This is a genomic window from Sporosarcina siberiensis (assembly GCF_042681925.1).
GTDB lineage: Bacteria > Bacillota > Bacilli > Bacillales_A > Planococcaceae > Sporosarcina > Sporosarcina siberiensis.
Genome location: NZ_JBHUGI010000032.1, coordinates 589,440 through 647,110, shown reverse-complemented (window position 1 = coordinate 647,110; position 57,671 = coordinate 589,440). Strand labels below are relative to the sequence as shown.

58 protein-coding genes and 1 other annotated feature (1 of these 59 only partly in view) are annotated in these 57,671 nt (G+C 38.0%); of the genes, 36 read left to right on the top strand and 22 right to left on the bottom strand.

The annotated features are described in order from the left end of the window. Positions 1–129, top strand: partial view of an ABC transporter ATP-binding protein gene (locus tag ACFSFY_RS14040; protein ID WP_381539030.1) — the end only. Its footprint begins 909 nt before the window's first position; the window shows 129 of its 1,038 coding nt (coding positions 910–1,038); its start codon lies off the left edge, out of view; it ends in the stop codon at positions 127–129. A gap of 670 nt (positions 130–799) precedes the next feature. On the opposite strand, the gene ACFSFY_RS14035 is transcribed toward ACFSFY_RS14040, so the two are convergent. From ACFSFY_RS14035 to ACFSFY_RS14025, 3 genes are read right to left on the bottom strand one after another with little or no spacing between them, the layout of a single operon-like run. Continuing rightward, positions 800–2,125: a CoA-disulfide reductase gene (locus ACFSFY_RS14035; RefSeq protein WP_381539028.1), complete on the bottom strand. Its 1,326-nt coding sequence runs from the start codon at positions 2,123–2,125 to the stop codon at positions 800–802. Positions 2,126–2,146: 21 nt separating this feature from the next. Next, the gene (locus ACFSFY_RS14030) at positions 2,147–3,001 is read right to left on the bottom strand and encodes a DegV family protein (protein ID WP_381539026.1); all 855 of its coding nucleotides are present in this window, start codon (positions 2,999–3,001) and stop codon (positions 2,147–2,149) included. 37 nt (positions 3,002–3,038) lie between these two features. Continuing rightward, positions 3,039–3,851 carry a Cof-type HAD-IIB family hydrolase gene (locus ACFSFY_RS14025; RefSeq protein ID WP_381539025.1) on the bottom strand — a complete coding sequence of 271 codons (813 nt, stop codon included), beginning with the start codon at positions 3,849–3,851 and terminating at the stop codon, positions 3,039–3,041. A 128-nt stretch (positions 3,852–3,979) separates the two neighbouring features. On the opposite strand from ACFSFY_RS14025, the gene ACFSFY_RS14020 reads away from it, so the two are divergent. The 3 genes from ACFSFY_RS14020 to ACFSFY_RS14010 all read left to right on the top strand — a co-directional run bounded on the left by ACFSFY_RS14020 (position 3,980) and on the right by ACFSFY_RS14010 (position 7,440). Next, on the top strand, positions 3,980–4,759 hold the full coding sequence (locus ACFSFY_RS14020; RefSeq protein ID WP_381539023.1) for a prolyl oligopeptidase family serine peptidase: 780 nt from the start codon (positions 3,980–3,982) through the stop codon (positions 4,757–4,759). 50 nt (positions 4,760–4,809) lie between these two features. Then, positions 4,810–5,118, top strand: coding sequence for a metal-sulfur cluster assembly factor (locus ACFSFY_RS14015; RefSeq protein ID WP_381539021.1), 309 nt, complete (start codon positions 4,810–4,812; stop codon positions 5,116–5,118). Positions 5,119–5,292: 174 nt separating this feature from the next. Further along, positions 5,293–7,440: an ATP-dependent Clp protease ATP-binding subunit gene (locus ACFSFY_RS14010; RefSeq protein ID WP_381539019.1), complete on the top strand. Its 2,148-nt coding sequence runs from the start codon at positions 5,293–5,295 to the stop codon at positions 7,438–7,440. 48 nt (positions 7,441–7,488) lie between these two features. On the opposite strand, the gene ACFSFY_RS14005 is transcribed toward ACFSFY_RS14010, so the two are convergent. After that, positions 7,489–7,671 carry a DUF2929 family protein gene (locus ACFSFY_RS14005; protein ID WP_381539018.1) on the bottom strand — a complete coding sequence of 61 codons (183 nt, stop codon included), beginning with the start codon at positions 7,669–7,671 and terminating at the stop codon, positions 7,489–7,491. Positions 7,672–7,858: 187 nt separating this feature from the next. On the opposite strand from ACFSFY_RS14005, the gene ACFSFY_RS14000 reads away from it, so the two are divergent. The 4 genes from ACFSFY_RS14000 (at position 7,859) to ACFSFY_RS17560 (ending at position 10,701) form a co-directional block, all read left to right on the top strand. Continuing rightward, positions 7,859–8,791: a beta-ketoacyl-ACP synthase III gene (locus ACFSFY_RS14000; protein ID WP_381539016.1), complete on the top strand. Its 933-nt coding sequence runs from the start codon at positions 7,859–7,861 to the stop codon at positions 8,789–8,791. Positions 8,792–8,825: 34 nt separating this feature from the next. After that, positions 8,826–10,061: a beta-ketoacyl-ACP synthase II gene (gene fabF, locus ACFSFY_RS13995; RefSeq protein ID WP_381539014.1), complete on the top strand. Its 1,236-nt coding sequence runs from the start codon at positions 8,826–8,828 to the stop codon at positions 10,059–10,061. A 34-nt stretch (positions 10,062–10,095) separates the two neighbouring features. Then, complete coding sequence (locus ACFSFY_RS13990; protein ID WP_381539013.1) at positions 10,096–10,254, top strand: hypothetical protein; 159 nt, start codon at positions 10,096–10,098, stop codon at positions 10,252–10,254. 210 nt (positions 10,255–10,464) lie between these two features. Then, positions 10,465–10,701, top strand: coding sequence for a YuzI family membrane protein (locus ACFSFY_RS17560; protein ID WP_465270270.1), 237 nt, complete (start codon positions 10,465–10,467; stop codon positions 10,699–10,701). Here ACFSFY_RS17560 and trpS read toward each other — a convergent pair. Then, positions 10,640–11,626: a tryptophan--tRNA ligase gene (gene trpS / locus ACFSFY_RS13985; protein ID WP_381539011.1), complete on the bottom strand. Its 987-nt coding sequence runs from the start codon at positions 11,624–11,626 to the stop codon at positions 10,640–10,642. The two genes, ACFSFY_RS17560 and trpS, sit on opposite strands and share 62 nt — an antisense overlap. Before the next feature lie 313 nt (positions 11,627–11,939). Further along, positions 11,940–12,160: a binding site (T-box leader), on the bottom strand. Between the two features lie 123 nt (positions 12,161–12,283). Here trpS and ACFSFY_RS13980 point away from each other — a divergent pair. The 5 genes from ACFSFY_RS13980 (at position 12,284) to pepF (ending at position 18,635) form a co-directional block, all read left to right on the top strand. After that, the gene (locus tag ACFSFY_RS13980; RefSeq protein ID WP_381539009.1) at positions 12,284–13,486 is read left to right on the top strand and encodes a putative glycoside hydrolase; all 1,203 of its coding nucleotides are present in this window, start codon (positions 12,284–12,286) and stop codon (positions 13,484–13,486) included. A 402-nt stretch (positions 13,487–13,888) separates the two neighbouring features. After that, positions 13,889–14,284, top strand: coding sequence for a transcriptional regulator SpxA (spxA, locus tag ACFSFY_RS13975; RefSeq protein WP_186669618.1), 396 nt, complete (start codon positions 13,889–13,891; stop codon positions 14,282–14,284). 258 nt (positions 14,285–14,542) lie between these two features. Further along, on the top strand, positions 14,543–15,205 hold the full coding sequence (mecA, locus tag ACFSFY_RS13970; protein ID WP_381539007.1) for an adaptor protein MecA: 663 nt from the start codon (positions 14,543–14,545) through the stop codon (positions 15,203–15,205). A gap of 352 nt (positions 15,206–15,557) precedes the next feature. Then, on the top strand, positions 15,558–16,763 hold the full coding sequence (locus tag ACFSFY_RS13965) for a competence protein CoiA (protein ID WP_381539005.1): 1,206 nt from the start codon (positions 15,558–15,560) through the stop codon (positions 16,761–16,763). A 51-nt stretch (positions 16,764–16,814) separates the two neighbouring features. After that, positions 16,815–18,635, top strand: a complete 1,821-nt coding sequence (gene pepF / locus ACFSFY_RS13960; RefSeq protein WP_381539004.1) for an oligoendopeptidase F — start codon at positions 16,815–16,817, stop codon at positions 18,633–18,635. A 349-nt stretch (positions 18,636–18,984) separates the two neighbouring features. Here the strand turns inward: pepF and ACFSFY_RS13955 are convergent, their stop codons facing one another. The 3 genes from ACFSFY_RS13955 to ACFSFY_RS13945 all read right to left on the bottom strand — a co-directional run bounded on the left by ACFSFY_RS13955 (position 18,985) and on the right by ACFSFY_RS13945 (position 20,968). Next, positions 18,985–19,797, bottom strand: coding sequence for a DsbA family protein (locus tag ACFSFY_RS13955; RefSeq protein WP_381539002.1), 813 nt, complete (start codon positions 19,795–19,797; stop codon positions 18,985–18,987). After that, positions 19,794–20,186: a globin domain-containing protein gene (locus ACFSFY_RS13950; RefSeq protein WP_381539000.1), complete on the bottom strand. Its 393-nt coding sequence runs from the start codon at positions 20,184–20,186 to the stop codon at positions 19,794–19,796. The genes ACFSFY_RS13955 and ACFSFY_RS13950 overlap by 4 nt, the downstream gene beginning before the upstream one ends. A 104-nt stretch (positions 20,187–20,290) precedes the next feature. After that, positions 20,291–20,968 carry a lytic transglycosylase domain-containing protein gene (locus ACFSFY_RS13945; RefSeq protein WP_381538998.1) on the bottom strand — a complete coding sequence of 226 codons (678 nt, stop codon included), beginning with the start codon at positions 20,966–20,968 and terminating at the stop codon, positions 20,291–20,293. 141 nt (positions 20,969–21,109) lie between these two features. On the opposite strand from ACFSFY_RS13945, the gene ACFSFY_RS13940 reads away from it, so the two are divergent. From ACFSFY_RS13940 to ACFSFY_RS13915, 6 genes are all read left to right on the top strand, one after another. Continuing rightward, positions 21,110–21,496: a UPF0738 family protein gene (locus tag ACFSFY_RS13940; RefSeq protein WP_381538997.1), complete on the top strand. Its 387-nt coding sequence runs from the start codon at positions 21,110–21,112 to the stop codon at positions 21,494–21,496. A gap of 40 nt (positions 21,497–21,536) precedes the next feature. After that, positions 21,537–22,214: a GTP diphosphokinase gene (gene yjbM / locus ACFSFY_RS13935; RefSeq protein WP_381538996.1), complete on the top strand. Its 678-nt coding sequence runs from the start codon at positions 21,537–21,539 to the stop codon at positions 22,212–22,214. Continuing rightward, the gene (locus ACFSFY_RS13930) at positions 22,215–23,015 is read left to right on the top strand and encodes an NAD kinase (protein WP_381538994.1); all 801 of its coding nucleotides are present in this window, start codon (positions 22,215–22,217) and stop codon (positions 23,013–23,015) included. Next, positions 22,987–23,928 carry an RluA family pseudouridine synthase gene (locus ACFSFY_RS13925; protein ID WP_381538993.1) on the top strand — a complete coding sequence of 314 codons (942 nt, stop codon included), beginning with the start codon at positions 22,987–22,989 and terminating at the stop codon, positions 23,926–23,928. Before ACFSFY_RS13930 ends, ACFSFY_RS13925 begins: the two co-directional genes overlap by 29 nt. A 313-nt stretch (positions 23,929–24,241) precedes the next feature. Continuing rightward, complete coding sequence (mgtE, locus tag ACFSFY_RS13920; RefSeq protein ID WP_381538991.1) at positions 24,242–25,597, top strand: magnesium transporter; 1,356 nt, start codon at positions 24,242–24,244, stop codon at positions 25,595–25,597. A gap of 46 nt (positions 25,598–25,643) precedes the next feature. Continuing rightward, on the top strand, positions 25,644–26,045 hold the full coding sequence (locus tag ACFSFY_RS13915) for a hypothetical protein (RefSeq protein ID WP_381538990.1): 402 nt from the start codon (positions 25,644–25,646) through the stop codon (positions 26,043–26,045). Between the two features lie 100 nt (positions 26,046–26,145). Here ACFSFY_RS13915 and ACFSFY_RS13910 read toward each other — a convergent pair whose 3' ends face one another. Next, entirely contained in the window at positions 26,146–26,709 is a 564-nt protein-coding gene (locus tag ACFSFY_RS13910; protein WP_381538988.1) for a CotY/CotZ family spore coat protein, read from the bottom strand. Between the two features lie 142 nt (positions 26,710–26,851). Between ACFSFY_RS13910 and ACFSFY_RS13905 the strand changes: the two genes are divergently transcribed. From ACFSFY_RS13905 to ACFSFY_RS13875, 7 genes are all read left to right on the top strand, one after another. Beyond that, positions 26,852–27,238, top strand: coding sequence for a hypothetical protein (locus ACFSFY_RS13905; RefSeq protein ID WP_381538987.1), 387 nt, complete (start codon positions 26,852–26,854; stop codon positions 27,236–27,238). Continuing rightward, on the top strand, positions 27,239–27,694 hold the full coding sequence (gene spoVAC, locus ACFSFY_RS13900; RefSeq protein WP_381538985.1) for a stage V sporulation protein AC: 456 nt from the start codon (positions 27,239–27,241) through the stop codon (positions 27,692–27,694). After that, positions 27,688–28,689 (top strand): stage V sporulation protein AD, encoded by a 1,002-nt coding sequence (locus tag ACFSFY_RS13895; RefSeq protein ID WP_381538984.1) that lies wholly within the window; start codon positions 27,688–27,690, stop codon positions 28,687–28,689. Before spoVAC ends, ACFSFY_RS13895 begins: the two co-directional genes overlap by 7 nt. Before the next feature lie 9 nt (positions 28,690–28,698). Beyond that, positions 28,699–29,061 (top strand): stage V sporulation protein AE, encoded by a 363-nt coding sequence (spoVAE, locus tag ACFSFY_RS13890; protein ID WP_381538983.1) that lies wholly within the window; start codon positions 28,699–28,701, stop codon positions 29,059–29,061. A 70-nt stretch (positions 29,062–29,131) separates the two neighbouring features. Next, positions 29,132–29,269 (top strand): YjcZ family sporulation protein, encoded by a 138-nt coding sequence (locus ACFSFY_RS13885; RefSeq protein WP_381538981.1) that lies wholly within the window; start codon positions 29,132–29,134, stop codon positions 29,267–29,269. A 15-nt stretch (positions 29,270–29,284) separates the two neighbouring features. Next, positions 29,285–29,536 (top strand): stage VI sporulation protein F, encoded by a 252-nt coding sequence (locus tag ACFSFY_RS13880; protein ID WP_381538979.1) that lies wholly within the window; start codon positions 29,285–29,287, stop codon positions 29,534–29,536. Positions 29,537–29,636: 100 nt separating this feature from the next. Beyond that, a complete protein-coding gene (locus ACFSFY_RS13875) occupies positions 29,637–29,951 on the top strand; it encodes a hypothetical protein (RefSeq protein WP_381538977.1) in 315 nt (104 codons plus the stop codon). Between the two features lie 58 nt (positions 29,952–30,009). Here the strand turns inward: ACFSFY_RS13875 and ACFSFY_RS13870 are convergent, their stop codons facing one another. The 3 genes from ACFSFY_RS13870 to ACFSFY_RS13860 form a co-directional block, all read right to left on the bottom strand. Next, positions 30,010–30,441: a GNAT family N-acetyltransferase gene (locus ACFSFY_RS13870; protein ID WP_381538974.1), complete on the bottom strand. Its 432-nt coding sequence runs from the start codon at positions 30,439–30,441 to the stop codon at positions 30,010–30,012. Positions 30,442–30,444: 3 nt separating this feature from the next. Further along, positions 30,445–30,960, bottom strand: coding sequence for a YjcG family protein (locus tag ACFSFY_RS13865; protein ID WP_381538973.1), 516 nt, complete (start codon positions 30,958–30,960; stop codon positions 30,445–30,447). 89 nt (positions 30,961–31,049) lie between these two features. Continuing rightward, positions 31,050–31,772: an alpha/beta hydrolase gene (locus ACFSFY_RS13860; RefSeq protein ID WP_381538971.1), complete on the bottom strand. Its 723-nt coding sequence runs from the start codon at positions 31,770–31,772 to the stop codon at positions 31,050–31,052. Positions 31,773–32,014: 242 nt separating this feature from the next. Between ACFSFY_RS13860 and ACFSFY_RS13855 the strand changes: the two genes are divergently transcribed. The 9 genes from ACFSFY_RS13855 (at position 32,015) to mprF (ending at position 43,745) form a co-directional block, all read left to right on the top strand. Continuing rightward, on the top strand, positions 32,015–32,602 hold the full coding sequence (locus ACFSFY_RS13855; RefSeq protein WP_381538969.1) for a phosphatidylglycerophosphatase A family protein: 588 nt from the start codon (positions 32,015–32,017) through the stop codon (positions 32,600–32,602). Positions 32,603–32,844: 242 nt separating this feature from the next. Continuing rightward, complete coding sequence (locus tag ACFSFY_RS13850; RefSeq protein ID WP_381538967.1) at positions 32,845–34,422, top strand: ATP-binding protein; 1,578 nt, start codon at positions 32,845–32,847, stop codon at positions 34,420–34,422. Continuing rightward, a complete protein-coding gene (locus ACFSFY_RS13845; protein ID WP_381538965.1) occupies positions 34,409–35,083 on the top strand; it encodes a response regulator in 675 nt (224 codons plus the stop codon). Before ACFSFY_RS13850 ends, ACFSFY_RS13845 begins: the two co-directional genes overlap by 14 nt. Before the next feature lie 161 nt (positions 35,084–35,244). After that, positions 35,245–36,276: a DctP family TRAP transporter solute-binding subunit gene (locus ACFSFY_RS13840; protein WP_381538963.1), complete on the top strand. Its 1,032-nt coding sequence runs from the start codon at positions 35,245–35,247 to the stop codon at positions 36,274–36,276. A gap of 85 nt (positions 36,277–36,361) precedes the next feature. Beyond that, positions 36,362–37,387 carry a DctP family TRAP transporter solute-binding subunit gene (locus ACFSFY_RS13835; protein ID WP_381538961.1) on the top strand — a complete coding sequence of 342 codons (1,026 nt, stop codon included), beginning with the start codon at positions 36,362–36,364 and terminating at the stop codon, positions 37,385–37,387. 83 nt (positions 37,388–37,470) lie between these two features. Next, positions 37,471–37,968, top strand: a complete 498-nt coding sequence (locus ACFSFY_RS13830) for a TRAP transporter small permease (RefSeq protein ID WP_381538960.1) — start codon at positions 37,471–37,473, stop codon at positions 37,966–37,968. Beyond that, the gene (locus ACFSFY_RS13825) at positions 37,949–39,220 is read left to right on the top strand and encodes a TRAP transporter large permease (protein WP_381539086.1); all 1,272 of its coding nucleotides are present in this window, start codon (positions 37,949–37,951) and stop codon (positions 39,218–39,220) included. Before ACFSFY_RS13830 ends, ACFSFY_RS13825 begins: the two co-directional genes overlap by 20 nt. Before the next feature lie 562 nt (positions 39,221–39,782). Then, positions 39,783–41,081, top strand: coding sequence for an MFS transporter (locus ACFSFY_RS13820; RefSeq protein WP_381538958.1), 1,299 nt, complete (start codon positions 39,783–39,785; stop codon positions 41,079–41,081). A gap of 147 nt (positions 41,082–41,228) precedes the next feature. Beyond that, a complete protein-coding gene (mprF, locus tag ACFSFY_RS13815) occupies positions 41,229–43,745 on the top strand; it encodes a bifunctional lysylphosphatidylglycerol flippase/synthetase MprF (RefSeq protein WP_381539084.1) in 2,517 nt (838 codons plus the stop codon). A 79-nt stretch (positions 43,746–43,824) separates the two neighbouring features. Here mprF and ACFSFY_RS13810 read toward each other — a convergent pair whose 3' ends face one another. The 10 genes from ACFSFY_RS13810 to ACFSFY_RS13765 form a co-directional block, all read right to left on the bottom strand. Then, entirely contained in the window at positions 43,825–45,015 is a 1,191-nt protein-coding gene (locus ACFSFY_RS13810) for an acyl-CoA dehydrogenase family protein (RefSeq protein WP_381538956.1), read from the bottom strand. Between the two features lie 14 nt (positions 45,016–45,029). Further along, on the bottom strand, positions 45,030–46,184 hold the full coding sequence (locus tag ACFSFY_RS13805) for a CaiB/BaiF CoA transferase family protein (protein ID WP_381538954.1): 1,155 nt from the start codon (positions 46,182–46,184) through the stop codon (positions 45,030–45,032). Positions 46,185–46,470: 286 nt separating this feature from the next. After that, positions 46,471–46,785 (bottom strand): DUF3870 domain-containing protein, encoded by a 315-nt coding sequence (locus tag ACFSFY_RS13800; protein WP_381538953.1) that lies wholly within the window; start codon positions 46,783–46,785, stop codon positions 46,471–46,473. A gap of 285 nt (positions 46,786–47,070) precedes the next feature. Beyond that, the gene (locus ACFSFY_RS13795; protein WP_381538952.1) at positions 47,071–48,186 is read right to left on the bottom strand and encodes a mandelate racemase/muconate lactonizing enzyme family protein; all 1,116 of its coding nucleotides are present in this window, start codon (positions 48,184–48,186) and stop codon (positions 47,071–47,073) included. After that, positions 48,187–49,344 (bottom strand): M20 metallopeptidase family protein, encoded by a 1,158-nt coding sequence (locus ACFSFY_RS13790; RefSeq protein ID WP_381538950.1) that lies wholly within the window; start codon positions 49,342–49,344, stop codon positions 48,187–48,189. It lies immediately after the preceding gene. A gap of 28 nt (positions 49,345–49,372) precedes the next feature. Continuing rightward, positions 49,373–50,785, bottom strand: a complete 1,413-nt coding sequence (locus tag ACFSFY_RS13785) for a YfcC family protein (RefSeq protein WP_381538948.1) — start codon at positions 50,783–50,785, stop codon at positions 49,373–49,375. Between the two features lie 112 nt (positions 50,786–50,897). Beyond that, on the bottom strand, positions 50,898–52,256 hold the full coding sequence (locus ACFSFY_RS13780) for a hypothetical protein (protein ID WP_381538946.1): 1,359 nt from the start codon (positions 52,254–52,256) through the stop codon (positions 50,898–50,900). Between the two features lie 333 nt (positions 52,257–52,589). Continuing rightward, positions 52,590–53,765 (bottom strand): M20 metallopeptidase family protein, encoded by a 1,176-nt coding sequence (locus tag ACFSFY_RS13775; protein ID WP_381538945.1) that lies wholly within the window; start codon positions 53,763–53,765, stop codon positions 52,590–52,592. Then, the gene (locus tag ACFSFY_RS13770; protein WP_381538944.1) at positions 53,762–54,994 is read right to left on the bottom strand and encodes a Zn-dependent hydrolase; all 1,233 of its coding nucleotides are present in this window, start codon (positions 54,992–54,994) and stop codon (positions 53,762–53,764) included. Before ACFSFY_RS13770 ends, ACFSFY_RS13775 begins: the two co-directional genes overlap by 4 nt. Positions 54,995–55,011: 17 nt before the next feature. Further along, the gene (locus ACFSFY_RS13765; RefSeq protein ID WP_381538943.1) at positions 55,012–56,202 is read right to left on the bottom strand and encodes a hypothetical protein; all 1,191 of its coding nucleotides are present in this window, start codon (positions 56,200–56,202) and stop codon (positions 55,012–55,014) included. Positions 56,203–56,516: 314 nt separating this feature from the next. Here ACFSFY_RS13765 and norA point away from each other — a divergent pair. Continuing rightward, positions 56,517–57,671: multidrug efflux MFS transporter NorA (gene norA, locus ACFSFY_RS13760; protein ID WP_381538942.1), on the top strand; the 1,155-nt coding region annotated here is incomplete at its 3' end.

Sequence of the window (57,671 nt, the reverse complement as noted above, 5' to 3'; positions counted from 1 at the left end):
GAAGAACCTGTTCTAAAACCACATCAAGCAATGGTAGAAGGACATAAAGCAGCTTGTCACTTCGTTGAAGACATCGAAAGTGGCAAATTACAACCAAAAGATTACGGAGTAATTGCTGCACAAATATAAGAACAAAAAAACTCATCACTGAGGAATCAGTGATGAGTTTTTTTGGGTTGTATGTGATAGAAAATCCTACTACTACCTGCTAATTTCCGTTCCGAGCGGACGCGTTCCATTGTCGAAGAATACAAAGCATTCTTCTTAGGGCCGTGCGTCGAGCCTCCTCGTCGCAAAAACCGCGCTCCTGTGGGGTTTCGACTGTCACGCTGATCCCATTGAAGTCGCCGGTCCGCACTCCAATCAGCTAAGGAATTGTAGGAAACACAAATTCAATATTAATAGAAACCAAGTGAAATTAGCTGTAGGATTTAAATAGCACTTATTATTTTATCAGTGCCTAGTAACTTGTATTCTAGAATAAATGTTAACGTATAACTAAGTGTTAAAAGATAGGTCCAATTAATAAAGTGAACAAAAAAGTTATTCCCTGAACCAGTGTAGTCTCACTTTCTCGAAATCTCTATATATTTTCTTTGTTTTTTAATGTGCAATCTTAGTTGCTTGGAGTGCAAGGCGGCCACTCCGGGAGGATTAGCGTGCGCCTTGAGACCCTGGACGGAGCGAAGCGAAGGAAGCGGCTCAAGCCACGCCCTCCGGAACGCGTCCGCCTGGAACGGAAAGCAACGATGTACTTGAAAAACCATATGAAAAGAACAACCCAAAAATCAGTTTTTCGTTATTTTGCTTTATAACCAAGCATGTTAATAGGATCTTTTGGTGAAGAATAGGGCGGTGAATAGGCAAGCTCTAGAGCGGATAAATCGTCAACAGTTATATTACCCATCATTGCTGTCGCAAGAATATCAATACGTTTGTTAACACCTTTATCGCCAACCCCTTGCGCACCAAGAATCCTGCGTGTTTCACTGTCGTAGTGGACACGCAAATGAAGGGTCCCGTGATCTGGGTAATAACCAGCATTCGAGCGTCCATCATGAGTTACAGTTTTGAATGAAATGCCTTCTTCCGTTAAGCTTTTAGCAGAATGACCAGTCATAGCCGCTGTTAATGAAAATAACTTTGTAATAGTCGTTCCTAGAAAGCCGTTGATTTCAATAGGTTTGCCAGCAAGATGACGTGAAACGATATAAGCAGCACGGTGTGCATGCCAAGCGAGTTGAACTCGTTTCGGTTTACCGGTAACCCAGTCGGTACATTCCGCAGCGTCCCCGATTGTATAAATATCTGGATCATCCGTTTGCATATAACGGTTTACAACGATTCCTTTTGTAGATCCAATCGTAAGACCTGCGTCGCTTGCGAGTTTTGTATCCGGAATGATACCAACACTTGCGGCTATAAAGTCAACTTCGACATTTACGCCATTTTTCATAATGAGTTTTTTTCCCTCAATTCGTTCAATCGCATCTTCGAAATAAAACTCAACGCCGTTGTCTTCCATTTCTTTGTTGAGAATATCAGTAATTTCTACATCCATGATTTTCATCACACGATCATTACGTTCGATAAGAGCGGTTTTCAAACCAAGATGTATAAAGTTTTCCGCCAGTTCAATCCCAATAAATCCACCACCAACAATTGCGCAAGAAGTCGGTTTTTCTTTTTCAATATACTCTAGAATTGTTTCTAAATCAGATAGAGTTTTAAGTGTAAATAAAGGAAGATCCCCGAGACCTTTAAATTCAGGAACTCGTGAAAAACCGCCTGGTGATAATATCAATTTATCGTAAGACTCTGTAAAACGTTCTTCTGTTTCCATATTCTGAATTACGACTGTTTTATTAGAGCGATCAATGGATAATACTTCGTGTTGAACAAGTGTATTAATGTTTCGTTCTTCTATAAAGTCTTCTGGAGTTGTACCAACCAGTTTTTCGCTGTCACTAATGAGTCCACCAATGACGTAAGGCATCCCACATGTTCCGTAACCAATATCAGGTTCTCGTCCAACTAAAGTGATTTGTGACTCAGGCAAGGCACGTCTGATTTGAGATGCGACAGTTGAGCCACCTGCAATTGCGCCTACTATAATTATTTTCATAAGTTGCTCCTCATAAGTATTTTACTCGATCAGTTTATTTTGAAAAAAGACAGAAACAGTTCCAGGACCGGCATGTGCACCAATAACAGAACCAATTAAGTAAATTTCCACACTTTTTGGATGGAACTGTTCTTCAACTAAAGCTTTGAGTTCGAGTGCAATCGCTTCATCGTCCCCGTGACTGATGGCGATGGTTTGTTCCGATAATTGTGAGCCGCGTTCCGCCATTAACTCTATAATTCGGCGTAACACCTTTTTACGACCACGATGTTTTTCAATAGGGACGAGCTTTCCGTCTTCAACATGTAGAAGGGGCTTAATATTGAGTAACCCACCAATAAATGCACTTGTTTTGGATACACGACCGCCTCGTGCCATATAATCCAAATCTTCTACTGTGAATAAATGTTCCATATGTGCTGCCATAAAACGGATTTTTCTTTCAATCGTTTCAAGATCTTCGTTTTCGTTGCGAAGTCGAACAGCTTCTTTTATAAGAAGGCCGTAACCGAGTGACGCACATTTAGAATCAATCGTAATCAGGTTTAAATTAGGATTGGATTCAAGTACTTGGTTTTTAATCATCACGCTCGTATCGTACGTTCCCGATAATTCAGATGAAAAGGAAATGTAGATACCCTCATCACCAGAAGTGGCCAATTCTTCCCATAGTTCTAATAAAAGTTCAGGTGATACTTGGGAAGTCTTAGGGTTTTTACCTTCTCGAATCGCTTTATATACTTCTCGCGAATCGATATCCACGATGTCTTTATATTCTTTGTCGTCAATTAAAACGTGAAGTGGAATGAGAGTTACCTCGTTCTCTTTAAAAAATTCTTTAGGTAAATCACAAGCACTATCTGCAAAAATTTTCAAGTATAAACCCCCAATTATTAATATAGTCTAATTATTCTTATTTTAAGTTTAACCGTTCCTGTAGTAAGATTGCAATCCCATCTTCATTATTTGAAAGTGTGACTTCATTCGCAATTGATTTTAATTCATCAATTCCGTTCCCCATCGCAACACCGATACCGGCATAATCAATCATTTCGAGATCATTGTTTTCATCCCCAAAAGCGATAATACGGTCCCTAGGGATATCCATATATTTCGCAACATGTGCAAGTCCGACCGCTTTACTAAGTCCGTGACGGAACACTTCAATAACATGGCCCCATGGTGAATTCCAAATCCGGTGGCCAACAACTTCGGCATGTACGTGGCCAAGATGGTTACAAATTGCATCAACATTCACTTCGTCTGCTTGAATTAAAAGAGTTGTTGGATTGTCATTCAGCTGGTTTTGAATTTCTCCTGTTCTGATTTTAGGTTTTCCGGTATTAAATACATTGATCAGTTTTTCATCATGGTAATGCATGTACACATCGTCCATAACCTCGGCTACGATGTTGTTCCATGGATATTCTTTCATTGCTTCCATTACTTCTTTCACAACAGATAATTCAAGTGTTTCATGAATGTTTTTCCAATTAGAATCTCCAGGGCGGTGAACAAACGCACCATTAAAATTAACAATAGGAGTCTTTAAACCCAATTGGTTATAATAAAGTTCAGATGATCTATATGGTCTTCCAGTTGCAATCATTACGTGATGACCTTGTTCTGTAGCGTTCATTAATGTTGTAGCTGTTTTTGTTGAAATACTTTTTTTATCATTAAGTAAAGTGCCATCAAGGTCTAAGACGATTAAATGTGGTTTCAAACAAATTCCCCCTCTTATTAGTAAAGTCTATCGTTAAGGGACACTCTAAGTCAAAAGAGACTTCTTGCTAATCTTCCTTTTTGTTTTTATAGAAAAACTTTGTTACGATTAAATTAAAAGTGAAAGGTGTGATTCCATTGATTTTAAAAGAAGAATTATGGAATGGTATTCCTATATTACATATAGTAGAAGAACAATATGATGTTCAAGAAGTACCTGTCATGATCTTTCTTCATGGCTTTTCAAGTGCCAAAGAACATAACCTTCACTACGCTTATAATCTAGCAAGACAGGGGATCCGGGTAATTTTACCGGACGCACATCTACACGGTGTACGAGATGAAAATTTAGATGAAGTTCAATTAGGACTTCGTTTTTGGGAAGTTATTTTAACTTCAATTGAAGAGGTAGGGATTCTGAAAAAAGAATTGCTGAAACGAAAATTGATTGTATCGAAAAAAATTGCGGTTGGCGGCACATCGATGGGTGGAATTACAACACTTGGTTGCTTGACGACGTACGAGTGGATTTCAAGTGCTTTAGTAATGATGGGAACTCCAGGCTATGAAAAATTAGCGAGAGCCCAGATTGGTCATTTTGAGCGTGGTGGATTCGAATTGCCAATCTCCGCGGATGAAAGAAAAAAGTTGTTTGCAAACTTAGCTTATTTCGATTTAACGAAACAACCAAAGAAGCTGAACCAGCGTCCACTTTATTTTTGGCATGGAAAAAACGATACAGTGGTACCTTTTGAACCGACATATCATTTTTATAAAGCAATGAAAAAAGAGTATTATGATGTGCCAGAGCGAATTGTTTTTGATGCAGATGAAATTGCGGGGCACTCAGTTTCGCGAGAAGGTTTGTTAAAAGCAACGAGTTGGGTGGCAAGTCAGTTGAATGATTGACAGGAAATCTGTTATGATGAAAGAACCAAATGATTGAGAGGGGTATGTACATGAGTCAGGATATGAAAGATAGTATGATGGGTGTAATTGAAAATGTTATCGATCCCGAGCTTGGCATTGATATTGTCAATTTAGGACTCATTCGTGATGTAGAACTAAGCGAAGAAGGAACTGCGATTGTAACGATGACACTAACGTCAATGGGTTGCCCAATGGGACCACAAATCGTTGCGAATATAGAACAAGAACTAATGGAACTTCCAGAAGTAAAAGAGGTAGAAGTTAAGATTGTCTGGAGTCCGCCTTGGTCAAAGGAATATATGTCTCGTTACGCAAAAATTGCACTAGGCGTACGTTAATTTAAATATAATTTCTTTATAAGTATAGATCGTATGACAGATTCATTGTTATGCGGTCTATTTTTTTGAATTTAATTGCAGGTGTTTTACAACACAAATTGCTTTACAACAAGCACTAGGCGTATTATAATTTAATTAATCAAAGATAGTCAAAGTCAGACATTTGAAAGGTGGATGTATATGAGAATGAACCCAGAGCAAGAAGACCAGCGCACACCGCTTGAGCAATTTGGACGTAATCTTGTGAAAGATGTGAAAAAAGGGAAGATGGATCCTGTAATTGGTCGTGATGAAGAAATTCGCAACGTGATTCGAATTCTTTCTAGAAAAACAAAAAACAACCCTGTTCTAATTGGAGAACCAGGTGTAGGGAAGACTGCAATAGTAGAAGGACTTGCACAACGGATTGTCAAAGGTGATGTTCCGGAAGGTTTAAAAGGTCGGGAAATATTTGAACTAGATATGGCATCTCTTATTGCGGGTGCGAAATACCGCGGAGAATTTGAAGAACGGCTAAAAAGTGTGTTAAAGCAAGTGAAGGACAGTTCGGGTCAAATTATTTTGTTTATCGATGAAATCCATACAATTGTAGGCGCTGGTAAGACTGAAGGTGCGATGGATGCAGGAAATATGTTGAAACCAATGCTTGCAAGAGGCGAACTATTTTGTATCGGAGCGACAACGCTGGATGAATTTCGGATGAATATAGAAAAAGATCCAGCACTTGAAAGACGCTTTCAAAAAGTTCTCGTTCGTGAACCGTCTGTTGAAGATACGGTTTCAATTTTACGAGGGCTTAAAGAAATGTATGAGCTGCATCATGGGGTACGAATTCATGACCGCGCAATAGTTGCAGCTGCAGCCTTGTCTGATCGCTACTTAACGGAACGATTTTTACCGGATAAAGCAATTGACTTGATTGACGAAGCAAGTGCGATGATTCGAACTGAAATCGATTCAATGCCGCAAGAACTCGATCAAGTGACACGCCGAATGATGCAACTTGAAATTGAAGAACAAGCTCTTCGTAAAGAGAAAGATTCTGCAAGTAAGTCTCGGCTCGAAGCTTTAAGAGCTGAACTTCAAGAGTTGAAAGATTCGTCAGCTGGTATGCGTTCACAATGGGAATCGGAGAAGAAAACACTAAGCGATATCCAAGAAAAGCGGGGACAACTCGATCGTTATCGCCGAGAACTTGAAGATGCAGAAAATCGTTTTGATTTGAATAAAGCTGCTGAACTTCGACATGGTAAAATTCCAGCTTTGGAAGCAGAACTTGCAGCGTCCGAAAAGCCATTATTAGACGGAAAAGAGAATCGGCTGCTGCGAGAAGAAGTAACGGAAGAGGAAATCGCAATGATTGTTGCGCGCTGGACGGGAATTCCGGTAACAAAACTTGTTGAAGGTGAAAGAGAAAAATTGTTACGTTTGCATGAAACATTGAAGGAGCGAGTAATCGGTCAGGACGACGCAGTACAACTCGTCACAGAAGCTGTTTGGCGTGCCCGTGCAGGCATTAAGGATCCAGCTAAGCCTATTGGTTCGTTTTTATTCTTAGGACCTACTGGAGTCGGGAAAACAGAGCTTGCGAAAACACTCGCTGCGACTTTATTTGACTCGGAAGATCACTTCATTCGAATTGATATGTCAGAGTATATGGAGAAACACAGTGTGTCGAGGTTGGTCGGAGCGCCGCCGGGATATATCGGTTACGAAGAAGGCGGACAATTGACGGAAGCCGTGCGTAGAAATCCCTATTCGGTTATTTTATTAGATGAAATTGAAAAAGCTCATCCTGATGTTGCAAATATTCTTCTGCAAGTTTTGGATGATGGACGTATTACAGATAGCCAGGGAAGACTTGTCAATTTCACAAATACGGTCATTATTATGACGTCCAACATCGGTTCCTCGTATTTGTTGACTGGTTTGGAAGGTACTGAAAATCATGCCGCAGAAGATTTGGTACTTGCTGAATTAAAAAATCACTTTAAACCGGAACTGCTCAACCGAATGGATGACATTATTATATTCCATTCCCTTACAAGCAGTTCGTTCCAGCTGATTACACGGAAAATGCTTGAAGATCTTGTTAAACGACTAAGTGAGCAAGAAATTGTTCTGAGTTATGAGGATGAGGTTCTTGAGTGGATAGTAGAACAAGGAACGGATGCTGATTTTGGTGCAAGACCTTTGAAACGATTCATTCAGCGACATGTAGAAACAGTTGTTGCTAAAGAATTGATAGGAGGTCATCTCGAACGGGGCGACGGTTTACATTTGTCGATGGTAGAAGGTAAGTTGACTGTGAATCAACGATAAACAAAAGAGCCACTCGGAGAAAAACCGAGTGGCTCTTTTATTTACTGATTAATGGTCTGCTACAGTACCTTCAGGGATTATTTGACCTATTACAAGGATCAAAACAGAAAAACCAAGTGAAATAATTACTCCTGCTTCAAAGTTAAATGGAATGTTCGCGATAGAACCAACAACATAGTTTAACAATGATACTAATAAGAAAGACCAGATAAATGTCATTATGATTTTCATTTAATTCACCTCTACATTACTATTTCTAAAACTATCATATCATAGGGTTCCCTATCGAGAAAGAATTATCTATGCAGAATGAACTTTATTTTGGCTAAATAGTGTCGGTAGGTTGTAAATTGTGTTCATTTCTCTTATTATTGATACTAGGTACTAATAACAGATGATAATGAATGGAGGATGTTTTATGAATGCTGGTCTCATCAGTATGGGTAAGTATGTGCCGCCCAATATTGTAACGAATGCAGATTTAGAGAAACAAATGGATACAACAGATGAGTGGATTCGTTCACGTACTGGGATTGAAGAAAGACGAATCGCAGACGATTCTATAAATACATCGGACATGGCGTATCACGCAGCTCAAGATGCGATTAAAAATGCCGGTATCAATCCAGAAGAAATTGGTCTGATACTTGTTGCAACAGTCACACCGGACCAACCTTTTCCATCTGTAGCAGCAATGCTTCAAGAAAAGCTAGGTGCGAAGAATGCAGCAGCAATGGACGTTTCTGCAGCATGTGCAGGTTTTATGTACGGAGTTGTAACAGCGAAACATTTTGTTGAGGCTGGAACTTACGATTATGTTCTAGTTGTCGGAGTAGAAAAACTTTCGAGAATAACAGACTGGGATGATCGTAACACTGCAGTTCTTTTCGGAGATGGCGCTGGAGCAACAATAGTAGGAAAAGTTAGTGAAGGGCGAGGGATTTTATCCTTTGAACTAGGGGCAGACGGCAGTGGTGGAAAACATCTCTACCAGGCTGACAAACTAATTATGAACGGCCGTGAAGTGTTCAAGTTCGCAGTCCGTCAAATGGGACAATCAGCAGTAAATGTTATTGAAAAAGCGGGTCTTACAACATCCGAAGTCGACTATTTAATTCCGCACCAGGCGAATATCCGAATTATGGAATCATCTCGTGTTCGACTGGGTTTACCCATTGAAAAAATGTCTAAAACCGTTCATAAATATGGCAATACCTCTTCCGCATCCATTCCAATTTCCCTTTTTGATGACTTAGAAGAAGGAAAAGTAAAAGACGATGATGTTATCGTTCTTGTTGGGTTTGGCGGAGGCTTAACTTGGGGAGCACTATGTATTAAATGGGGAAGATAATTAATCTAATTTATAATAAAGGGGAGTTAATACTTTGACTAAAAAGCGTGTAGTAGTAACGGGTGTTGGTGCCGTTTCACCAGTTGGAAATTCAGCTGAAGAATCATGGGAAGCAGTTATTAACGGTAAATCTGGTATTGGTATGTTAACGAGACTGGACAGCGAACAATTTCCAGTTAAAGTTGCAGCTGAAGTAAAAGATTTTAATATAGAAGATTATATTGTTAAAAAAGAAGCCCGCAAAATGGACCGGTTCACACATTACGCACTTGCTGCGTCAGTGATGGCAATGAAAGATGCAAATCTTGAATTGGATGAAGATTTAAAACTTCGTACAGGTGTCTGGATTGGTTCTGGAATTGGCGGCATGGAAACACATGAACAACAGTTCAAAATCTTTCAAGAACGCGGCTACCGCCGTGTAAGTCCGTTTTTTGTCCCGATGATGATTCCAGATATGGCTTCAGGCCAAGTTGGAATCTATTTCGGAGCTAAAGGAATTAACTCATGTACCGTGACGGCTTGTGCTTCGGGTACGAACTCTATTGGAGATGCATTCGAAGTAATCCGCAGGGGCGATGCTGATGTAATGATTACAGGCGGTGCAGAGGCACCAATTACAACAATGGCTGTTGCAGGATTCTGTGCGAATACAGCACTATCCTTGAATCCGGACCCTAACACAGCTTCACGTCCTTTTGATAAAGACCGCGATGGTTTTGTGATTGGTGAAGGAGCAGGAATTTTAATTCTTGAAGAATACGAACATGCCGTAGCGCGTGGGGCAAAAATTTATGCAGAACTAATTGGTTATGGTTCAACAGGCGATGCACATCATATCACGGCTCCGGCTCCGGAGGGTGAAGGGGCGGCGCGCGCAATGCAACAGGCGATTGAACAGGGTGAAATTACACCAGAACAAATCGGTTATATCAATGCACACGGAACAAGCACGCCGTACAATGACCTATTTGAAACGTTGGCAGCAAAAACCGTTTTTGGCGATCATGCTTATAAACTTGCAATGAGCTCGACTAAAGCGCTGACAGGTCACCTTTTGGGAGCTGCTGGTGGTCTTGAGGCGATATTCACAGTGAAAGCGTTAAAAGAGGGAATTCTTCCTCCGACTATGAATTATGTAAATGCAGATCCTGAATGTGATTTGGATTACGTACCAAATGCCGCCCGCAAAGCAGACATTGAGTATGCAATGAGCAACTCACTTGGTTTTGGCGGACATAATGCTTCACTCGTATTCAAAAAAATGTAAGCAAAAGGCACTCCGAAGCTGGAGTGCCTTTTTTATGGAAAAGAATAATGATTCTTCGGGATTTCTTTGTTTGCTTGCACTTAGTGTTGGTTTGCTTGCACTCGGTGTTGGTTTGCTTGCACTAAGTGTTGGTTTGCTTGCACTCAGTGTTAGTTCGCTTGCAAGTCGGGAGTTTAGAACTATTAATAAATAGTGCTAGCAACACGGATACACTTTCGTTTAAGACGAAATGTAGTAAACGATAGTAAAACTATCCATCAATCAAAAAACAACCTTCCATTCAAAACAGAATAGAAAGTTGTCTATTTATTAATAGTATAAAAAAACGCAAGTTCTTTAGTGCTTCGTCTAAAAGTAGGGTGCTTGTTCATATAGTGAAAGAAAAGCTAAAGGATGAGCTGCGATTACACGACTATTTATATTTCTCATAAGTTACGGTTTAATTGTAATTAGCGCCACTCACATTATATTTTACTTCAACTATAGAACTCTAGGTTATGAGTGGAATCAAGTCCTGTATTACATCATTCGGACGCCTGATTTCACTTTGCTAATTGTTTCGTCACTCGTATTAGCAATTACCGTTGCCTACCGAGCCCCATCGCATTCTCCATTTTTCGAAGAGTATCGGAAGCAATAGCATTCGCTTTTTCCGCGCCTTTATCGAGCATATCATCTAAGACAGACGACTCCAGAAGCTCATAATACTTTTCTTGGATTGGGGAAAGATGATTAATAATTGCTTCGGCGACTCCTGCTTTAAATGCACCGTAGCCAAGACCTTCGTATTTCGTTACAAGGTCCGCAATTGAAACATTGCTTAAAGCAGACTCGATGGTCAATAAATTAGAAACACCTGGTTTATTGACCGTGTCGAATCGAACGATGCCCTCCGAATCGGTTACGGCACTTTTTATTTTCTTTTCAATTTCTTTTGGCGTATCCAATAGAGAAAGTGTACCTCTTTTATTTGGATCGGATTTACTCATTTTTTTAAGTGGATCTTGCAAAGACTTAATACGAGCACCATTTTCAGGAACTTTGATTTCGGGAACCGTTAACACTTCGCCGTAACGACTGTTAAAGCGTTCTGCCAAGTCTCTGGTGATCTCGAGATGTTGTTTTTGATCATCACCAACGGGAACGATATCTGTGTTGTACAAGAGGATATCAGCCGCCATTAATGGGGGATACGTAAGTAGGGCAGCGGATACTGCGTTTTTACCATCAGACTTATCTTTAAACTGTGTCATGCGTTCAAGTTCACCAATATAGGCGATGCTTTGCATAATCCATCCGGCTTGTGCGTGTGCAGGAACCTCGGATTGGATGAAAACCACAGCCTTTTCGGGATCTATTCCACTTGCTATGTAAATCGCTGCAAGGGAACGGATGGCCTTTCTTAATTCGGCTGGGTCTTGTTGAACTGTGATCGCGTGTTGGTCGACAATGCAAAACAAACAATCGTATTCATGCTGAAGTTCAGTAAACTGACGAACTGCTCCGATATAATTACCAAGTGTTATAATACCTGTTGGTTGTATGCCTGAAAAAATTGTTTTCATACTAAATTCCTCCATATTTGTATTTTTAGGTTTTTTAATCTTCAATGAAAAGCGGCTAAAGAACGCCACGTCCTGTGGCAATAGCCGCACGCCTACGTCCCGAAAAGGAAGGCGGCTAAAGAACGCCACGTCTTGTGGCAATAGCCGCACGCCTACGTCCTGAAAAGGAAAGCGGCTGAAGAACGCCACGTCCTGTGGCAAAAGCCGCACGCCTACGTCTAGAAGGGAAGGCGGCTAAAGTACGCCACTTCCTGTGGCAATAGCCGCACGCCTACGTCCTGTAGGCGCACAAAAAAAGTCGCCCCTCTACTAATAGAGGGACGACTGAATCGAATTCAACCGTGGTACCACCCGAATTGCCCGAAGGCCACTCAAAGTCCCATAACGCGGGAAACGTGACAGACTACTTAACCAATTAGCGGTTCATCCATCAAGCTCAGGAACCCAATTCTTTCTGCTAAGTTATCTGTTCGCACCAACCACAGACTCTCTAAAAACTGAAAGCAGAAATACTCTTTCCATCGTTGCCGTTCATTTGTAATATTTTATGAATTATAAACCTAAGATATTTATTTTGCAATAAAATTGAATGAAATATACCTTTCAATTAATCTTTATTATTGCTAATATTGTAAGAAAGGAAGGAATGTTGTCGAAATGAAACACGTAAAGTGGATAACGGCTTTATTAGCAATCGTCTGTATAACGATACCAATGACAGTATGGGCAGATGAAAATCAAAAGGTAGAAAATTTTACAGAACGTACATATGGATTTGAAGAAATAGATAAGGAATTGGTTTCTAATTCACCAATGTTTAAATTCGATTCTGGACTAACATTTCAATATCCGGACGCTATTCGCGGGATATATGTAACAGGACATTCTGCAGGAGGCGCACGATTTGAAAATTTAGTTGAACTTATGAATACAACGGACCTGAACGCAATGGTCATTGATATTAAAGACGACTATGGAAACATTACGTATGTTCCGGATGAGGATTCCGAGTTGGCATCATTAGACATCGGAAAACGTTATATAAAAGATCCGAATAAGATGCTTAAAGAACTTGAAGAAAATGAAATTTATCCAATTGGTCGAATTGTCGTATTCAAAGACAGTGTACTTGCGGAGAAACGTCATGACTTAACGTTTATGGATGGCGATAAAGTATGGAAAAACGGACGTGGGGAATCCTTTGTAAATCCATTCATGAAGGAAGTTTGGGATCATAACGTCAACATTGCGATTGAAGCTGCAAAAATGGGTTTTCAAGAAATTCAATTTGACTATGTTCGTTTTCCAGAAGGCTTTGAAAAACGTCATGATGCATTAAAGTATGTGTTTGAGGATTATGAAGAATCAGAACTAGATCCAGTGCAGCGACGAGTTGAAGCAATTACTGATTTTGTAGAATATGCTCGTGAGAAACTGCATCCATATGGTGTTAAAGTTTCTGTTGATATCTTTGGATATGCGGCAACGTTAGCGGAAGCGCCGGGAATTGGTCAAAACTTCTCTAGAATATCTGAAAACGTCGATGTTATATCTTCGATGATTTATCCAAGTCATTGGACATCTTATTTCGGTATTCAAAAACCAGATCTAGAACCTTATCGATTAGTATCCGAATATGCAAAAGTAGAGAACGAAGTCTTGGGAGCACTTGAAAACCCACCAATATCACGACCGTGGATTCAAGACTTCAGTGCACCATGGCTTGGGGCTGGTAACTACTTAAAATATGGTAAGGCTGAAGTAGAAGCTCAAATTAAAGGGCTAAAAGACAATGGCATCGATGAATATCTACTATGGAATGCTGGAAATCGTTATACTCCAGGAGTTACTTACAAATAAGAAAAGAATTCCAAAATGCTTAAGGTGTTTTGGAATTCTTTTTGTACTAAATGAAACCTTTTCGTTTTACAAACGTATTATTAAGTGTAGTTAGATTTTTTCACTAAGGAGAATCTAATTGAGAACTGAAGTAAATTTTCAAACAGATGTTTATTTAGTCAATATGAAGGGTATAACAAAGAGTAGAACATTAAAGTAAGCTCTAGATCATTGATAACTCGCTAATATTAAGGAATTGTGAACATTGGTCAATAATTGTTAATTATTTCACAAAAAGAGTATTCATCACTAATAAATGTGTGTATAATAGTACTTAGATTAGGTTAGATTATAATTATTCTAAATAAATTTCTATAAATACATTTGCTATGATTCAATCTGAAAGGAAGTGTCGGCATTATGATGGTCACATTATTTACATCACCGAGCTGTACGTCATGCAGAAAAGCTAAAGCATGGTTGGAGGAACATGAAATTCCATATACAGAGCGTAATATCTTTTCTGAACCATTAAATATTGATGAGATAAAAGAAATCCTCCGTATGACTGAAGACGGTACAGATGAAATTATTTCAACAAGATCTAAAATATTCCAAAAACTAAATGTAGACGTAGAAAGTCTTCCATTACAAAGACTTTATGAGTTGATTCAAGAACATCCTGGGCTACTTAGAAGACCGATTATTCTCGATGAGAAAAGGTTGCAAGTCGGATACAATGAAGATGAAATTCGTCGCTTCCTTCCAAGAAAAGTTAGGGCTTACCAGTTGCTTGAAGCACGCCGTATGGTAAACTAATTAAAGCAGAATAATAATGAGCTGGTAGGGGTATGACATTGAAAAATGCCGTAATCCTATCGGCTTTTCAATTTTGCCTTGCATTCATATAAAAAGTTCTCTACAATGCTATTACTATCTAAAGTTGTCATTGTAAGGCGAAACCCTTTCAAATCTCACCGAGCAGTCATATATTAAGAGTAAGGCATTGCAGATTGATTGCATATTATTAAAAGAAATAGGATAGAACCTATTTCGTAGGAAGGGAGAGATTGAGAGATGGAAATCGAACGTATAAACGAAAATACAGTTAAGTTTTTTCTATCATATAATGATATCGAAGAACGTGGTTTCACTCGTGAAGAAGTTTGGTATAATCGCGATAAAAGCGAAGAGCTTTTTTGGGAAATGATGGACGAAATTAATGAAGAGGCTGAGTTTGAAGTCGATGGTCCATTATGGATTCAAGTCCATGCGATGAATAAGGGCATTGAAGTAACGGTTACACGCGCTCAGACTTCAGAAGATGGCGAATTAGAAGAATCTCCTTTTTCAGGAGACGATTCAAAGAAACCATTCCGACCCAACATTGAAGTTTTGGATGACTCAGAAGAAAATGCGACGATTGGACCAGGTGGTACAATGGAGTGGCTTGAGAACACTTTTTACTTTAAAGAATTCGAAGAAGTTATTATGCTTTCCAGTCGAGTGAAAGAATATAATGTAACAACATCACTTCACTCACTTGAGGACATTTTCTACTTGCACGTTTTGTATGATGCACCTGATATGGATGATATGCAAAAAACAGATCTTTACAGTGTCATCACAGAATTCGGAACAGCATCTAATGTGACAATCCATCGTCTAGAGGAATATGGCAATGTAATTATGGAATCTGATGTATTCACACAAACAGATTCGTTTTTTGGAACACCTTGACTAACATTAAAATGCAGCTCCCAATCGGGTAGCTGCATTTTTTTGATTGGCGACAATTGTGGTGTTAATACGAAAACGTTGCGAAGTTACCGGTGAACGTTGCGAAGTTACCGGAGAACGTTGTGAAGTTTCCGGAGAACGTTGCGAAGTTTGGAAAACGTTGTGAGGTTCCCAGAAAACGTTGCGAGGTTTCCGGAAAACGTTGCGAAGTTACCCTGAAAAGTTGCGAGGTTTCCAAAACGTTGTGAACTTTCTGGAAATCAGTGTTTAGCGCTGTTCAATGAAACAACCAAGGTAAGAAGGTAATTACGATATACTCCAGTCAAAAGCTTTAAAAAATAAAAAATCCAACTTGTACTTGCTATTCTGTCTGAGTATTCGTAAAATTAATGGAGAAAAGGAGGGAGAAGCTATTTTAACTGCTAAAAAAGAAGATGGAACGATTATTACTCTATCCAATGAGATGGAAAAAGAACAATTAAGAGATTGGCGAAAGAAGGTTAATTTCTATTGTCCACAATGCGATGATCCTGTTCATCTGAAAGTCGGGGATATTGTGATTCCGCATTTTGCGCACGAGAACCAAGCAAGCTGTACCGCATCTTTTTCAGAAGGAGAATCCCAAATTCATCTTGAAGGAAAAAGACAGTTATATGAATTTTTCTTGAAAAATGAACAAGAAGTCCAACTGGAACCGTATTTTAGCGCTTTATCACAACGTCCTGATCTACTCGTAACAACAAATTCTAATCAGGTGCCGATTGAGTTTCAGTGCAGTACAATTCCCGTGAACATTATAAAACAGAGAACGAATGGTTACTTAAGCGCAGGAATGCGACCAATATGGCTTTTGCTTACCCCGGCAAAAATCCGCTCACTCCCACAGGGCGTTTGTGCATATGATTTCTCTAAATTTCATGAAAGCTTCTTTACGTACCAAACCCCAGAAGGACTTGTTTTCCTCACATACAATCCCCAAACAAAGCAGTTCCATTATTTTAGTAATCTTATTCATATATCCGGAAAGAGATATATAGGCATTCACCGAGTCCTACCTATTAAGATGCAAACCTTCCCTTTTGCTCGACCTAAAACAGCAACTAGCAACGAACTAAATGAGTACGTAAAGATTTATAGTGCAAATCGAATTAAATTTTTAAATTCACGGGTTTTATTGAACAGAAAAGGGATTAATGATCCTTTTTTAAGATGTTGCTATGAGTTGAGAATTCACCCTCTTGAATTACCATCTTGGATTGGGTTACCGGTGCCATTTTCTACTGAATTTCGGGAACACAGCTGCGAGTGGCAAATTAGATTGCTCAGATTTTTAATGAGAAAGGGTCTTAGGATTAGTAATCTATCGAAACAATTAGCAAAAACTTTTATTCGAGAACTTGACCACCCTTCATACAATCAAGTCAAAGGATGTATAGCATATCGAGATCTGTTGCTCTCTGCGGGCATAGATTCGCTACAAGACGTTGGTGATTTTAGTGATGAAAAAATAGTTCAACTATTTGCAGAACGATTACTTGCAAAAAGGAATGAAGATTGAGAAAATAGAAATGATTCGTTTCCCGAACTAAAGGGAGAAGGGGGACTATAAATGACAGCTGACAATAAAAACAAAGTATTAAATCGTGATGAGGTGAAGGTTGAAGAAACTTGGCGCCTTGAAGACATTTTTGAAACCGATGAAGCATGGGAAAAAGAGTATAAAGAAGTGGAAGAATTCACTTTAAAAGCAGCGTCTTTTGAAGGAACTCTTGGAAATGGTTCAGAAGCTCTTCTATCTGCTTTGGAGTATCGTGATGCTTTGACAGTTCGTTTGCGTAAGCTTTACACATATGCACATTTGAAAACTGATCAGGATACAACAAATGGTTTCTATCAGGCTATGGACGGTCGTATTAAATCACTTTTCGTTAAAGTGTCGACTGCTTTGTCATTCTTCTTGCCTGAGCTTATGTCAATTGATGAAGATAAATTATCTAAATCTATTGAGGAGCATGATGGACTGCGTTTATACAAACAAGAATTTGAAGAAATCAATGCACAACGACCACATATTTTACCTGCTGAGCAGGAGGCGTTGCTTGCTCAAATATCCGAAGTAGTAGGAAGTTCATCGGAAACATTCAGTATGTTAAATAATGCGGACTTAAAATTTCCGATTGTTAAAGACGATGACGGTGAAGACGTAGAGTTAACACATGGTCGATACGTTGGATTCCTAGAAAGTGATAATCCCGAAGTTAGAGAAGAAGCATTTAAAGCGATGTATTCGGTATATGGCCAATTTAAAAATACATTTGCCTCAACTTTAACGGGTAATGTGAAGAGTAATAACGTCAATGCACGCATTCGCAATTACTCATCGGCACGTGAGGCAGCAATGTCGAATAACCATATTCCTGAACAAGTATACGAAAATCTTGTGACGACAATCAATAACAATGTCCACTTGCTGCAACGATATGTTGCTCTTCGGAAACAAGTTTTTGAATTAGATGAACTCCATATGTGGGATCTGTATGCTCCCCTTGTGAAAGATGCGGATATGAAAATCCCATACGAGGAAGCAACACAAACGATGCTGGAGAGTTTTCATCCACTTGGCGAAGAATACGTATCCATTGTTAAAGAAGGACTAGAAAATCGTTGGGTCGACGTACGTGAGAACAAAGGGAAGCGTTCGGGGGCTTATTCATCTGGTTCATACGGGACCAATCCTTATGTGCTTATGAACTGGCAAGACAGTGCGAATAATTTGTTTACACTTGCACATGAGTTTGGACACAGCGTGCATAGTTATTATTCACGAAAAAACCAACCTTATGTCTACAGCGGCTACTCAATTTTTGTTGCGGAAGTTGCATCCACGGTGAATGAAGCGATTTTAAACGATCATTTACTAAAAACAATTAAAGATGAGCAAAAACGAATTTATCTCCTAAACTACTGGCTAGATGGATTCAGAGGAACTGTTTTCCGTCAGACGATGTTTGCTGAATTTGAGCACCGTATTCATCAATTGGATCAGGACGGGGTTGCGTTAACAGCTGATAAGTTAACGGAAGAATATTACGAATTAAACAAGAAATATTTTGGTGAAGACATTGTGATTGATGAAGAAATTGGACTTGAATGGGCAAGAATTCCACATTTCTACTACAACTATTATGTGTACCAATATGCAACAGGATATAGTGCCGCAGTTGCACTAAGCAATCAAATTCTGAATGAAGGCGAACCAGCCGTAGAACGTTATATTAATAACTTCTTAAAGGCGGGATCTTCTGATTATCCTATAGAAGTGTTGAAAAAGGCAGGAGTCGATATGACAAGTGCCGCACCGATTGAAGAAGCATGTCGCGTGTTTGAAGAGAAACTAAATGAACTTGAAGCACTTTTATTGAAAAAGTAATACGAGCAAGAACAGTCACGTCCACCAATGAATAAGGTGGACGTGACTGTTTTTTTTAGTATCTACAATACTATTTATGTTATATCGATATAAAGTAAAATAGCTTTGAAAAAGAACGAATGTTACAGTTCTGTGAAAATCATTGTGAATTGTTGATGTTACAGTTATATGGTGATACGATAAGGATGTGAAATAAATCACATACCAAACATACACCCCTTTTGTTTGATCGTGAGATTTCTCCCATTCCCTTTTTTAAATAGAGCATCCATTCCCCCCCAGGAATGGATGCTTCTTTGTTTGCAAAAAAATATCCATTGTGAGTTTGAATTCCTCACAATGGATATTTCTATATTGGCAATCGTTTTTTACGCCATAACATTGTATCTCGATAAGGCATACGTTCGACATGTTGTTTCAACAAACATTTTTTTAACTCTCGTTCTGCCGATTTCTCGCTTATTCTATATATTTCTGCAATTTCCTTAGTTGCTAGTGTGTCAAATCGGCCAAATAACTCCTTTAAAGGCGGAGGATTATCTGGAATAATCGATCGACCGATGAGCTCCTCAAGAATTTGTTCATATATTTCGTAACTATACATTCCGCTAACTTTTAAGCCTTCATCTTCAATGTTTTCATTGAAGAAAACAAATGTAGGAGCAGTGTCTACGTCCATTTCTTGTGCCATATACAAGTCTACTTGTAAGGACCTAAGAACATTTTTAGAAGAGAAGTCCCGAGTAAACTCTTCAACATCCAAATTAAGTTTTTCAGCAATTTCTAATAGTACTGAAAATGAAGATATATTTCTAGATTTTAAGTATGAGTACTCAAGCATTTTTGTCAGGAATCTAAAGCCGGCACGTTTGCCTTGAAATTCTGCTGCTTTAACTGCAATCGATGGGAAGGCAATATGGGATTTCTCGCATGTATCGACAATTACATTACCTTGTGCATTTTGCAAATTCAATATTGGTAAAGACGTTCGCAATACAATTCGCAATGTGAAGTATCGCTCATAATCTACTTGTAATTTCCTAAGGATTGGCTGAAGTGTCCAGCAATCTACACATAACGGATCGATATAAACATATAATTCAATTGGTCTCGTTAGTGCAGAAGGACTGAATGAGTATTCCAGTAAAGTATGTCTATTCACTGATGTCCCTCCTCGTTCCTGTTCACCATATGGTGGGCAGTTAGAACGAGACGATTATAATAGATTTCACGTATTTTACCTTCAAGGCCAACTTCATCCATAGCTTCTTTCATACATGATAGCCATGCTTCAGCTCTTGTGGGTGTGATAACGAATGGCATATGTCTGGCTTTCATCATTGGATGGCCATGTTCTTGTGAAAATAAGTTTGGTCCACCTAAATATTGTGTCTGGAATTGTTTTTGTTTACGTGCTGTTTCTGTTAAGTCGTCCGGGAAAATCGGAATTAGGTCTGGGTGGACACCCACTTTGGCATAAAACGAGTCGATTAAATCCGACAATTTCTCTGCACCAATTTCCTCAAATGGAATCAAAGGTTTTCTCATCATTATGTCAATCTCCTTTGCTCTGACTGTATTGACATTCTACCAACCCCAGGTTATTTTAACAAACAAACTGTCCTGAAATAGAAGGAGTGAAACAAGGGTTTGGTCTACGAATTTAAGTGGCCGAGTACTTTTTGAACATAATCTTTTGTTTCTTTAAATGGAGGTATGCCGCCATACTTTTTCACATTTCCAGGACCTGCATTGTAAGCTGCCAGAGCAAGTTTGGTATCTCCTCCGAATTGATTGAGCATTTGTCTTAAATATTTAGCTCCCCCAGTAATATTTTGGACTGGATCGAAACTATCCTTAACCCCGAGAAACTTTGCAGTTCCGGGCATTAATTGCATTAACCCCTCTGCACCTGAACGACTGACCACACTGTTTTTAAAGTTCGATTCTGTTTTGATAACAGCAGAGATTAGTTTTTCTGGTAAGTTGAATTTCTCAGCGGCTTGTTTAATAATGGAAGTATAGTCACTATTTAAATGGGTTGAATGTGTGTTGTTACTTATTGCGTTTGGTTTTGTTGTTGCTAGAATATCGGATAAAGACGATGGATGGAATACTGGCTGATTACCGCTATATAGTAAACCCTCTGGTTTTGTTAGTTTGTCTATTAGAGTAGTGGATGTTTGAGAAACAGAGTTGTTTCCAAGTACTTCTCCAAGTATGGAGTTGAAAATAGATGACGATGCTGTATTTTCATCAGAAAAGCTTTTAACAGCACCAAGGGATTGCATTGCTTTAATATCCAGTAATGTCCGAATTGTGTGAACTTCCATTAAATCAGTCCTTTTCTCTAACAAATATCATTCTTTTAATTAGTATACCAATTTCTCTGCAGAAACACATTATTCAGACTGCAAGACTGTGTTCCGTATGATAAACTAAACGTAGCGAAACGTGGAAGGGAAGGATTTACTTTGAACAATGAATTACGAGTTGAAACAGCTTTGAAAAATGAAAATGAGCTTCTTTTTTTAGTAACATCTGATCTTGCTTTTACAAATGAAATACCATCAGGCAAAATGATCACCGACTCGGATGATCTCTCATTCGTATATTTGCTTGAAATAGAAGAGGGATACAGTCAGGTTCGTTTTTCGGAAGCCGTTTGGCCGCTTATGTTGGACGTGTTGAAATCGGACTTAGATCCGATCCTTTCATGGGGAGATAAAACACTTCCACTAATAGGTTTTAAGGATGAATTGACGATGCTGATATATAATATAGAGGGCAACAACAATTACGGAGAAACATTTACCGGCGCTGTTGAGACCGCATTTAAAGAGATTCTACAAAACACTTAATAGAGCTGTTTTTTCAACTTGGAAATTAGGGGGTTTATGAATGGGACAATGGAGTCTGTTTCTTCAACCGTATAAACAAGCAGTAGATGAGTTGAAAATTAAGCTTAAAGGTATTCGTTCGCAATATGAACTTGAGGATGTACATACGCCTGTCGAATTTATTACGGGTAGAGTAAAACCTCTTGCAAGTATTTATGACAAAACACTTGAAAGAGAAATGGTGTTTGAACCATCGGAACAATTGGCTGAAGAAATACAAGATATTGCTGGACTTCGTATAATGTGTCAATTTGTCGATGATATTGCCACAATTGTGGCTACACTAAGAAAGCGTAATGATCTTGAAGTAATTGAAGAACGAGATTACATTTCACACAAAAAACCAAGTGGCTATCGTTCATACCATATAATCATAAAATATCCTGTGCAAACAATTCACGGTGAAGTAACAATTCTTGCTGAAATTCAAATACGAACACTTGCAATGAATTTCTGGGCTTCAATCGAACATTCACTGAATTATAAATATGAAGGTGAATTACCTACTGAAATTAGCCATCGACTTGAACGTGCGGCTGAAGCTGCTTTTCGATTAGACGAAGAGATGTCGCTTATTCGTGATGAGGTGAAAGACGCTCAGATGTATTTTAGTGCATTCAAAGAAACGGCAAATAGACGTTATGGAAATAGTGGAATGAAAGAAAGAAGGTTGAAATAGATGAAGTTTGCTATCCAATCACGTAATGATGATTTGTCCAATCAACTTATGGCGGACGCTAAGGAATATTTGACTGATTTTGGATTGGTATATGATGAGGAAGAACCTGTAATCGTTATATCGATTGGTGGGGATGGAACTTTACTTCATGCGTTTCATAAATACAGTCATCGTCTAAAAGATACGGCATTTGTTGGAATCCATACGGGTCACCTCGGTTTTTATGCAGATTGGAAACCCGCAGAGATTGAGAAGCTCGTAATTTCTATTGCACGGAAAGAATATAATGTAATTGACTATCCTTTATTAGATGTGACAATTAATTATCAAAATGGAGCAGAGAGTATTCAATACCTTGCGCTTAATGAGTCTACGGTGAAATCTCCTGATGTTACTCTCGTAATGGACGTGGAACTGAATGGCAACCATTTTGAACGCTTTCGTGGAGACGGTCTATGTATGTCGACACCCTCGGGTTCAACCGCCTATAACAAAGCACTGGGTGGCGCAATTATCCATCCGGGAATTTCCGCTATGCAACTAACCGAAATGGCTTCTATAAATAATCGAGTGTTTCGAACAGTTGGATCGCCACTGATATTACCGGCCCATCACAAATGTGTATTAAAACCGGTAAAAGCACCTGATTTTATGGTAACCGTGGATCATTTACAATTGTTGCATAAAGATGTGAAATCAATTGAATATGAAGTGTCCCAAAAAAGAGTACGATTTGCTAGATTCCGACCGTTTCCATTTTGGAGACGTGTAAGTGATTCGTTTATTGATAGTGAGGATTAATAAGAAAACTATGAACGAGCAATTGCGCCTTCAATTTAAAGTGTCCAAAAGTGGTTTACTGTTGCGAGAATTTTTGCATCTGAAAAGCATTTCTAAACGCACATTAACGGCTACAAAATACGACGGTGGAAAACTACTGGTCAACGGTATTGAACGAGATGTTCGTCATTCACTCAATCCTGGGGATGAAGTTGAAATCCATTTTCCACCTGAAAAAATAAGTTTGGGATTAGAAGTTGAGCACGGAGAACTTGATTTGGTTTATGAAGATAATGCACTAATCGTGATTAACAAACCAGCGGGACAGAGCACAATTCCTTCAAGGGATCATCCTTCTGGAACAATTGCGAATTACTTAGCTGGAAAATTCACAAGGGAACGAGTACCGTCAACTGTTCATATCGTAACAAGGCTTGACCGCAATACGTCTGGTTTAATTTGCATCGCTAAAAATCGGCATATTCATCATTTACTAGGACAGCAAATGATCCAATATGATTTTTTTAGACGGTATGAAGCAATAGTAGAAGGCCATATTATGAAAGATGCATTTAGTATTGAAGAGCCGATTGGTAGAGAAGACGGCAGTATTATTAAACGAGTTGTTCGAGATGATGGACAATATGCAAGAACGGATGTGCAAGTTAGCGAACGTTTTTACATAAAAGGTCGCGCGCTCACACGTGTCAAACTCAATTTACATACAGGTAGGACCCATCAAATTCGAGTCCATTTGGAGTGGGCGGGTCATCCATTAGTTGGGGATGATTTGTATGGGGGCAATAATTTATTTATTGGACGTCAGGCACTCCATTGCTCAGCACTTAGGTTTACCCATCCACTTTCTGGGGAATTGAAAGTGTTTAGGAGCAAAGTTCCGGAAGATATGCGTTTTTTGAATCAGTACCAGTAATTTTACGTATAATAGAACCGCTGTAACAAGCAATGAAATAACTTTTATTATTGAATAATGAAGGGCTTTGTTCTTGGCCATATTTCCTTTAGGTACCGGTGAAACGCGTCCTGTGATTTCCTGGGGAATAAATAAGTATGCTGAAACTCGGGCCGCAACAATAATCCAACTGTTTATAGTGAATTTGGACCCGGTCCATGGTCTCGCCTATAAAAAATACCTATGAAGATCCCAATTGTGAAGCAGTGCGTTTTTAATAATGCCCATAATAAGCTGGATGAATGCATTATAGGAACGGAAAGGAAGGTGCAACATGCCTGAAAATATAGAGTATAATGAAGAGAAAATGAGAGATATTTTACTTAATAGTGACATGAAAAGTTTCCGTAACGAATATTTAATGCTCCATCCTTATGACCGAGCAACTTTCTACGAGAAAATAGAACCTGAGCAGAGACAGCTTATTTATCATTATCTATCCCCGAAAGAACTTGCAGAAGTTTTTGAGACAAGTGAAATATATGATCATGAATATAAAGCTTATCTTCAAGAGATGGATGCTACATATGCAGCAGACATGATTTCATATATGTTTGTCGATAATGCGGTTGATGTCCTAAACGAACTCGATAAAACTCAAGCTGTCAGTTATTTAACTTTAATGAATAAGGAAAAAGCAATTGAAATTAAAGCACTTCTTCATTATGAAGAATATACAGCGGGTTCAATAATGACAACGGAATTCGTTATGATTCCAGAAAATTCCACAGTTCGGTCAGCGATGACGATTCTGCGGAACGAAGCACCTGAAGCAGAAACGATTTATTATATATTTGTTGTTAACGAAAACCAACGTTTGACAGGTGTTGTATCACTCCGAGATCTCATTATTGCAGATGAAGATACGCTGATTGCTTCAATAATGAGTGATCGTGTTGTTAGTGTTCTTGTGAGCGATGACCAAGAAGACGTTGCACGAACAATAAAAGATTATAATTTCCTTGCTGTTCCTGTTGTGGACTTTCAACAACACATTTTGGGAATCATTACAGTCGATGATATCATTGATGTGCTCGACGAAGAAGCATCGGATGACTATTCAAAACTTGCGGCTGTTTCCGATATGGATACTTTCGATACGAACTCATTCACAGCGGCTAAAAAACGACTGCCGTGGCTTATTATTTTATTAATTCTCGGTATGCTTACAGCAAATCTAATTGATTTATTTACAGAAACAATATCTCAAGTAGCCTTACTTGCCGCATTTATTCCTCTTATTGCTGGAACGGCTGGAAACAGCGGAACACAATCATTGGCTGTTGCTGTCCGAGGTATCGCAACACGAGATATTGAAGATGAAAGTAAGTTGAAGTTACTTGTTCGAGAAGCAGGTACGGGACTTGTTACAGGTTTTGTCTGTGCGGTTTTTGTTATAGGATTAATATATGTTTGGAAAGGTGAATTTGTAATCGGACTTTTAGTTGGTGCTGCAATTTTTGTTTCGATTTTTGTTGCAACAATTTCCGGCTCGTTTATTCCTTTGTTTATGCATAGAATGAAAGTCGATCCTGCTGTAGCGTCAGGTCCTTTTATTACAACTTTAAATGATATCATTAGTGTCATTATTTATTTGGGCTTAGCGACTTTGTTTATAGGCGAATTGTAAAGTGAACACCCACATTCTTAAACGCATATAATAGCTCAAAAAGGATGTGCACATTATTTCACACAATAAACCTATGTTATTTGTCGACGGACCTCCTATATTCATTCGTGTTGTTGTTAAAGATGAAGAAAGTACTTCGGTTTTCATGATGAGTGAAGAGGAACTACAAGAAACTGATGAAGAAATTTTATTGCCTGAAGACTCTAATTTGGAAATAGATGTTTCAGTCTTAAAGAGAGTCCTGTATTTAGATGGGGCGTTTCAACGTGAGATTTACAAACCGCTTCAATTCATAACTGGTAATGAAATATTGAAAGGGTCCATTCATAAAATCGAAGGAGAAACAGTGTTTATTAATCTTCACGGTGAAAATGATGGAATGATCGCTTTGGAGATTGCATCTATTGATGACATCCTGTGGCGTGGTCACCCAATTCATGAAACATGAATACTAAAAAGGCAAATCGGAAACTCGATTTGCCTTTTTAGTATGAAAAAACTGCCTGACAACTTAATGTCAGACAGATGGGGCATTGCAATTTAATTGATTAGTTCTCTTCGCATTCGATAAATACATCTTTAACACATTGAATTCCACAGAAACAAGTCAAGTCTACTGTTACGCAAGATCCTGTTGCTTCAAATCTTTCAACTTTACAGATTGCATCATAATCTAATTTACCATTGCAGAAAAGGTTTACTCTTCTACCTCTAGCATCTCGTGGTTCAAGAACTTGTAAGGTTGCACAGCAATTATCAAATACGTTTTGTACTCTGAAAAATACTGAGAAACAGTTATCGCTTTCGCGCTGAGCTGACTCAGTTGTTGCAGGAGCGTCTCCATCTCTACGTCTTTTAGACTTTTTATACATTGCTTTAAATGGTGTTCCGTCTTTTGTTAACAGCATAAACACACGCGTGTTTGCGCGATTCCTTGTTGGACTTACTAGGCTACCTAACGGTGTAATGAAACAGTCCGTTTTACAGTCATCACAATCTACATCATCACGAATATCTTGAATACGTCGAATCGCACGAACAACCTCGCAAATACAATGAGTCTCGCATTTTCCTCTGTTGTCAACGATATCATCGTTTCTTCCACATCCCATTAATTCCACCTCCTTCTTATCATTCCTTTATAATTTATGCAAAGAAACGAACTGTGACAGGGCACTCGAACTGATTTTGAATAAAGTTAACGAGTAAAAGGCATACTGTTTAGAAAATGGAGGGATTTATATTAGGAGGGTTATGATAATAATCTCAGTGATATTGCTACTTACAGGATGCAATTCAGTAGAAAAAAAGGTTTTGATAAACAATACCTCTGCTATAAGTGAAAAAGAGGTAGAAGAACTTTTTTTAAAAGATCCTAGGTTAACCAATGTTGTAGCAGTATTTAATGATAAAGATATTCTAGCCGGAGTAACGGTAAAAACATTTTCAAGATTTAAGAAGGCTAAAATAGAAAAAGAACTTAAAGAAAAAATTGAAAACTTGCATTCTGAATTAAATATTATCGTATCAGCAGACTTAAAAATTATAATGGAAACACGAAAGATGATGGATGAAAAAGATGAAAAGAAATTGAAGAAAAATATTAATGAATTAAAATCGCTTATAAAGGAAGAAACCTAAATGGATGATAAAAAGTATGCAGAAATAGAGAAGGAACTCTCGCCGAAAAAACCTTTAGTAAAGAATATATTTTTTGCATTCATAACAGGAGGTACGATTTGTTTAATCGGTCAGTTTATATCCCTTTTTTATATGAAGTATTTTGATTTTACAGAGAGAACTGCAAGCAATCCAACGGTAGCTACATTAATATTTATCGCTATGTTGTTAACAGGTTTTGGACAGTATAAGAAAATTGGCCAGTTTGGCGGTGCAGGTGCTGCTGTTCCAATCACTGGTTTTAGTAATGCTGTTGCTTCTGCCGCTATTGAACATAAAAGTGAAGGTTATGTACTCGGGGTTGGCGGAAATATGTTTAAACTTGCCGGGTCTGTAATATTGTTCGGTGTTTTTTCAGCATTTGTCGTTGCACTGATTAAGACAATTCTAGTAAAGCTAGGTGTTGTTTCATGGTAGTTAGAGGTATTGTTAAATTCCAGTCCACTCCTTCGATTATCGCTACCGGGGTAACAGTAGGTCCACTTGAAAAAAAAAGCGTATATGCGCCACTCTTTGATCAAATTTATGAAGATGAACGATGCGATTTAAAGACGAATGAACAGGGAAATGCAAAAATGATGGAAGATGCCTGTCGAATTGCACTTAGTAAGATTGCTATTCAATCTGAGGAAACTGACTTTTTAATTATAGGGGATTTAGTAAATCAAATGACGCCTTCAAGTTTTGCTGCCTCAGCCCTTCAAGTACCGTATATTGGTATGTTTTCGGCATGTGCTACATCAGTCTCAACACTAATTACAGCGGCATTGTTGACGGAAATAGGTATGTCAAATTGTTCAATAGCAGGTTCTTCAAGCCAACATAACTCGATTGAGCGACAATTTCGTTACCCCGTTGAATATGGCGCACAGAAACCAGAAACGGCCCAATGGACTGTAACAGGAGCTGGTGCAGCTGTTGTTACACCATATAAAAAAGGATTCCCGTCAATTGTAGGGGCAACGATTGGACGAGTTATTGATCTCGGTCTTACAGACCCACTCAATATGGGCGCGGCTATGGCTCCTGCGGCTTCGGATACGTTGCAGCGACATTTGGAAGGTCATGGTAGAAAAACAGCTGATTATGATGCAATCGTTACAGGAGATTTAGGAAAAACAGGATTTGAGCTTTTTAAAAAACTCGGTAAACTTGCGCAAGTGAATGTTTGGAATAATTTTCGTGATGCTGGAGCAGAGTTTTACGGTGAGGACCCTGCATTTTTGTCGGGTGCAAGTGGTGCTGGTTGTTCGGCATCCGTATATTTCACGGATGTATTTTCAAAGATGGTATCCGGAGAATACAATCGAGTACTCTTAATAGCCACGGGGGCACTTTTATCGCCATTATCTTTTCAACAAGGTGAAACAATTCCGTGTATTGCGCATTCAGTAGAATTAATAATGAAATGAGTGGATTGTATGGTTTCTTTATTTATAACAGCTTTTATTGTAGGTGGTTTAATTTGTGTAATCGGTCAACTTTTATTTGATGTAGCCAAACTGACTCCTGCACATACGTTAGTGATACTCGTTGTTGCTGGTTCAGTGTTAGACGGTCTTGGTCTTTATGAACCTTTGATTGATTTTGCGGGTGCAGGTGCGACAGTCCCAATTACGTCCTTTGGAAATGCTTTAACTCATGGTGCAATGGCAGAGGCTGAAAAGCATGGATTAATAGGAGTTTTAACGGGAATGTTTGAAGTGACAAGCTCTGGAATTAGTTCAGCAATCTTATTTGGATTCATTGCAGCATTCATATTTAAGCCAAAAGGAAATATATAATGGATAGTTGCCCGCCTCCTTCTAAGTATCCTTGCATAGGATACTTAGAAGAGAAGGGGGGTATTTTTTTATGTATGGACATGGATGTTACCCACACGGTGGCGGTAGAGGCGGTGTCCAAGGTGGCGCAAATTACGGCGGATCAATGTTCGTTTTAATTGTAGTCCTCTTTATTTTACTAATTATTGTAGGTCTAAGCTTCGTATAGGAGGGGGAATGACGGATGAATGATTCATTTTTCCGGAAAATAGAATCAAAAACAGGCGTGCCGATGGAAGAAGTATTTGCTCTAGCAAATGCGATTCAATACGCAGATTTTAGCGATGAACGCCAGGTACGTAAAATTATTCGCAATGTAGGTAAACTGGCAAGAAAAGATGTACCGCAACATACAGAAGATGAGCTTGTACGTTCAATAGTGAATAATGGCAAATCTATGAATCTGAATGATATTCAAGATATGTTGGGACGTTAATAATGAAATAATAGAAAAGTAGAAATGATTGGTTTAGTATTTACAGTAAAGGGTATAGTACTAACATAGGTTATATAAAAACTAATGAGGGGGTGTAATAATGGGTTACTTATTGCCAATTCGTCCAATTCAATCTGAACAGTATGCGAACCGTTTGAGTCAAGAACCTCACAACTTTGCGTATATTGGAAGACTTCAACGTGTAAATTTTAACAATGAATTTTTTGATGAGTTTCATGAACAATCGCAAGAACAATCACAGAAAGAAAAGGGTGATAAGGGTGATAAGAAGTCTTCTATTATTGTCGCCCCTTCTAACTCATATCAAGGATATATTCAACCAAATCCAGTAAATCTATCTCCTGCTATTTCACGTGTTGTCGGTAAGGGGATTAATATTAATACTTATGTGTAAAAACACTAGCAAAATAGGAAGCCCCTATAGCATTATGCTGTAGGGGCTTCCTATTTCGTTAGTTCAATATTTTTTCCATTGCACGATGTGGTATGTCCGCATCCATGAACTCCGGTGATGTAATTACAAAACCAAGCTTTTCATAGAAGGGTACCGCATAGGACTGGGAGTTTAAAATAATTTTCTTCAATTCATTACTTTTTGCAAACTCTTCAAGTGAGTTCATAATTAGATTGCCGAGATAGCGGCCACGAAATTCAGGAAGTACACAGACTCGTTCAACTTTGCCGGTTCCAGCATCTGTTTCTCGAAGTCGTCCAGCACCGATTGGAGTATCTGTAGTATATATTACGAAATGTGTAGCTGTTTCATCATGTTCGTCAAGCTCAAGATTCAACGGTACACCTTGTTCCTCTACAAATACTTTTTTTCGAATGCTGAAAGCAGATTCCCGATCTTTATCCGTTTTTGCAATTTCTACACGAAACAATGTTTACTTGTTCCCTTCAAGTCGAAATGTTTCATATACTGTCCATGAACCGTCATCGAGTTGATATAGAAGATGTAGGCGATCGATTGTTTCAGTATGATCAACACCAACCATTTTAAGTTGACCAATAATGTCATCGTGTTCACCTGAAGAAAGGCTTTGTGCGATTGTAATGTGTGGAACGAATGAAAATTCAGATGCCTCGCCGAAGAAATCATCGTTCAAATCATGGTGAAGGTTAAGCATCTCTTCGTTAGGAGTCGCTTTAAAATAGATTGCATTTGTAATTGGCGCAAACGTGCTGACTTTTGAAACATTCAGCTCAAATGGACCGTGTTTTTGTGTTACTTCTTTAATTGCTTTTGCTACATCTTCAATCTCAGTATCCGTTGCATTAAAGACACTTTTCATAGTCAGATGTGGAGTGATGAGCGCATAATGTGGGTCATATCTCTTTCTATAACCGTTTGCTAAATCTTGAAGTTTCTTTGATGGAAATGCTACGATTCCATATTTCATAATAAAATACCTCCTATAAAATTAAGTTGACTTATATATTATAACCTTAATCATAACAGAACCCGTGTCAGGTTGTCAGTTTTCCCTTACTATTCACCATAAACCATTGAAATAGCCCTTCGAACATCCGGTTGCCAATATTTCCAGGTATGGTCTCCTTTGAATTCTTCATAGAAGTATGGGAACCCTTTAATTTCAATCAACTTCTTTAATTCACGATTAGGTGTAAGGAAGTCCTTTATTTCATTGTCAGCTGTTTTAACCGTCGTTTCTTCACTACCAATGACATGGTATATTGAAAAGCGAGACGGGTCTTGCACAGCTTTTACAGCTTCAAGTACCGAGTGATCAACATATGGTGAGTGAAGAAGAACTTTGCCAAATGTATTTGGGTACTTTGCGGCGGCAAGTAAAGAAATTGTTGCGGCTAGTGAATCACCTATAAGTCCTCTACCATCGCCTACTTGATATGTCGGGTAGTTTTCATCCATATAGGGCACGAGCTCGCGTGCAAGGAAGCGTAAATAAGCTTCATGGCGATCGCCTTCAGGATGATACAGGCGTCTTCGTTCGCTTACACTTTTATATGGCACACCGACAACAATTACATTTTCAATTTCCCGTGCATCAATTAATTCATCAATAACACGTCCGATACGACCGTACTGGATATAGTCTTTACCGTCTGATGCAATTAGTATCGAATATTTATAGAGTTCCGAATAATTATGTGGCAAATGAATTAGAAGTTGCATATCCTCATCCAAAGCCTTGCTGTAAAAAGTAACTTCTTTAATTTTTCCGTATTCCACTCATAACGCCCCCACATCTAGATGTATATTTGAAATTGTACCATATCTGCATTTCCAGGTATAATGGTTGTATTGCTTTTATCTTTAGTTTGTATAAATGGAAAGATAAATGCAACGACGGTTATTTTTTTATAATGAAGGCATGAGGTCATTTCATTCTTAGAAAAGAGCATCATTAGAATTTTTGGTTCATTTTTATGATACGATAGAATATAAAATAATTTAGAAGGGGTTGTATTAATATGGGGAAAAAAGCTGAACCGGTTCACTCAAAAGTGGTTGAGGAAGCAACGAAAAAAGCACTTGAACGTCGTGGGGTTACGATGCGAGCGATAGCAGAAATTGTATATGAAATGCAGTTGCCTTACAATGATGGACTTCAAATGGCTCACTGTATTGAATCTGTTGAAGGTGTACTGAAGAAACGTGAGCTTCAACATGCTATTTTAGTGGGTATTGAACTTGATGAGTTGGCGGAGCAGGGGAAACTGTCTGAACCCTTGATGCAAATTGTTCGTTCGGATGAAGGTTTGTTCGGTGTTGATGAAACGATTGCTCTTGGTGCCGTCTTTACGTATGGTTCAATTGCAGTTACAACATTTGGACATTTGGATAAGAATAAAACGGGTATTATTAAAGAGTTGGATACGAAAAAAGGGGGAGCGGTGCATACGTTCCTTGATGATCTTGTTGCGAGCATCGCAGCATCTGCATCTTCTAGAATCGCACATCGAACGCGTGATTTGGAAGAAGCGGGCGAATCGTTTAAAGATATTTCACCGGATGAAACAATGCCGGAGTCACGAATTAAAGGTGCACTCGGAAATTAATAGGATTCCCATTCGTTTAGAGTTATTGGCGGGTGGGTCTTTTTTTATGGCCATTTTTTGGGTTTCTAGTCGTTTATATAAGACTAGACTTAAATATTCTTTTGATTCGAAATTTTTAGCGTGGTATGATGTCTCTATTAAATACAACTTTTATCATCAATTCTATAGGACTCCTTAGATGAATAAGCACATGGTTCTTTCAGATAGATTGAATGAAATTGGATAGAGATGGAGTATGGCGAATGAATCGAATTTCATTGCGAATGAAGATGTTTATTTTCTCATTTATACTTGTCATATTTTCGGTTGGAACCAGCGGTATGATTATGATTTATAATATTTCCTCCGCATTTGAAAAAGAGCTAGGAGCACGTTCGATTGCAATTGCAAGAACAGTTGCTCAATTACCAGAAGTGAAGAGTCAAGTGGGGTTGAATGATGGGTTTACAATTATCCAGCCGATTGCTGAAAGGGTACGTTTGGCAACTGATGTAGATTATATTGTTATTTTTGATATGAATCGCATTCGGTATTCACATCCTTCAGTCAGCAAGCTTGGAACTCTTTTTGAAGGTGGAGATGAACAAGCCTCTCTTTCTGAGCATGAATACATTTCCAAAGCGCAAGGGGTTCTTGGCTATGCAATACGTGCATTTGTTCCGGTGATGGATGAGGAGGGTGTTCATCAGGTTGGGGTTGTAACGGTTGGAATCTTATCGCCGACCATTCAAAGTTTGATTGTTGAATATCGTAATAATTTGTTGCTCTCATTATTTTGGGGTGTTCTCATAGGTCTTGTCGGTTCTTTAATTATTGCAAATCATTTGAAGAAGCAGACCTTGAACTTGGAACCATACGAAATTGCTCGTTTGGTCGAAGAACGATCAAGTATGATGCAAGCGATGGATATTGGTGTTTTAGCAACCAATAGTCATAATGAAATTGTTTTTATGAATCGATTAGCGAGACAATATACAGGTTTTCATGAGGAATCCATCTCGTTAGCTAAATTATTTCCGGATACGTGGCTTGCAAAGGAATCTAAAAATGAAATAGAAGTAATTTATCGTCCACTACTTTGTCAGAACGTTATGTATCTCGTAAGTATTTATCCGATTACCGTTCAAGACCGTTCTGTTGGGTCTCTTATTATGATGACGGACCGCAAAGAAGCACATATTTTAGCGGAGGAGTTAACGGGAATCAAAACGCTAGTAGATGCGTTACGTTCGCAAAATCATGAATATATGAACAAGTTACACAGCATTGCGGGCTTAATTCAACTGGATCGATCTGAAGAAGCTTTAAATATGATTATTGATGAAATTTCGGATGAGCAGGATGTTATTCAGTTTTTAAAAGATGCAATTTCCGATTACTCTGTACTTGGGCTTTTACTTGGGAAAAGATCGCGTGCCAAAGAATTGGGTGTAACTTTAAATATTGACAACACATCCTTTTTATATGAACTTATGGCGGGCTTTTCGAGTGGTGATATGGTCACGATTTTGGGGAATTTAATAGATAATGCTATGGAGTCTTGCCTGAATGCACAGGAAAAGAATGTAGATTTTTTAATACAAGGAGATTTAACCTTTTTATATGTAGAAGTCTGTGACAGTGGTTGTGGATTACCTGAAACTTTCGATGAAATTTTCGACTTTGGTTACAGCACTAAAGAAAAAGAAGGTAGGGGAATTGGATTGGCTTTAGTTAAACGGATTATCGATTCGAATAAAGGAAGCATATCTGTACTTTCAGATTCTACTCCTGGTTCCACTTTTATAGTAAAAGTGGGTAAGGTGAATGAATATGTCTAATATTACTGTTTTTATTGTTGAAGATGATCCAATGGTTTTAGATATTAACTCAGGTTTTTTAGAAAGAATGGATGGCTTTACGCTCGTTGGAGTTTCGATGAACGGGAAAGATGCATTGGAACAAATTAAAATAGTAAAGCCTCAACTTATATTATTGGACATGTTTTTACCGGATATGTCGGGTATAGAGATTTTAACAAAATTAAGATTGGAACGGATTCCTTCGGATGTAATTATGATTACTGCCGCACGTGACACTCTTACGATACAAGAAGTGATGCGATTTGGTGCGGTCGATTATATGGTGAAACCTTTTCGTTTTGAACGCTTTCAAAAGTCTCTGGATAATTATTATAAAACAACTCGGAAAATAAAAACGTTGGAACATTTGAAGCAAGAAGATATTGACGATTGGTTGGGCAGTACTTCAATTGGAATTGAGTTACCTAAAGGATTGAACAAGCTTACGATGGAACAAATTGTTTTAGGTTTAGTAGAACAAACGCTTCCCATCACGGCAGAGCAATTGGCGCAAACTGTCGGGATGGCAAGAGTTACTGTTCGAAAATATTTAGACTTTCTAGCACTTAAAGAAAAGGTTCGAATTGAAATGCAATACGGACATGTAGGGAGACCTACTAAATTTTACTCCCTGCTGTAGCTAACCGCACAGCAGGTTTTTACTTTGTTTTCAATGATATAAATAATCCTGAATAAAAATACCATAAAGACCAAAACGTTCAATATCTTTTTATTATTGATTTCCATAAGTAAGCGTATACAATCAAAATAACAGATTACTTAATCATCTGGAGGAGAACCTTGTATCTATCTGTCTATTATAAAAGGTTTACATTTGTACTTATTTTAGCTGTTCTATTTCTCTTATTAACCGCATGTCAGAAGAACGCATTTCCTATTGATAATGAGCAATTAAGTGAAGAAGAACGTCTGGTCATTCGTTTCTCACATGTAGTCGGTGAAAATACTCCTAAAGGATTAGCTGCACGAAAATTTGCTGAGTTAATAAACGAACGAAGCAATGGCCATGTGGAGGTCCAAGTTTTCCCAAATGGATTTCTTTATAAAGATGGAGAAGAAATGGACGCTTTACTAAATGGCGATATTCAAATGATCGCTCCTGCGACATCGAAAGTGACTTCGCTTGTTCCTGAATGGTCTGTTATCGACCTTCCGTTTGCTTTTAGCACGTATGAAGAAGTACATGACTATATAGCAGGTCCAATTGGACAACGATTGATTTCAAAACTAGATGACAAAGGATTACACACGTTAGGTATATGGGATAACGGTTTCAAGCAAATAAGTAATCGAGAGTTTCCTATACTACTTCCAACGGATCTTAAGCAGTTAAATATGAGGATTATGCCAAGCGATATTCTAGAAAAACAGTTCTCTATTTTAGGAGCAGTTCCAAAGAAAATTGATTTCAATATTTTGTTTCATCACTTGGAAAATGGAGATGTGGATGGACAGGAAAACACATTATCCAATATTACAAGTAAAAATCTTCATACGTTGCAAAAATACTTAACGATTAGTAATCATGGTTATTTAGGGTATGTTTTGCTTATGAATGATGAATTTTGGAAAGAGCTTCCTGTAGACATTCAACTTCTAATTAAGGAAACGTTAATTGAAGTGAATCAATGGGAGTGGGATATTGCACACCAGATAAATTCTGAAAAGTTAGTGGAGTTAGAAAACTGCGAATGCATTGGCATCCATCATCTTACGGAACAAGAACGTCTAATTTGGGAAGAAGCCTTCGAACCGGTATTTGAGTATTATAAAGACCGTTTCGGAGCTGAATATATAGAATTACTTCCATAAGTACTAAAACGCTGCGATTTATCGGAGTGGAGAAGAAGTTGGGGAATCTTTTTGTATTATAAAACAGAATTAGGGGGAAAGAAAAATGAAGAAAATAGCTATGCTTTTTATTATTAGTCTACTTGCTATTCTAGTAGCGGCGTGTTCTGGTGGCGATAAAGATACTACAACAGAGGCGTCAAAAGACAAGCCGATCATTATTAAATTTTCACACGTAACTTCAATTGACAGTGTTAAAGGTAAAGCGGCAGAGCAATTTAAAAAACTAGTTGAAGAAAAAACAGATGGTAAAGCAACTGTTGAAATTTATCCGTCATCACAATTATATGGAGATGCTGATGAATTAGATGCACTAGTTTCTGGAAACGTTCACATGATTGCTCCATCTGTAACTAAAATGGTGAAATTAGATCCACGTTGGCAGTATGTTGACATGCCTTTCTTATTCGCAGACCGTGATCATGCACATAAATTTTTCCAAAGTGATTTAGCGAAGTCATTATTAAACAGTGAAATATTAGGAAACAACGATATTATGGGCTTAGAATTCTGGGAAAATGGATTTAAACATTTTACGAACAATAAACAACCACTTCAAAAGCCTGAAGATTTTAAAGGCATTAAATTCCGTGCACAAGCAGGAAAAGTATTAGAATCTCAATTTAATGCACTTGGTGCTGGTAGTGCAACAATTTCTTTTGGTGAAACATACGCAGCATTGCAACAAGGAACTGTCGATGGACAAGAAAACACATTTAACAATATCGATACACAAAAATATCAAGAAGTACAAAAGTATATGACGCTTAGTGAACACGGACGTTTGGATTACGGAGTTTTTGTTAATAAACCTTTTTGGGACAAAATGCCTGAAGATATCCGTAAACAAGTTGAAGAAGCACTTAGAGAATCAACTGAGCTTGAATGGCAACTTGCTTTTGACGAAAACGCAGCAAGCTTAGAAAATATTAAAAACTCAGGAAAAGTTGAAGTATTAGAATTAACAGATGCAGAGCGTGATGCATTTAGTGCTGCTTTTGAATCGGTTTATGAAGAGTTTGGTGAAACAATTACACCTGAACTTCTTGATGGAATCCGCGATTTAAAATAACTTTTTACGGGTGTCGATCCGCTACATTGATCGACACCCGTAAGTTTTAATAACTATGAACTGTGTGAAAAGGGAGGACTAGTATGAAGTCTTTAAAGAAGTTCTGGGCACTTTTCGAGGAAGTTTCGGCAGGAACATTTTTCTTCGCTGGAATCAGCCTTATATTTTACGGTGTTATTATGCGCTATGTATTCAATGAACCGAAGGCTTGGGTCGAAGAAGTCGTTCGGTATGTAATCATTTGGGGTGTGTTTTTAGGATTTGCAATTGCTTTACGACATAATCAACATATTCAAGTGGACATTGTTTACGATAAACTGAACAATCGTTGGAAAAAGGTTGTAGATTATTTTTCAACAATCGTAAGCATTTTATTTTGTGGTACGTATACTTATTTTGGACTTATTCTTGTTATAAATCGTTTTAGTTCGGGAATGGTCTCTCTTGATGTTGGGATTCCTATGTGGATTATTTACTTAATCCTTCCGATATCTGGATTCTTATTTTTAATCCGTTTTATAGAGCGCTTAGTGAATCTAGTACGAGGAAAGGATGTTGAATATGATAATCCTCTTACTTAGTATTTTCTTTTTGCTACTTATACTGAGAGTTCCAATTGCGATCAGTCTTGCAATGTCTACTATAATTATTCTTCTTACAACTGACTTCAATATGACTATGGTTCCCCAAAGGATGTTTACAGCACTTGACTCGTTTCCGATGATGGCAATCCCCGGATTTGTTCTTGCTGGTGTATTACTTGCACGCGGTGGAATTTCCAAGTATCTAATTGAAGCACTTAGAACTTGGGTTGGTCATTTATCTGGAGGATTAGCTGTAGTAGCTATCCTTGCATGTATGATTTTTGCTGCAATATCGGGTTCAAGTCCTGCTACAGCAGCTGCAATTGGTTCTATCATGATTCCTGCAATGGTTAAAGCAGGTTATGATAAGAAGTATTCTATGGGATTGATTGCTGCTGGTGGAACTTTAGGGATTCTTATTCCACCGAGTATTCCTTTAATCATTTATGGAATTACAGCCGAAGTTTCGATTGGTAAACTCTTCATGGCTGGAGTTATTCCAGGTGCACTTCTTGGTGGAGTTTTAGTTGTATCTGCAGTGTTCTATGCGAAAAGAAATGGTTACGGTAAAAATGAAAAGTCTACATGGAGCGAAAGAGGAAAAGCTTCTTTAAAAGCTATATGGGGCGCATTTTTACCATTCCTGATTCTAGGTAGTATATACAGTGGAGTTGTAACACCTACAGAATCAGCGGTAATCGCGGTGTTTTACGGAATTATTGTTTCTGCATTTATTTACCGTGAATTACATTGGAGAGATATTCGACCAATCATAACTGAGTCCATTAATATTACGGCAATGATCTTTTTAATTATCGGAGCTGCGAGCTTATTTGGTCTATATCTTACAAATGCACAAATTCCACAGCAGATTGGTGCTTGGATAGCGGAAAGTGATATGAATAAGTGGATATTTATTCTCATTGTTAATATTTTGTTCTTCTTTATGGGAATGTTCTTAGAAGCAGTATCTATTATTCTTATTACATTACCAATATTGCTTCCGATACTTGTCCATTTCGATATCAATTTACTTCACTTCGCAATCATTATGACAATCAATATGGAGCTGGGTATGATTACACCACCAGTTGGACTTAATTTGTTTGTCGTAAGTGGAATTGCCAAAGAAAAGCTTGGGGCTGTAGTAAGAGGGGTCATACCATTCATCTTCTTGATGATTCTGGTCCTAGTAATCGTTATTATCTTCCCACAACTTTCACTTTGGCTTCCAGAGCAAATGAAGTAATCATTTAGTTTGCTAAAAACCTTCCCTTTGTTTATAAAAGGGAAGGTATTTTATTGTTATTTTACTCTGCAATAACAGAATTTATTGTTTGTTAAAAAATTTCCTGAAGGGCAGTCCTTATATATAGGTTTCCAAGTAGCCCGTTGCTTTCCGCTCGGAACGGAAATCAGCGAGTAGCAAGAAAATTCTTAGTTCAGTATATATTAATTAAAAACTTTACCAACGGAATAATTTGTGCAACCCATAATCATTCAACTCATAAAGTACGTTACAAGCATTCCTAATATCAGGCCGACAACTAGTACTAATACATAAAATAAACGTCTCAATTCGCCATCCTTCCATATTTAATAGTGTAATTAGTTTATTCGATGGACAAAAAGTATAGTACCGAACAACGGAAAGTGGTATGTTTTGCTTGTTTCATTTTATTTATATCTACCATATAAACAAAAGAGGACTAGTAAATAATCTAATAATTAACTATACTACTCAAAGGCGTATGATTTCAGTGGATTTGAATGAATACATAAGAAACACGTTTTAGAAGTGAGGTTTTACTATGAGGAACAAAGATACATATCATGTCGACCATATTATTAATTCTGAAGAAGCACAGCAAAAGTTATACAAGCGAACGCTGATTGTTGTTGTCATGTCCCAAATATTTGGAGGAGCGGGACTAGCGGCTGGAGTAACTGTAGGTGCACTGATTGCCAGGGATATGCTAGGGCTGGATAGCTTTACAGGTGTTCCCTCCGCATTGTTTACTTTTGGTTCAGTACTTGCTGCATTTACGGTGGGAAGGATTTCTCAGCGCTTTGGGAGACGTTATGGCCTGTCGCTAGGGTTTATCACCGGAGGGATTGGGGCAATAGGTGTTATTGCAGCAACCACAATGGGCAATATACCCTTTTTATTGGTTTCGTTATTTGTGTATGGAGCCGGAACTGCCACGAATTTACAAGCACGCTACGCAGGTACGGATTTAGCGAATGATAACCAAAGAGCTAAGGCCATTAGTATCGCAATGGTTTCAACGACGGTTGGCGCCGTAGCTGGGCCAAACTTAGTAACACCTATGGGGAACTTTGCAATGACGCTTGGAATACCTGCGCTTGCGGGACCCTTCATATTGGCAGCTGCTGCTTATATTGTAGCGGGCCTAATCTTGTTTATTTACTTGAAGCCTGATCCATTTCTAATTGCAAAAGCAATTGCTGAAGAGCAAGAGAAGCGTGATGGATTAGAAGGAATTGATGATAGCAAAGTACTGAATAAAAAGGTCAACCGAATCGGAATAATTGTTGGTGCATTGGTATTAGTTCTGTCTCACTTTGTTATGGTTGCAGTGATGACGATGACACCAATTCATATGCAAAATCATGGTACGGGACTATCTGCGGTTGGAATGGTAATTGGACTCCATATCGCTGCTATGTATTTACCATCTCTTGGTACGGGTTATCTTGTTGATAAATTCGGACGTTCTGTTATGGTCGTTGTTTCGGGGATTACATTATCATTAGCGGGGCTAACGGCGGCGTTTGCACCTGGTGATTCTTTAGTTTGGCTGTCTACTGCGCTGATCTTATTGGGACTAGGGTGGAATTTCGGCTTAATAAGCGGAACAGCAATTATTGTAGATTCAACTAGTATGAAAACGCGCGCTAAAACTCAAGGGTCAGTGGATGTTTGGGTTGCAATTGCAGGAACAACTGGAAGTTTAATGTCCGGTATCATAGTAGCTTTCTCAAGTTACGCCATCCTCGGATTTTTGGGAATGTATCTATCTTTACTTATGATACCTTTAGTTATTTGGTCGCATTATAAACAAAAAAAGCAAACACTTGAAGGTTAAATATAGGTCATATCCTTCAATTCGATTTATATAGAACACGCTGTGTAACTTGGATTTTCCGTTGCTCAGCGTGTTTGTCTTTTCTTAATAAGTATTCTTTTGTGAAAAAAACTATAAATTATATTAAATAAAGAAAATCGAAAGGTGGTGATTGTCTTGTTCATACTTCGAAAAAGCTTATTGATTAAAATAATTAAAATGCTCTTTCCAATTATTCTTTTAGGTTTTGCAATTTTTGAAATACAGAATTCTATAAGTGCTGTCGATATTAATTTGCTTCAGCAAGAAATGAGTCAATTGCAATCTTGGAAGCTTTTACTCATTTTTTTAATTTCTTTCAGTGCAATCACACCTATGGTTTTTTATGATGTACTTTTGGTTAAAGTATTGAAAATCAAAATGAAAACGAAGCATTTAGTCCAAAATTCTTTGATTGTGAATACCTTCTCGAATTTTATTGGCTTCGGTGGTTTACTTGGAGTGTTTCTACGAAATTATTTTTATTCAAAATATAAGGTTGAGAAGGAAAGCATGTTTAAAGATATTGCCTCCGTAACATTCTTTTATTTAACAGGAATTTCTTTATTGGCTTGGATTGTACCTTTATTCTACTGGGATTTTTATTTGTTGAAGGAAACGAAATGGCTGTTCATCGCAGTTCTCTTACTAGGTCTATATTTTCCGGTATTCATTGGAATACGGAGCATTCGTAATCGAAAAGGGAACACATCCACATTAAGTAGGAAGATTTCTCTACAACTGATCGTAACTTCTTTAGTAGAGTGGATTTCGATTTTTTTATTAATATGGTCTATTACCCTTATATTAAATATACCGATTGCGCTAACAACATTAATTCCGATATTTTTAATAGCGGCATGCGCTGGAATCGCGAGTATGATTCCGGGAGGACTAGGCTCATTTGATTTGGTCTTTTTGTGGGGAACACAAAGCGCAGGAATTGCTGATGAAAAGGTTCTTTTCTTACTTATATTGTACCGGTTAAGTTATTTATTTCTACCATTTATTCTTTCGGCTTTGTTATTTGTAAAAGAATACTGGGAAAGATGGAACCGATCATGGGATGACTTACCTGATATCATCTTCCAAAAGGCTAGTCATATGCTGCTTACGATTTTGGTTTTTACGTCAGGCGTAGTTCTGCTTCTTTCGGCATCAATACCAGGAATTCTTAGCCGATTAAAAATTGCACAAGAATTTTTATCATTACCAATTATGAACGTCTCTCACCAATTAACTGTAGCGGCTGGATTTATTTTACTCGGCCTTTGTAGAGGAATTCAATATAAAGTGAAAAGAGCTTATGTACTGACAGTTATTGTTCTTAGTAGTGCAGCATTGTTTTCGCTTTTTAGAGGATTTAAATATGAAGAAGCAATCTTTTTACTAATTGTAACGGCATTAATAATAGCGGCAAAAAAACAATTTTATCGCGAGAGTTATGTTTTAACATGGGGGATTGCCATTTTCGACTTAGCAATCATACTAATTATTACAACAATGTACGTATTCATAGGATATATAAACTTACCGATATCTAAATTCCAAATACCAGCAGCTATTCGTGATTATATTATTACCGATTACTCGGATTTATTTTACAGTGCAATCATAGGACTCATTATTGCAATTATTATTTTGTATATTGGGTACATTTTTCATAAACCTAAAAAAATGATCACGTACTCCTCGTTAGATCAAGTAGAAAAGATAGAAAAGCATTTGTCCCTCTATCGCGGGACAGAGTTCTCACATCTGATCTTCCTACATGATAAAAATGTTTATTGGAATAAAGAAGGAACGGTTTTATTTACTTATCAATTTTATGCGGACAAAATTGTCGTTCTAGGTAATCCGGTTGGAAAAGAAACTCATTTTTCATCGGCTACCGAAGAGTTTTTAGACCTTGCAGATCGATTCGGTTTCACAATCATCTTTTATGAAATAAACAGCAATTTCTTTCCGAATTTACATGAGCATGGATTTGGCTTCTTTAAACTCGGAGAGGAAGCGTTCGTGAATTTGGAGAGTGCTGTAATAGAAGATTTCGGGAAAGGAAGGTATGAACAGGAAGGTTTTCTTCTTGAAGTTCTCGATCCACCGTTTTCATCAGAACTATTGAATGAGTTGGAAAGTATATCAACAAAATGGTTGCAGGGAAGAACAGAAAAGGGTTTTTCGTTAAGTTTCTTCGATAAAAACTATCTGAATAAATCCGAGATTGTAATCTTGAAAAAACAGAATGAAATCATTGGTTTCTCCAGTTTAATACCGATGTACGACCAAAGTGAACGGATTTCGATGGATTTAATGCGCTTCAAACCTGATGCAGACATTGAGTCATTGGATTACCTTTTGGTCTCGTTGTTTGAATGGGCGAAAAAAGAGAACTATCGCCACTTTAATATTGGGTTGTCTTCATTATCAAATGTTGGCCAATCAAAATATTCTTTTATAAGTGAAAAAATTGCAGGACAAATCTTTTCACACGGTCAATACTCATATGATTTAAAGGGCCTAAAAGACTTTCAAATCAAACATGCTGACTTTTGGGAGTCAAAATATGTAGCCTATCGAAAAAAGTCATCCTTAACGTTTACTATGATGCAGATTACGTTGCTGATAGGAAACAAAAAGAGGTAAGGACACAAAATAAAACGTGGATACGGGTGCAATTCAAAACTGCACTTGTATCCACGTATTGTTTTTCGACAAGGGTTTTTTAGATTTCCCATGCCGGCAACATTTTATTTAATTGTTTATCCTCACGGTAGCCCAATACATACTCGGCTTGCATTATTGTATGAATTTCACGAGTACCTTCATAAATGACAGGTGCTTTTGAATTTCGTAAATAACGTTCTACTGGGTATTCATCTGAAAATCCGTAAGCACCATGAATTTGAACGGCGTCATCTGCTGCTTTGTTTGCATAATCACATGCCTGCCATTTCGCAAGGGAAGTTTCACGAGTGTTGCGTTTTCCTAAGTTCTTTAATTCGCCTGCACGATAAACGAGAAGACGACTCATTTCAAAACCAGCTTCCATATTGGCAATCATTTGTTGAACAAGTTGATGTTTACCGATGGGTTTGCCAAAAGTTTCTCTTTCGTGACAATACTTTACGCTTGCTTCAATACAAGCCATGATTTGTCCAACCGCTCCTGCAGCAACTGTAAACCTCCCGTTATCTAGTGCGGCCATTGCGATTTTAAAACCTTCTCCTTCTTCGCCAAGTAAATTTCCAACAGGAACTTTTACATTTTCAAAAAACAATTCTCCGGTATTTCCAGCACGAATTCCAAGTTTACCTTTAATTGCTTTTGAGGAAAACCCCTCCCAATCACGTTCTACAATAAATGCAGATATGCCCTTATGTTTTTTTGATTTCTCATCGGTATATGCAAAAACAAGAAAGTTATCTGCTTGGTCACATAAAGAAATCCAGGTTTTCTGACCGTTCAAAATATAGTGTTCACCATCTTTAACCGCCGTCGTTTGCATGGCTGCTACATCCGATCCCGCCGCGGGTTCAGTAAGACCGAAAGCTCCTATTTTTTCACCTTTTGCTTGTGGGACTAAGTATTTTTGCTTCTGCTCTTCAGAACCCCATTGAAGGAGTGTCATACTATTTAAACCTGTATGCACAGATACCGCTGTGCGGAAAGCGGTATCTCCACGCTCTAATTCTTCACAAACAATGGCCAATGAATTATAATCCATTCCACTTCCACCATATTTTTCAGGAATGCAAACCCCCATTAATCCTAGAGCAGAAAGTTTCGGTAAAATAGCAGGGTCGTATTTACCTTCACGATCCCAGTCTCCGATATAAGGCATGATTTCTTTATCAACAAATCCTCTAACAGTACTACGTAACATATTTTGCTCTTCCGAAAATGAAAAATTCATATAAATTCTCTCCCTTAGTCTTTTTGTTTTAGTAAAGCACTCAAGATTTCTTCATTATGTTCACCTGGATTAGGTGGATGGTATTTCATTTGAACGGGCGTGCGTGATAATTTTAGTGGACTTCCAATCATTTTAATTATTCCGGCAGTGGGGTGTTCGTGCGTAATAAACATATTTCGCGCTTTCAATTGGGGGTCATTTACAACCTCTTCTAAATTCTGTACCGGACCGCACGGTATATTATTATTTTTACATAGATCCTGCCAATGTAATTTTGAATGTGTTAGAAATATAGTTTGTATTATAGAAATTAGTTCAGCCCTATTTTTCACACGGTCTGAATTTTTTCGAAAGCGGATATCCTCTGCAAGTTCTTCCTTTTGGATTACTTTACAGAAAGATTTAAATTGATTGTCATTACCAACTGCAATGACAATTTCACCATCAAGTGTTTTAAATGTCTGATAGGGGACTATATTGGCGTGAATATTCCCTAATGCTGTAGGTACTTTTTCTGCCATTAAGTAATTACTACCAATATTAACAAGTGAACTAACTGCGGTGTCGTATAGAGATATATCTATTTTTTGTCCCAAACCCGACTTCGCCCGTTCAATTAAAGCAGCTTGAATACCAATACAGGAATAGAGTCCCGTTAGGACGTCAACAATTGCAACGCCCGATTTTTGAGGTCCTGATTCTTCAGTTCCTGTAATGCTCATTAGGCCACTCATTGCCTGAATAACGAAGTCATAACCAGGCATATTCCGGCTTGGTCCTGTTTCGCCAAACCCGGTAATCGTACAGTAAATCAAACGTGGATTGAGTTCGGCTAATGATTCATAGCCTAATCCAAAACGTTCCATAGTGCCTGTTTTAAAATTGCTGATGATGATATCACTTTCGCTGACAAGTGCTTTAATGATTTCAATTCCTTCAATAGACTTTAAATCAACAGTAATTGCTTTTTTATTACGATTCGCACTTAAATAATAAGCGCTTACATCCTCTTTGAAAGGTGGGCCCCATTCCCGAGTTTCATCACTACCACCCGGGGCTTCGACTTTGATAACTTCCGCTCCTAAATCACCTAAAATCATAGTGCAATAAGGACCTGCAAGAACACGAGATAAATCAAGAACCTTAATATTCTCCAATGCACCGACCATGATCTCATTCCTTTCTAAGTCCAATTTAAAAAGCCAATTCAAATAGACTACAGAATATCTGTATGTCGATTTAAACTGGCTTTTTATCTGTGAGTAAAAAATCAAATAAATGATTTTTTGCAGACTAGGCAGTGTTGGCTTCTTACGTTTAGGTCTTCAAATTGTGTGTTGATCATGTGCAATGAACGTGTGAACGTTTCAACATGATTCGTTATCTATAATACTAGTACACGAAGTTAAATTTGTAAAGAGTGAATTTAGATTACTTGAACTATTCGATAAACAATCACTTCGATGTATTATGCGATTGGTATTGTTTATATAAATCCTTCAAAGCAGAAATTAATGCATTTCCGGCTTTCCCCAAATAGTGCTCTTCAATATCTTTTATTGGTTTTTCGATTCCGTCTTGCAAGCTATGTCCTTTGAGTAAATCATGGACAAAGTCTTGCCCGTGTTGCGTTGCTAACGTACAACTTGCAGTAACAATCACGCCGTACTTTTTATCTAATTCTGCTGTAATAGTAAGTGTTTCATATAAGTTTTTTGCCGCCATGCCAGATGGAAGTCGAGCATGGCCCGCTACGAAAATCGTATTCATATAGCTGCATCTCCCTGAACTTAATAGTATTTTCACACAGTTCTTACTTCTTATGTTATTGATAATAATACCTTTTAGGTACTATACAGTCAATTTAAGCTAATTAATCCAACCAACGCCGAAGATATTCCAAACACACATATAGATTTAATGTTGATAAATTTAAAATTGATGTCCCTCTGTTGTCTAAAGTAAAAGCAATCGTATAATAGAAATGTTGCATAACTATTATATTCTGATACAAAAAAACGGAAAAACTAAGATTGTTTTTCCGTTTCTTCTTCTTTATTTCGCTTCGATTTTTAAATAATCATAGGTCATTGATTTTAAACTCTCTTCATCTATTTCAATTCCCAATCCAGGTTTATCAGATAAATGAACGTAAGGAATTTCATAGTTCAGCTTTGCGACATCTTTACTGAACATTAACGGTCCTACAAGTTCATTACTTTGGATTGTCTTTTTAGCTAGTGATAAATGGAGTCCTGCTGCGGAAGCAATGGATGATTCCACCATTGATCCTACTTGACATGTAAGACCGGCAAGTTCAGCTTGGTGAACTAAGTGCGTGGCAGGGTATAGTCCGCCGCATTTCATGAGTTTAATATTAATAAGGTCTACAGCACGTTTAACAATGATTTCATGCATTTCTTTATTGCCATGAAGACCTTCATCAATCATGACAGGAATATTTGTTTTTTGTTTTATTTCTTTAAGTCCATCAATGTCACTAGCAACTGTTGGCTGTTCAATCCAGTCAATTTTGCAATCGATTACGTTTTCGAGCACGTACATAGATTCAGAGCTTGTTTTCCAGCCTTGATTGGCATCGACTTTTATCGGGACAGATGGACCGACTGCCTCGCGAACTGCACGAATTCTAAGAATATCCAAATTTTTGTCGGTTCCCACTTTTAATTTAAATGATTTGTATCCTTCACTCATTGCAAGCTTAGCTTCATTAGCCATGACTTCTGGATCGAGTATGCTAATCACTTTTGGAACTTCCAACGAATCATGAGAACGACCACCTAGTAAGTTGTAGATAGGTTGATTTGTCGCTTTTCCCATTAAGTCATAACAAGCGATATCAATAGCTGCTTTTGCGGTAGTCGCTCCAAAAATAATTTGATTCATTTTAGTATGGATGTTCTCGATATTAAAGGGGTTCTCTCCGATTAAAGCGGGACCAATTGTTTTACTAAGAATTGTAAATGTGCTTTCCCATGTTTCTCCGGTAACGTGTTCGTCAGGAGTTCCTTCTCCGTAACCAACAAGTCCAGTATCCGTTTCAACTTTAACTATAATTGAGGGCATATCCACATACGTATGATAACTAATTATAAATGGTTTTATTAACGGCAACCTGACCGCGAAAAGTTCGATAGAAATAATTTTCATTTAGGATTCTCCTTTTAAAAAATTGATTAGACTGTTGCTAAATAGTTCTACACCTACTGAAAGCATATCCTCATCGATATCGAATTTAGGGTGATGGTGTCCATAAGGACGGTCTGGGTTGCCAATTCCGATAAATAAATAGCAGGCGGGAATTTCAACTGAGTAATAAGCGAAATCCTCACTACCCAATATGGGTTCGATTTGGATAACTTTTTCTTCACCGACTAATTGGATAGCTTCTTTATTCATAAATACTGTTAACTCTTGATCATTTATGAGTGGGGGATCGCCATGTTCATAATTCAACTCGTACTTCGCACCGAATGATTCGCATACTCCTTTTAGAATGCTTTCAATTCGCTGCCTAATAAATTTAGATGTCGCTTGGCTGAAAAACCGTACAGTACCAGAAGCCTCGGCTGTGTCTGGAATGATATTATAATTCGTGCCAGAGTTTAATTTACCAATACTCAGTACAGCTTGTTCTTGTGGACTGAGACTTCTGCTGACAATTGAATGCAACTGGGTGATGACATGAGAAATGACGAGCGTCGGATCAATCGTTTGATCGGGCATTGAACCGTGTCCGCCTTTCCCGAGTATTTTAAATGTAAAACGGTCTGCTCCGGCCATTGTTGCCCCGTCTCGCATGCCAATAACACCAGATTCTAATGGTTGCCATAGGTGATAGCCAAAAATAGCGTCGACGCCTTCTAACAGATTGGCAGATACAAGCTCAGTCGCTCCACCTGGGATTTCTTCCTCCGCATGTTGGAAAATCAATACTATTGTTCCGTGAATTGCGTCCCGATTATTTGATAAGTAATTTGCCGTTCCGAGTAAAATGGCCATATGCCCATCATGTCCGCAAGCATGCATGACTCCTTCGTTTTTAGAAACAAACGGTAAACCCGTTTCTTCAAAGATTGGTAACGCATCTAAATCTGCGCGAATTCCGATTGTTTTTCCTGCATGTGTTCCTTTAATACGACCAATAACGTCTTTACCTGTTAATGAGTACGTTTCAATATTTAATTTCTCAAGTTGTTCTTTTATATAAATTCTTGTTTCTGTTTCTTTATAAGACACCTCTGGATGTTGATGAAGATATCTACGTTGTTCAATAACCCATTTAGTTAGTTCATCATTCATCTTCATTAGAATTCCACCTCGTATTATAGTTTTATTAAGAGTAACCAATCAAATGAGCAACGGTTACGAAGAGAGCACCTAAAGTATAATGAATTAGGATTAAAGGAAGGATCCACTTGACCCATTTTATCCAAGGAATTTTAGCTAAAGCGAGACCTGCCATGAAATAGCCAGATGTAGGTGAAAATATATTGGAAATTCCATCACCGAACTGAAATGCGAGGACTGCTGTTTGTCTTGTAACACCTACTAAATCAGCAAGCGGAGCCATAATAGGCATCGTTAATGCAGCTTGTCCACTTCCTGATGGAACAATGAAGTTCAGCATACATTGGACGATATACATTCCGACTGCTGCAAGTCCGCCAGGCATTGTATCAATACTAGATGCGAGTCCGTGAAGAATTGTATCCATAATCAAACCGTCTTGAAGAACGACCAAGATGGCATTTGCAATCCCGACGACCAAAGCCCCCATTACAAGAACCCGACACCCTTCAATAAAGGACTCCGCAATTTCACTGAAATTCATTTTTGCAAGGAGACCCATAATAATACCCATTATTAAAAATAGGCCGGAAATTTCGGATAAATACCAGTCTAATTTAATGACACCAAATGCAAGAGTCACTAATGTGGCAATTAATACAAGGAAAATAAGTTTATGTCCAGTAGTCATACTCTTCATTTCTGAAGGTACAACGATTTCCTGGTCAGGACTTCCATATAACGAACTTTTCGTCGGATCAGCTTTAACTTTTTTAGCATAGCGCATGACGTACCAAATGCTTATAGAGAGAAAAATAGCCCATACTATTATTCGAAATAACAAACCTGAGAATAAGGGTACCTCGGCAATACCTTGGGCGACACCGACTGTAAACGGATTCATAAATGCGGCTGTAAATCCAGCAGAAGTTCCAAGAAGGACAATAGCAGCACCGACCATAGAGTCATAGCCAATTAACACCATTAATGGTACTAGAATAGTAATATATGGAATCGTTTCTTCTGCAAGTCCCAACATTGCACCGGATAAAGCAAAGAAGGTCATAAGTATGGGGATTAGCCAGTATTCTCTTCCTTTCATTTTTGTAGAAATGCTTCCAACCGCACCTGTGATGGCACCCGTGGTTTGGAGAATACCAAAAGCTCCACCAACTATGAATATGTAAAAGATAATACCGGCAGAATTAGTCATTCCCTTATGAAGGGATTGGAAAATCTGCATAAAACCTGATGGTGAAGAATCTACAACTTGATACGTTCCGTCAACAACGATTGTACGACCATCATCGTTTACAATTCGATCGTATTCACCAGCTGGAACGATATAGGTTGCAATTGTTGCAAGAATTATGACCATAAATAAGATGACATAAACATGTGGAATTCCAAACTTCCATTTTCTTTCTTTTAAATTTGAAACCGTTTTCTTGTCGCCCATAAATAATATTCCCCCTCAATTCCTAAAGTCGGTAACTAGTCGCTAATTAACAAATGAGTAGTCGGTAACTAGACGCTAATTAGTATTACTTTAGCTGAAGATAAATGATTAGTCAATGGAATTTCGACAATTCGGAATGGTGATTCAAATTAATGTTTTCGGGAAGGCTTAAACAATAAACCGAGCGTGGCCTTCCGTGTTGAAAGGGCTGCTCTTCTCCGATGATTTCTAGGTAGCCACAATCTGAAAACTTTTTCAACATTCTCTCGGCACTTCTCTTTGTTATTTCGAAGTAGCTAACAATATCACTTGAAGTGAAACGATTGATAGGTCTAGAATTAGTGAATTGAATCATCTTGTTTAAGTTTGTAACACTAATACCAATTTCTTTTGCCAACTGGATAAAATTCTCATCTTGACTAAATAAAATGAAGTGCTTTGGTTTGTTATCACCGGATTCCATTACAATTTTGTCTTTTGTAACTGTATGAACGGAAAGTAAAGATTTATTTTTTTTCGAGTCGGAATAACTAAGGGCGATTTTTGCGTTACTTTCAGCTTCTATAATGGTCATTCCAAACCCAAACCCAATCGAAATTTCAATATTCTTTTGATGTGCATAGATTTTAATATCGTTGAGAAACTCAAGGTTTGTTAGCAAATATTCAATTCCACCCTTTGTTCCATAGAGTGCATAGCTTTTATCTTCTAGCTTTTGGACAGTACAGCTGATAATCTTTGAAAGTGATTTTAACTTTTCATCTAGAAAGTCATGTGATTCCAAAGGGATTTTCGAAACATTTATTGTAGATAAAGATACAAAGCCAGCTGCAACTTGTGAATGCTCCGTTTGCTGCAGGATGGCTAAATTTTTTGCTTCCAATAAAGCATCGATGATATTTTTTTCGGGATCAATCATCCTCATGCATGGAATGTTTAACTGTAAAAGTTCATCATGGAGTGCATGAATGGAAGTTACGACAAAATCAATTTTTTTTGTATTCCATAACACAATATGTGTATTTAGGACTTCTGAAAACGGAAACGGTCTAGTGAATTCATTGCTAATCCATGGATACTCGAATACAAATACAGGTTTTGGCTGAATGTCCAAACTAGATATAACGACATCTAGACTTGCTCGATTTGGGATGTCAAAGGAAATTCGATCTAGCTCGGCGACTTTTTTATTTTTAATGTCTAAAAGTGTCATGGCTATATTCAATTCAGTATCTGCTATAAATGTAAACGGTTTATCAAGAACACCTAGGTTCTTTTTAGTTATGTAATAAGGTAGAATACCGGAAAATAAATAAACATCGAAAGAGTGCGCTTCAGAAATGAGAGTCCCTATTTCTTCCGGAGATTGATATACAAATGGCGTGACTTTAATATCAGGAACGAAGGAAACATAATTAAGAACACGTTTTGCGAGACTTGCGGAACCAAAAAAAGCGATTTTTGTAATCATTACATGACCTCCAAGAATATAAATGGTTAATTACTAGACAAAAGTTCTACGATTGATTATTCAAATCATAACACTTTATTATAATCATACATCAATTTGTTAATCTTCCGCGAATACTTGATGACATATGTGATCGAGGAAGTACAAAAAGGGGACTGTCCCGGATAGTCAGTGAAAACTGACTTACTGGGACAGCCCTATTTTTTAATTGGTATAGGCTATTGAAGGACACTAGATTTGTAGGAAGTTCTTTATAGACTCGGCTTTCAGTTAGGTTGAAAGTCACGACTTACAAGCAAATCGCGTGGAGTGCAAGCAAACGCGTTTTCACCCTTATTGATTCAAATATGCCCATGCATATTGTGCGTACAGTTCTGCGCCAGTTACAAGTGCATCTTCATCAATGTCGAAGTTGCCATGATGGTGTGACCATTCTGTATCCTTTTTAGGGTTACCGCTGCCTACAAGTGCAAAACTTCCAGGTGCTTTTTCTAGAAAGAATGAGAAATCCTCGGCACCCATTGTCGGCTTTTCATCAAATACGGTATTTGGACCGAATGCTTCAGTTGCAACTTGCTGAACCAATTGGGCACTTTCCTCATCGTTTATCACAGGTTGTGTTCCCCGAATGTACTCTACTTTTGCCGTGGCGCCGTAAATGGAGGCAACATTGTTTGCATAAATTGTGATGTTTTTTTCAATATGATCTCTTGTTTCTTGATTAAACGTTCGGACAGTTCCTTCAATTAAAGCATTTTCTGCAATAATATTAAACCGTGTCCCTACGTCCATTTTTCCGATTGTAAGAACTGCTGCATTTTGTGGATCAATTGTACGTGAAACGATCGATTGAACATTCATGACAAAAGAAGAAGCAACTACTGCTGCATCAATACAATCTTGAGGAATGGCACCGTGTCCACCTTTACCAGTAAAATGAACTTTAAAAATATCCGCTGCGGCAAATGAAGGTCCTGGTGAACAAGCCACTTTGTTGGTTGGAATTTGCGACCAAATGTGTATGCCAAATACATTATCGACACCTTTCATAGCGCCTTGTTCCACCATAGCTTTCGCGCCTTGCGCAATTTCTTCTGCTGGTTGAAAAAGGAGTCGAACATTTCCTGGAAGTTCCTCTTTAATTTCGGAAAGAGCTTTTGCGGCCATTAAAAGCATAGATGTATGTGCATCATGACCGCATGCATGCATTTTTCCTGGTACTTTTGAAGCGTAAGGTACGTGTGTGTTCAGCTGTTCTACAGATAGAGCATCCATATCCCCACGCAAAGCGACCGTTTTTCCGCTTCTTCCGCCTTGAATCTCGGCGATGACTCCGGTTGGCTTGGTTTTTCGATAGGAAATACCCAGCTCGTCAAGATAGTTGCAGACGAAAGTTGTTGTATTCACTTCTTCAAACGACAATTCTGGTTCACTATGAAGTTTACGACGAAGTGCTATCAATTCTTCACGATTCATTACAATTAGTTCTTTCATCTTCTGATTAATCATATTTTATCCTCCGTTAACTGTTTAGCGGCTTCATAGATAATCGTTGCGCCGTCTGCGAGATGACTTGAATCGGACCATTCCTCCGGGCAATGACTGAGTCCATCCTTGCTTGGAATAAATACCATTCCACAAGCCGTAAAATCTGAAAACACCATAGCATCATGACCGGCTCCGCTGTTCATAGTACAATAGGGGATTTCCAATGTCTCACTTGATGCTTTTAATAATGAACGAATCTCTTCGTCCAACTCTTTAGGCTCTATATAGAGCATCTGTTCACAAGAAGAATGGATGCCACCGAGACTTTGTGAGTCCACTAATTCTTTAACTTTCTGAACGGCATTCAACACATGTACTTCTTTTCCTGAGCGGATATCGACTGTAAAGACGACTTTATCAGGGATGACATTTGCTCCGTTTGGATAGACATTCAGTCTGCCTGTAGTAATGACTGTACCTGCACCTTCATCTTTTGCGAGTTGTGGGAAAGCAGCAATAATTTGCGCAGCCGACACAAGTGCATCCGAGCGCCGATCCATTGGCGTCGTTCCCGCATGACCTGCTTGTCCTTGAACCGTCACTTCTAGTTGGGTCAGCCCAACAATTGCCTCGACTACACCGATTTGAAATCCTGTTTCTTCAAGAATTGGGCCTTGTTCAATGTGAAGTTCTAGAAATGCTTTAATCGTTTTTGGATCACGTTTCTTGATATTTTCTGGATCCAATCCAATTTTCTGCATAGCGTCGACGGCCAATTCACCATCTTTGTCCGCCAATTTGTTGAAATCCTCCATAGATAGTAAGCCCATCATCCCTCTAGATCCCATTAAACCACCACCGAACCGAGAACCTTCCTCTTCCACAAGTGCGATGATTTCAAGTGGATAATCAGGTTTAATATTATTTTCTTTAAATAAAGCGGCAACTTCTAACCCAACAATTACGCCCGCTGCACCATCATAGGCACCGCCATTAGGAACCGAATCAAAATGGGAGCCTACAATCACAGATGGTGCATCTGGAATCGTTCCATCAAGCTTCCCAAAAATATTTCCGAAACCATCCTCAGTAACGACAAGATTATATTCTACCATTTTTTCTTTAATGTATATTCTTGCATGTAAATCTTCCATTGTATATGTAAGTCTTGTCACTCCAACACCGGGTGTGGAGGTGAACTGACTTAATAACTCAATATGCTGTTCAATTCGTTGTACATTTGCCTTCATTAAAAATTCCTCCTAATTTACAGAAGTCCTACGAAGAAGCCCGCAAGTATTACTGACACAATAGTGACACTTATAAATCCACCCACAAGCATTGGTGGAAGCATATGGTCATTCAGTGCTTGTCTTTCATTTTCATCATCGGTCAAAGAATTAATGACTTCATTTGTAATAATGTAATCAGCTGGGAAGCCGTATAAAGCAGTTAAGGAGACGGCAAAAGCCATTTCTTTACTAACTTTAAGCACTTTTCCAATAAAAAACGAGAAGATATACATACCGATTACACCTAAAACGATACAGCCAACAAGGGGATACAAAATTTCCATCATCATAGATGGAGTAGCATTCTTCAAACCATCAAAAATGAATAACATCAGGGCCATCATCGCAAGTCCAAAGCCATTTGCTTTTTGCAATATTTGTCGTTCCAAGAAACCTACACTCGTTCCAATAATTCCGAACAATAGACAAAGTACATAAGGGCTTACCGTCACAAATGGTGCAAGTAACGTGGAAACAAGGTAGGCAAGATAAGCGACAAAAGCAAGTCTGAAAAACTTGAAATAATCGGTATTGTATTTTTGGGGTAACTTTTTAAATAATTTAAGCTCAGCTTGTTCGGTTGTTATTGATGGGTCTACTTTTTTACTCTTATCCTCAAGTGTACCGTTTCTATATTTAGAAAGAAGCATTTCACCTTCTTTTTTAAGTACGATAGACGTCAGTGGATAACCTGCAAAGCCTTGCATAACGTAAATGACAATGGCAAAAACAGATAATGTAACAAGACCCGCATTCGCAGCACCTTCAGACATGATTAATGCTGAAACGACACCGCCAACAAGAGGTGGAATCGCAACGATGATTGTTTCAATACCGAACAGGAATGTACCAATTGAAAATAGAATTACGATAATACCTAAGATACCAGAAATTGAAATTAAAATTGTTTTCCACTGCTCTTTCAATTGTTGAATCGATAATAATGTACCCATATTTGTTATAAGTAAGTATATCATCATGACCGCGACGGCAGGCGGTACTCCAGCAAGTGCAACGATATCTTGTGGGAAAAATGTCCAATATCCAAGTAAGAATAGAATCGCACAGACGAAAACAGATGGGATCCATGCTTTTGTTCGGACAGAAACTAAATCTCCAATAAATAAAATTGCAATCAATATAACTAGCGCAAGCATTTGAGACAATGTTTTCTCTCCATTCTGAAAAAAAGATTTTATTCAAGATAACATACTATATTGTGAAATAGTAGTGTAAGTTTTAACTAAGTGAAGTTATTTGAGTATAAGGCAACCGATACTACGGTATGTTGAATTGACTCGTCTAATGTAGTATTGATGGTTTTGAAAAGTTGATTTTTATTAAGATAAATGAATGACTAAAAAATAGAGGAAGTACAATAAATAGATTGTTTTTTAAAAAAGGTGCTATACTATTAAAAAAACGGGTTTTTATTTCAATTAATTATTATTTTAATTTAGAAAGATTGAGGAATATTATTATGGAAAATCAAAAAGGCGTATTGTCAATACTATTAATGAATTTATTTATCGCCTTTTTAGGCATTGGTCTAGTAATTCCAGTACTTCCTACAATAATGAATGAGCTGAATATTAGCGGAACAGTTGTGGGATATATGGTGGCAGCATTTGCGATTACACAGCTGATCTTTTCACCGATTGCTGGTCAATGGGTAGATAAATATGGACGTAAAATCATGATTGTTGTGGGATTATTTATATTCGGTTTTTCGGAGTTTTTATTTGGATATGGAAAGTCGGTTGAGGTGCTGTTCATCTCCCGAATGCTTGGAGGTGTGGGCGCTGCATTTATAATGCCTGCAGTGACAGCATTTATTGCAGATATTACAACAACTACAAACCGTTCCAAAGCACTTGGTTATATGTCAGCTGCAATTAGTACAGGGTTTATAATCGGTCCTGGAATTGGCGGTTTTTTAGCTGAAATTGGTACTCGGGTTCCTTTTTACTCAGCAGGTGTTCTTGGCGTTCTTGCTGGTATCCTTTCGTTGGTTCTATTAAAAGAGCCCGAGCGAGGAGAACAAGAAGTTCCAGTTTTTGGACAAAAGACGGGATTACGTCGTATTTTCATTCCGAAATACCTCATAGCGTTTGTTATCATATTTGTTTTATCCTTTGGACTTGCGGCATTTGAATCGTTATTTAGTTTATTTGTTGACCATAAGTTTGGATTCACGCCAAAAGACATTGCAATTGTAATAACAGGTAGTGGAATAGTTGGGGCGGTTGCACAGATATTATTGTTTGATCGATTAACAAAATACATGGGTGAAATCAATCTAATTCGACTCAGCTTAGGTATTTCGACCATTCTTGTTTTGCTGATGACGTTTGTTAGTTCCTATTTCTCTATACTTCTAACGACATTTGTATTGTTTGTTGGTTTCGATTTAATACGTCCAGCCGTTACATCTTATCTATCAAAAATTGCAGGTAACGAGCAAGGTTTCGTTGGCGGTATGAACTCAACATTTACAAGTTTAGGGAATATTTTCGGTCCAATTATTGGTGGAGTGTTATTCGACATTAACTTGAATTATCCGTATTATTTTGCGGCTATCGTATTACTCATAGGCACAATTATTGCCTTGTTTTGGAAGAAACCCAAAAATATC

Bases quoted from the DNA above. Each gene is read 5' to 3' on its own strand.
- ACFSFY_RS13980 (WP_381539009.1), top strand. From the start codon at position 12,284: ATGAAACACGTAAAGTGGATAACGGCTTTATTAGCAATCGTCTGTATA.
- ACFSFY_RS13810 (WP_381538956.1), bottom strand. From the start codon at position 45,015: ATGAATTTTTCATTTTCGGAAGAGCAAAATATGTTACGTAGTACTGTT.
- spxA (WP_186669618.1), top strand. From the start codon at position 13,889: ATGGTCACATTATTTACATCACCGAGCTGTACGTCATGCAGAAAAGCT.
- ACFSFY_RS13885 (WP_381538981.1), top strand. From the start codon at position 29,132: ATGTATGGACATGGATGTTACCCACACGGTGGCGGTAGAGGCGGTGTC.
- ACFSFY_RS13850 (WP_381538967.1), top strand. From the start codon at position 32,845: ATGAATCGAATTTCATTGCGAATGAAGATGTTTATTTTCTCATTTATA.
- ACFSFY_RS13945 (WP_381538998.1), bottom strand. From the start codon at position 20,968: ATGGAAGTTCACACAATTCGGACATTACTGGATATTAAAGCAATGCAA.
- ACFSFY_RS13805 (WP_381538954.1), bottom strand. From the start codon at position 46,184: ATGGTCGGTGCATTGGAGAATATTAAGGTTCTTGATTTATCTCGTGTT.
- ACFSFY_RS13895 (WP_381538984.1), top strand. From the start codon at position 27,688: ATGGTAGTTAGAGGTATTGTTAAATTCCAGTCCACTCCTTCGATTATC.
- ACFSFY_RS13785 (WP_381538948.1), bottom strand. From the start codon at position 50,785: ATGGGCGACAAGAAAACGGTTTCAAATTTAAAAGAAAGAAAATGGAAG.
- ACFSFY_RS13825 (WP_381539086.1), top strand. From the start codon at position 37,949: ATGATAATCCTCTTACTTAGTATTTTCTTTTTGCTACTTATACTGAGA.
- ACFSFY_RS14015 (WP_381539021.1), top strand. From the start codon at position 4,810: ATGAGTCAGGATATGAAAGATAGTATGATGGGTGTAATTGAAAATGTT.
- spoVAC (WP_381538985.1), top strand. From the start codon at position 27,239: ATGGATGATAAAAAGTATGCAGAAATAGAGAAGGAACTCTCGCCGAAA.
- ACFSFY_RS13835 (WP_381538961.1), top strand. From the start codon at position 36,362: ATGAAGAAAATAGCTATGCTTTTTATTATTAGTCTACTTGCTATTCTA.
- ACFSFY_RS13775 (WP_381538945.1), bottom strand. From the start codon at position 53,765: ATGATTAATCAGAAGATGAAAGAACTAATTGTAATGAATCGTGAAGAA.
- ACFSFY_RS13875 (WP_381538977.1), top strand. From the start codon at position 29,637: ATGGGTTACTTATTGCCAATTCGTCCAATTCAATCTGAACAGTATGCG.
- ACFSFY_RS13845 (WP_381538965.1), top strand. From the start codon at position 34,409: ATGAATATGTCTAATATTACTGTTTTTATTGTTGAAGATGATCCAATG.
- ACFSFY_RS13855 (WP_381538969.1), top strand. From the start codon at position 32,015: ATGGGGAAAAAAGCTGAACCGGTTCACTCAAAAGTGGTTGAGGAAGCA.
- ACFSFY_RS13795 (WP_381538952.1), bottom strand. From the start codon at position 48,186: ATGAAAATTATTTCTATCGAACTTTTCGCGGTCAGGTTGCCGTTAATA.
- ACFSFY_RS13930 (WP_381538994.1), top strand. From the start codon at position 22,215: ATGAAGTTTGCTATCCAATCACGTAATGATGATTTGTCCAATCAACTT.
- trpS (WP_381539011.1), bottom strand. From the start codon at position 11,626: ATGAAAACAATTTTTTCAGGCATACAACCAACAGGTATTATAACACTT.
- ACFSFY_RS13780 (WP_381538946.1), bottom strand. From the start codon at position 52,256: ATGATTACAAAAATCGCTTTTTTTGGTTCCGCAAGTCTCGCAAAACGT.
- ACFSFY_RS13880 (WP_381538979.1), top strand. From the start codon at position 29,285: ATGAATGATTCATTTTTCCGGAAAATAGAATCAAAAACAGGCGTGCCG.
- ACFSFY_RS13905 (WP_381538987.1), top strand. From the start codon at position 26,852: ATGATAATAATCTCAGTGATATTGCTACTTACAGGATGCAATTCAGTA.
- ACFSFY_RS14010 (WP_381539019.1), top strand. From the start codon at position 5,293: ATGTATATGAGAATGAACCCAGAGCAAGAAGACCAGCGCACACCGCTT.
- ACFSFY_RS14035 (WP_381539028.1), bottom strand. From the start codon at position 2,125: ATGAAAATAATTATAGTAGGCGCAATTGCAGGTGGCTCAACTGTCGCA.
- ACFSFY_RS13800 (WP_381538953.1), bottom strand. From the start codon at position 46,785: ATGAATACGATTTTCGTAGCGGGCCATGCTCGACTTCCATCTGGCATG.
- mecA (WP_381539007.1), top strand. From the start codon at position 14,543: ATGGAAATCGAACGTATAAACGAAAATACAGTTAAGTTTTTTCTATCA.
- ACFSFY_RS14000 (WP_381539016.1), top strand. From the start codon at position 7,859: ATGAATGCTGGTCTCATCAGTATGGGTAAGTATGTGCCGCCCAATATT.
- ACFSFY_RS13830 (WP_381538960.1), top strand. From the start codon at position 37,471: ATGAAGTCTTTAAAGAAGTTCTGGGCACTTTTCGAGGAAGTTTCGGCA.
- ACFSFY_RS13990 (WP_381539013.1), top strand. From the start codon at position 10,096: ATGGAAAAGAATAATGATTCTTCGGGATTTCTTTGTTTGCTTGCACTT.
- ACFSFY_RS13950 (WP_381539000.1), bottom strand. From the start codon at position 20,186: ATGATGAGAAAACCTTTGATTCCATTTGAGGAAATTGGTGCAGAGAAA.
- ACFSFY_RS13820 (WP_381538958.1), top strand. From the start codon at position 39,783: ATGAGGAACAAAGATACATATCATGTCGACCATATTATTAATTCTGAA.
- yjbM (WP_381538996.1), top strand. From the start codon at position 21,537: ATGGGACAATGGAGTCTGTTTCTTCAACCGTATAAACAAGCAGTAGAT.
- ACFSFY_RS13910 (WP_381538988.1), bottom strand. From the start codon at position 26,709: ATGGGATGTGGAAGAAACGATGATATCGTTGACAACAGAGGAAAATGC.
- ACFSFY_RS14005 (WP_381539018.1), bottom strand. From the start codon at position 7,671: ATGAAAATCATAATGACATTTATCTGGTCTTTCTTATTAGTATCATTG.
- ACFSFY_RS13790 (WP_381538950.1), bottom strand. From the start codon at position 49,344: ATGAAGATGAATGATGAACTAACTAAATGGGTTATTGAACAACGTAGA.
- mgtE (WP_381538991.1), top strand. From the start codon at position 24,242: ATGCCTGAAAATATAGAGTATAATGAAGAGAAAATGAGAGATATTTTA.
- ACFSFY_RS13865 (WP_381538973.1), bottom strand. From the start codon at position 30,960: ATGAAATATGGAATCGTAGCATTTCCATCAAAGAAACTTCAAGATTTA.
- ACFSFY_RS13770 (WP_381538944.1), bottom strand. From the start codon at position 54,994: ATGAAGGCAAATGTACAACGAATTGAACAGCATATTGAGTTATTAAGT.
- pepF (WP_381539004.1), top strand. From the start codon at position 16,815: ATGACAGCTGACAATAAAAACAAAGTATTAAATCGTGATGAGGTGAAG.
- spoVAE (WP_381538983.1), top strand. From the start codon at position 28,699: ATGGTTTCTTTATTTATAACAGCTTTTATTGTAGGTGGTTTAATTTGT.